Below are 57,671 nucleotides of genomic sequence, written 5' to 3'. Positions count from 1 at the left end.
AATTACAACGCATCACCCCTATTATCGATTTAATTCTGAAATCTTTTCCAGACACTTTAATTTCTGTTGACACATTTAGAAGTGCTGTTGCCAAACAAGCCATCGAATCTGGAGCTGCCATGATTAACGATATTTCGGCTGGATTGTTAGATAAAAACATGCTGCCAACCGTAGCTGATTTGCACGTACCTTATATTATGATGCACATGCGCGGTACACCACAAACCATGCAGCAATTCACGAAATACGACAACTTAACGAAAGACATTTTGTTCTATTTTTCCGAACGTATTGCCGCAGCCAGAGCTTTAGGTATTATCGATATTATTGTCGATCCAGGCTTCGGGTTCTCAAAAACCTTAGAACAAAACTATGAATTGATGCAGCATCTCGAACTTTTTCAAATGCTAGATAAACCTATGCTAATCGGGATTTCAAGAAAATCGATGATTTACAAATATTTAGATACTACCCCTCAGGAAGCACTTAACGGCAGCAGTGTATTAAATACCATCGCCCTGCAAAAAGGAGCCGGTATTTTACGTGTACATGATGTAAAGGAAGCTATAGAATGTGTGAAGTTAGTTGAGCATTTAAAAAGCTATTAAATGTTATGAAACACTTTTTATTACTAATGGTCTCCATAATATTTGTGTCTTGCGGAAAAGAAAAATCGGTGTTATTGCCGGAAGTCAGTCATTCAAAAATTACAGAAATAAGTGATGTTTCACCAGCCTACCTGTTTTATGATATTTCTCAAAAAAACAGTGTAGAACTTAATCGAAAAAACCTTATAAGCACCACGAACTGGCTCGTAAATATCGATAAGCGTCTGACTTTAAATCAAGTAATTCCACACATAACATTTCTACAGAATAAAAAGAAAAAGGCCTCTCATAAAAACAAGGACGCCCGGAATTATTATACCTGCAATAATACCAACAAAACAACTTTAGGCTTTATAGATTTTACAGATGTTGAATATATTAAAACTAAGGAAAACTCAGTAAACTCCCTGCTGCAACAAGAAATCAATTCTCAGTTAATATTCTTTTCTAAAACGGGCGAACTATTTATAATAACTCCCGATTTGGAGCCTTTTATAAAAGAAACAACAAAAGACCATTTGGTTGAAGATTTAAGAGCTACGTATTCATCAGGAAGCACGATTTCATTGCGATTTTCTAAAGATTTAACCTTTCAGGATTATATTAGTATAAAATCCATTTTAGAAAATATCGCCCCTGAAGACTTAAACATAGCTCACCAAGAATTCATTCAGGATTAATCTTATTTTTACTAAATTTACCAAAACCCATATGCCTTGGATATATTTAATGACCTTTTAAAATTTTCTGTTGTCGACATTATAGACGTCTTTTTAGTTGCCCTGCTGCTCTACTACGTTTATAAACTTATTAAAGGCACCGTTGCCATTAACATTTTTATTGGAATCATTATTACCTATCTTGCTTGGCGCCTTACCGAATTCCTGAATATGGAACTGCTTTCTGGAATTTTCGGCGGATTTATGAGAGTTGGAATTATTGCGCTAATTGTAGTATTTCAACCTGAAATCAGAAAGTTTCTACTAATGGTTGGATCGACAAATTTTAACCGTCGTCGTAACTTTTTGAAGCAATTTAGCTTTTTAAAAACCGAATCCGCTGATGAAACCAATGTCGATGCCATTTTATCGGCTTGTACAAAAATGGGACAATCACGCACCGGTGCTTTAATTGTTTTCGAACGAAATAACAACCTTGATTTTTTAAGTTCAAGCGGTGATGAAATGAACATTAAAGTGACTCAACCGATTATTGAAAGCATCTTTTTTAAAAACAGTCCGCTGCATGATGGTGCTATAATAGTAAGTAACAACATTGTAAAAGCAACTCGGGTTATTCTGCCACTAAACAACGAAAAAACAGTACCAAAACGCTTTGGTTTACGCCACCGTGCCGCTATTGGTGTCACCGAAAGAACAGACGCTTTAGCTTTAGTGGTTAGTGAAGAAACCGGACAAATGTCTTACTTTAAAGATGGCGAATTTATTGTATTTGATAATACGGAAACCTTAAAGTCAATGATAAAAGCTGATTTAACTTAAACCACCTCCTCTTTTAAAAACTGCACCTCGTACAGGTTTTTGTAATACCCGTTTTCTTTTTGAAGTAATTCATCATGTGTGCCTTGCTCTACAATTTCACCGGAATCCATTACTAAAATTTTATCTGCTTTTTTAATGGTTGCCAGACGATGCGCAATAACAATAGAAGTTCTGCCTTTGGTAATTTTCTCGGTCGCATTTTGAATCAACTGCTCTGAATACGAATCTACCGATGATGTCGCTTCATCTAAAACTAAAATACTAGGATTAGTTACATACGCTCGTAAAAACGAAATTAACTGACGTTGCCCTGAAGACAACATCACCCCACGCTCTTTTACGTTGTAATGATAGCCTCCCGGCAAACTGCTTATAAATTCATGTACTCCAATTTCCTTAGCCGCAGCTTTTACCTGAGCTTCGGTAATATCCGGATTGTTTAAGGTAATATTATTTAAAATAGTATCAGCAAACAAAAACACATCCTGCAGTACCACGGCAATTTGTGTGCGTAACGACGCTAAAGTTACCGCTTTAATATCGACACCATCAATAGCTATAACACCATCCTTAATTTCATAAAAACGGTTTAATAAATTGATAATTGTTGATTTCCCGGCTCCCGTTGCACCTACAATAGCAATAGTCTCTCCAGCTTTAACATCAAAGGAAATTCCCTTAAGCACTTCTTCATCATCCACATAACTAAACACGACATTTTTAAAAGCGATATCCCCTTTAAAATGTTCGGCTATAATAGTTCCTTTATCGTCAATTTGCGAAGTGGTATCTATAACTTTAAATACACGTGTAGCTGCTACCATTCCCATTTGAAGGGTATTAAATTTATCTGCGATTTGGCGCAATGGCCTGAACAACATAGGAATATACATTATAAACGCAATTAAATCCCCCTGAGTTACTTCATTATTTTCTAAAACAACACTTAAACCACCATACCAGGCTACGGCTCCAATACACACAGAAGACACTAAATCTGCTAATGGAAAGAATATCGAGTTGTACCAAACCGTTTTTAACCAGCCTTTTTTATGGCGTTCGTTGATTTCTGTGAATTTTTTGTACTCGACATCTTCACGAGTAAATAACTGAAGGATCTTCATCCCGGTTAACCGCTCCTGAACAAAAGAATTCAAATTAGACACCTCATTTCTAACCTCCTCAAAAGCGACTTTCATATACTTCTGAAAAATACGCGTAGCATACATAAGAATGGGAAGCATTACAAACACAATTAAACTTAATCGCCAGTTGGTACTTACCATTACACCAAACACCACGACCATGGTTAAAAGGTCTCTGAAAATCATAAAGAGTCCCTGCCCAAAAATATCAGCAATACGCTCCATATCGGTTACTGCCCTGGTAATTAACACCCCTACCGATGAATTATCGTAATACTTCATCTTAAACTTAAGCAGGTGATTAAATAGCTTGACACGTACATCTTCCACCAGATTCTGTCCCAGCCAGGCCGCATAGTAAATAAATGCCAGCTGAAAGACCGTTTGTAAAATCAATACAGCAAACATTGCCAGTATGTAATACACAAACGTTTCTGGTATTTTCACTTCAATACTGTTGTCTATAGCGTACTTGGTAATATAAGGTGTTGCAGCACTAAAAATAGCCAGTAACACCACTAAAACAGCCAAGGTCACAAAGACAAGCTTATATGGTTTTATGTATTGAAACAGACGTTTAAACAGAACAACGTCGAATATATTTTCTTTTGTTTTACTCATTACAGTTTTATATCGTTAGGATAAGCCACTTCGGTTAAATACAAAGCATGTCCTGGCACTGAATACCCGGCCTCACTCCTGTTTTTAGATTGTATTATGGTGTGCAAATCGTCTACAGCCAATTTACCTAAACCAATATTTACCATGGTACCAACAATAGCTCGTACCATGTTTCGTAAAAATCGATCGGCTTTAATAACAAAATGCAGCTCGTCATCTTTAAAAAACCATTCGGCTTTCATAATATCACAATTATACGTTTTTACATCGGTATTTACTTTTGAAAAACACTGAAAGTCTTTATAGTCGAATAAAATCTTACAAGCTTTCTGCATTTTTTCAACATCCAACTGTTGCTTAACGTAATACGATGCATCAACATTAAACACATTCTTTTTTAAAGAGATCCGATACAAATACTCTCTACTCAAGGCATCGAAACGCGCATGCGCCTCAGGTTGCACTCTAAAAATCTCGTGAATCGCCACATCTTTAGGTAAAAACGCATTGAGTTTATAGGTTAAATGCGCTTGATCAATCTCAAGATCGGTATCGAAATGCGCGAACATCTGGGTAGCATGCACACCGGCATCAGTACGACCGGCACCAACAATAGCGATAGGTGTTTTCAGCAAGGTGCTTAAGCCCTTTTCAATGACTTCCTGAACCGAAATTGCCGTTGGTTGATTTTGCCAACCATGATATGCACTACCATTGTACGATAGCTCTATAAAATACCTCAAATTGCTTTAATCGTTTTGTTGAAATAGCAAAGATAGACAGTTTTCGTATTCCTGCGAAAATCACGGTCTTAATTCTATATTAAAAGATGGATTTGGGCGTTACCCTTCGGGTCGGGCTATACACTATTAGTTTTGCATAAGCAAAAGCTAGCCGCTGCTATCCCTAACGCGAAGCATTCACGATTTCCAAAATGAAATAAAAATGCATGAATAATCAATAACTCTGTTAAATAGCAACTAACTTAAATTCTAAAAGTCACTTTGTACCATAATTTATCCTTTTTAGGAAATTTAATCATAAAATAAAAACAGACCTAAGACATTACACCACCTAATAAAAAACCTGCTTTCAAATTAAACAAACACAAATGTAATTGTTAAAATTTTCACAAATTCATTTTTGATTTTTTCAATTTTTTTTCTCAAATATTATTTTCATACCCCAAATAAAAATAGCCTGTATATAAAGCATTTTATAATTAATAGATTAATCAATTTCATTTTTTAATAATAATTATTTTGTTTTTGTTATGTTATTCAATTATTTATTTAGACTAAACACTTCTAAGTGTTTCTACGCATCAATCACATTTCTATTTTTTATTGTTTCTGGAATATTTTCAAGCTTAAATGCCCAAAGACAGCCATTAAAGGATGATGGTTTAAAATCTACTTTCTCTTCCGATTTAATTAATATAGAAACTTCGGTCGGTCAGGTATTTCGCTATACCACAACACTTGAAAATAACGCAACTGAAGATCAAATTTACCAACTAACAGCTAAGGTTCCTGAAGGTTGGAAAGCGATTTTTAAAGCCAAAGGAAAACAAGTCACTTCCATTAAGGTCGATCGTGATAAGAAGGAAATAATTAACTTAGAATTTTACCCATCGTATGAAGCGAAACCTAAGAAATATGAAGTTCCTGTAATTGCAAAATCAAAACAAGAATCTCTAAGTTTAAATTTAGAAGCTGTTGTAAGCGGAGCCTATGAATTGAAAATGACTACTTCCACAGGTAGATTGAGTGATAAAATAACTGAAGGAGAAAAAAAAGAAATCCAGTTAACCGTTAAAAATACCGGATCTTTAAGTTTAACCGATATTGAACTGAATAGTAAAACGCCTCCAAAATGGAGTGCGGTATTTAAACCTTCAAAGATTGATAAACTTTCTCCCGGCGAAACAGAAAATGTAACCGCTATCTTAACCGTACCAGACAAAACTATTGCTGGCGATTACATGACCACGTTTACGGCAAAAAATACTAATACAAAAGATGAAGCTGTATTCAGAATATCCGTTGTGACTTCCTTGGCTTCTGGATTGCTTGGAGCTATAATCATATTAGTAGCTATTCTTGTTGTTTATATTTTGATTCGCAAATACGGAAGAAGATAATACGTCATGAAAACATCAATTATAGAACTCAAAGGGCTCACAAAACGCTATGGTTCTATTAATGTAGTAGATCATTTAAACCTTAATATTCATAAAGGGGAAATTTTTGGTTTACTCGGACCTAACGGAGCCGGAAAAACAACGACTATTCTTATGATGTTAGGGCTAATTGAACCTACATCAGGAATTGCTAAAGTTTGTGGACACAACTCAATATCCAGTCCTATAAATGTAAAAAGTAAAGTAGGTTATATGCCGGACAACGTCGGTTTTTATGATCACATGACCGGACTTGAAAATTTAGTTTATATAGGACAATTAAATGGACTTTCCAGATTAGAAGCCGAGAAATCTGCCATAAGCATTATGAAAACTGTAGGCTTGGATAATGCTCTTAATACCAAAACGGCTGCATATTCAAGAGGTATGAAACAGCGTTTGGGGCTGGCAGATGTTTTAATTAAAGAACCTGAAGTTATCATAATGGATGAACCCACACTTGGAATAGACCCCAGTGGCGTTCAAGACTTCTTAAAACTAATTAAAACATTAAGTCGCAAGCATGGACTTACTGTTTTACTGTCATCTCACCATTTAAATCAGGTTCAAAAAATATGCGATCGTGTAGGGATTTTTGTAAAAGGAAAATTATTAGCACAAGGAAACATAGAACAATTATCTGAACAACTATTTTCACAAACCTCACATCAAGTTAGCATTACTCTTAGCGAACCTGTAAAATTAACCCAGGAGGAAGAACTGGCATTACAGGAACTAGCAAAAATTGAACATATCTACAAAGAAAATAGTCAAATTTATATTAACTGTAATAAGACTTTAACTCCAAGCATTGTAAGGTTTTTGGTTGAGAGGAATTATAACATTATTGGCGTTCATCAAAAAACCTATGGATTGGAAGATATCTATCAAAAATATTTTGAAAACCAACACTTAAACGTATAACAACAATTATGGCAATATCTTATACTGATTTCTCATTTAGTAAATCATTAAACAAGAGTGTTCCAATTTGGGCCATGGTTAGAAAAGAAATTTCTGATCACATTAGAAGTTGGCAGTTCATTATTTTACTAATGATTATTATTTTTACATTCTTTGCGTCTATGTATGTCGCAATAAGCAATTTAAATTCGGCCATTTCTAATACTAAAGACCCCGATCATTTATTGATATATCTTAAACTATTAACCATAACCGATGGTAGCTTGCCTCCCTTCCATGTATTTATTAGTTTTTTAGGGCCATTATTAGGTATAAGCCTAGGATTTAATGCTATCAATTCAGAACAGCAAAACGGAACACTAATTAGAGTAATGGCCCAACCCATTTACAGAGATAACCTCTTACTTTCCAAATTCATTAGTGTCACCATTCTTATAAGTACTATGTTTTTAACCCTATCTCTACTCATGATTGGTGGAGGTTTACTCATAACCGGTGTGCCCATTGAGTTTGAGGAAGTAGTAAGAATACTTAGTTACATTATTATATGTGTATTTTATGTTGAATTCTGGTTTAGTCTATCTATTATATTTTCAATTAGATTTAAGCAAGCCGCTACAGCGGCAATAGCAGCAATAGGTCTTTGGTTATTTTTTACGATATTCTACAATATGATCATTAATGTAATTGCTAAAGTGATAATTCCAAAATCAAACATGTTTTCTTCCAGTCCATATTCATGGATTGAAACGTTGTTTCATATGGCCCCGAGTCAATTGTATACCGATGCAACAACCACGCTTTTAATACCCAAAGTTAGAAGTCTTGGCCCTATGAGCATGGAGCAAATGGCTGGAGCAATTCCTAATTCATTACCAATTCGAGACAGCCTTTTAATTGTTTGGCCTCAAGTTAGTGGCTTAATATCTGTAACTATTGCCTGTTTTGCTTTGGCTTATTATTTCTTTATGAGAAAAGAGATTAAATGTTAGTTTTTCAGAACAAATGACATTTTTTCAGAAAACCGATAGAGTTTATTGCTGGTTTTAACCAAATTAACTCCATTTTATTTTGGAATAAATTTTGCTCAATAAATTATAACTTGATTTTTCGATTTAACCTTTTAAAAGATTTTACTTATGGAAACAAAACCTTTAAAAATTAAATTGATAGGAAAAAAAGGGAAATCATATCAAATAAAGTTCCCTTACCTAAAAATTCCAGTTACAGTTAATGAGAACCTCTTTAACAAGATGCTTGTAAGTCAAGAGTATGAATTTCATAATGATTCGTCTTCGACAAGAAAAGCGTATCTAAATTATAGTTGAGTGTTTATACAAACAGGTAAAGTAACTAGTTACTTTACCTGTTTATTTATTTTAAAATCACAAAAAAATATCTCATCTTCATATCTAGTCTAACATAGGAAGTCCAATACTAATCGCTTTTATTATTATTATTATTATTAGTAGTAGTAGTAGTAGTAGTAGTAGTAGTAGTAGTGGTAGTAGTAGAACCGGTTAAATCCCAACTTCCTTTAAACAAAACCAATTATCAATTTTCCTACAACTTAAAACAAACTTATTAACGTTCATTGATACTTTTAAACAATTTAAAACTGTTACTTTTACACCCAAATTAGTATTCGGCACATGACCAAAATCCTGTTACTTTCAGACACACACAGTTATATAGACGAGCAGATTTTAAACCACGTTAAGCAAGCCGACGAGGTCTGGCATGCAGGTGATATTGGCGACTTACAAGTTACCGATGCCATTAAAGCCTTAAAACCATTACGTGGGGTGTATGGTAATATCGACAATCACGAAATACGAGGTGAGTTCCCAGAAAACAACCGGTTTATGTGTGAAGGTGTCGATGTGTGGATCACCCATATTGGTGGTTATCCTAATGCCTATAACATGAGAGTGCGTGAAGCCATAAAGGCCAATCCACCAAAATTGTTTATCTGTGGGCATTCACACATCTTAAAAGTAATGCCCGATAAAAAACTGAATCTGTTACACATGAATCCGGGTGCCGTAGGCAAACACGGGTTTCATAAAATACGAACCATGCTACGTTTTTCCATAGACAAAGGTAAAATTGACAACCTGGAAGTCATTGAATTCGACAAACGCTATTAAAAAATTTGTGTTAGTGATTACTCATTTATTTATATTTCATAATTCGAAAATCGTGAATATTTCATATTTGCAGCAAGCTAACGTGTAACACGTAAAGTCCTCCTCTGAGCAAAGTATATGGGGTAACTCCCAAAATACAAACAAAAAACAACCGGATTAAAGATAGGGTTCACCCGTGTTAAAAGCATGGATATAGTATGGATATAGTATAAACACCCCCTCTTAAATTACCATTTATAACTCATGACTCTTAGCAATAACCAAAAAATTTCCGCTTTATAAAACATAAAAAAAAAGCCCAGAATCTTCATTCTGGGCTAACGCACTAATACTACTAAGATGTTAGGTTTATCGCAATCGATCTACAGATTTTACAAGATCTTCATCCTTTTTGATGGCCTTATTGGCTAAAGCCAGAAATACGATAGAAATGATAGGAAGAAGCATCCCAATACCTTTCTCAGAAACGTTAGTTTCTCCAGATACATTTAGAGATTGATACACAAAAAATCCTAGTAAAATAAAGTTTAATATGATGTTAAGTCGCCCCAATATAAATTGAGACTTCCTGTTTTTATACTTAAATATGGTTACCAACGATAAGGCTGCCGAAGCTACAAACATCGCCAAATACTTAATATCGTCTTTTGCATATACTACTACATCATCGTTTGTAACCCATAAATGGAATACAAATATTAACCCGGCAGAAACGCCTGCTGCAGCTAAAAGATATATAGATTGTATACGTTGTAACATGTGATTTTTATAAACTCGATGGCAAAAATAACAGTTTCTTTTAAAATTTTACTACTAAAAATTAAAATAAAGTTGTATAATTGCATTAGCATTTCTCAACAACCGCATTAACAGGTTGTTAATTCTTCAGAATAAAATCAATTTTTTTTCAGAATAACCCAAAATTTAAAATTCTAAAACATATTATATTAAACATCAATGTTTGAAATTTCTCAATTAAACGCAAAAAAGCTCTCTGATTTACAAGAGATTGCTAAACAATTGAACATCCCTAAGTATCGTTCATTAAAAAAAATGGATTTAGTATACCAAATACTAGATCGTCAGGCTGCAGACCCAAAAGCAGTAAAAGCTGTCGTTGAATCTTCTGAAACAGCTACAAAAGAACCAAAAACAAAAGAGGCCCCAAAGAAAGAAGAACCTAAGAAAGAAACTAAAAAGCCTAGACAGCGTGTACAACGTACAAAACCGGCACCTGTAAAAAACGAAACAAAAAAGCAAGAGGAGGCTCCGAAAGCAGACGCTCCTAAGCCTACTGCTAAAGCAGAAACACCTACACCTGCACCAGCTGAAAATAAAAGTGAAGCGAAACAAGAAAAAACAGCTAAACCTCATAATCAGCAGCAAGATCGTCAGAAAGACCATCAACATAAGCAAAACCAAAAGAAAGATAACCAGCATAAAAACCAGCATAAAAACCAAAAAGGCAACCAAAGCCATGTGGATGCGGGTAATAAGGATAACAGAAACCGTTACCGCGAGCCTGATTTTGAGTTTGATGCTATCATTGAAAGTGAGGGTGTTTTAGATATTATGCAGGATGGGTACGGATTTTTACGCTCATCAGATTACAACTACCTATCGTCTCCTGATGATATTTACGTATCCCAATCACAAATTCGTTTGTTCGGATTAAAGAAAGGTGATACCGTTTTAGGAAACGTAAGACCTCCTAAAGAAGGTGAAAAATATTTCCCTTTAATTAAGGTCAATAAAATTAATGGTCAGAAGCCTGAAGTTGTAAGAGACCGTGTGGCTTTCGAGCACTTAACGCCGTTATTCCCTAGAGAGAAATTCAATATTGCTGAAAAACAAAGTACGATTTCTACCAGAATTATGGACCTGTTCTCTCCTATTGGTAAAGGACAACGTGGTATGATTGTATCGCAGCCTAAAACAGGGAAAACCATGTTACTTAAAGATGTGGCTAATGCTATTGCTGCTAACCACCCGGAAGTATACTTAATGATTTTACTTATTGACGAGCGTCCTGAAGAGGTTACCGATATGCAACGTAATGTGCGTGGTGAGGTTATTTCATCGACGTTTGATAAGGAAGCACACGAGCACGTAAAAATTGCTGATATCGTTCTTGAAAAAGCAAAACGCTTAGTAGAATGTGGTCATGATGTGGTGATTCTTTTAGATTCGATTACACGTTTAGCACGTGCTTACAATACGGTGCAACCAGCCTCTGGTAAAATATTAAGTGGTGGTGTTGATGCCAATGCGTTACACAAACCAAAACGTTTCTTTGGTGCGGCAAGAAATATTGAAAACGGTGGATCTTTGACCATTATTGCGACAGCATTAACCGAAACAGGTTCTAAAATGGACGAGGTAATCTTCGAAGAATTTAAAGGAACCGGTAATATGGAACTACAATTAGATAGAAAAATTGCTAATCGTAGAATTTTCCCTGCTATCGACCTTACCTCTTCAAGTACACGTCGCGACGATTTATTATTAGATGAAGCTACCATTCAACGTATGTGGGTAATGCGCAAGTACCTTGCCGATATGAACCCTGTTGAAGCGATGGAATTCATTAACGATCGTGTGAAACAAACCAGAAACAACGAAGAGTTTTTAATCTCGATGAACGGATAAAAACTTTCAGATATAAACACAAAAAAGCCTTTCTTTTCAGAAAGGCTTTTTTTATACTTTAAAAGAATTGTTAAATATTAAAAGTTATTTAACGCATCTCTATACGTCTTTAAGTCCGCGACGTTAATTTTATTATCAAGATTTCTCATTAAAGAAATCACATATTTTAAACTCTCTACAGGAGAACTCTCTACTGCAGCTTCTACTTCAAACTCATCCTCTTCATCTTCCGGCATAGGAATTAAAAACGAATCGTTTTCTTCAATGTGCTCGTAAGTTAGTCTTAATACCTTTACAACTAATGGAATTTGCTCTTCTAAAGCATACCCTCTTAGTTTTTTAATGTCATCAATTAATGTATCTGTATTGATTCCTGTCTGATCCAGATCGTTTACAATCTTATCAATTAACTTTATTGCTGTTGTATTTTCCAAAAGGCTAATATTATGTGATATAAATAATTAAGTTGTTCTATTTGCAAATTTAGAGGATTAGAAAACAATTTCAGCAATTTTTCTAATCATTTTGACCAATTATTTTAAGTAAATAACGCTGTTTATTCTAAAATTAAAACACAAAAAAAGCCTCTCAAAAAGAGAAGCTTTGAAATATTTATTATGTTTCAGGCTCTTAAAGCGCAGCTACGTGCTTAGCTAAACCAGATTTAAGGTTAGCAGCTTTATTAGCGTGAATAACGTTTTTCTTAGCTAATTTATCTAACATAGATACTACAGATGGAAATAAAGCTTCAGCTTCTTTCTTATCAGTTAACTCACGTAATTTCTTAATTGCATTACGAGTTGTTTTGTGCTGGTACTTATTAACTAAACGTTTAGCTTCGTTACTTCTTATTCTTTTTAATGCTGACTTATGATTTGCCATTTTCTTTTGTATATTATTAAAATATTGTAGCCCGTAGGGGAATCGAACCCCTCTTACCAGGATGAAAACCTGGCGTCCTAGCCGATAGACGAACGGGCCATTATTATTGTTTTTCGAGAGCGCAAATGTAAAACTTATTTCTTACACTCACAACTTCTTTTCAATAAATTAATGTACTTTTTTTTTCGAGAAAAATAGTAGCCCGTAGGGGAATCGAACCCCTCTTACCAGGATGAAAACCTGGCGTCCTAGCCGATAGACGAACGGGCCATGGTATCTTAAAAAGCGTAAACAATTTTACTACTTTAAACTTGCGATACTTTTCAAATAACTAGCAATTTTCTCGATTGCGGTTGCAAAATTACACCTTTTTCTGAATGCTGCAATACCTTAGCAAACTTTTTTTAAAAAAAATTCAATTAATAGGCTTTTGCAAATAACACCCGACCTTTAGAAGGTTTACCAGAATACACACACACACCTTCTTCATCATTCATTTCCAAAGGAATACATCTAATCGTGGCTTTTGTAAGCTCTTTTATCTTTTCTTCGGTCTCATTTGTTCCATCCCAGTGTGCCGAGATAAATCCGGTTTTATTTTCTAAAACATCCTTAAATTCTTCGAATGTTTCTACTTCTGTAATGTGGCTATCTCTAAATTCTAATGCTTTATTAAATAACGTCTCCTGAATCTCTTTTAAAAGATCATTGATAGTAGTTGTTAAGTAATCTAGAGTCACAACAGATTTTGTTAACGTATCACGACGTGCTAGCTCTACTGTGCCATTTGCTAAATCTTTTGGACCTATAGCTATACGTAACGGCACTCCTTGTAATTCGTGTTGTGCAAATTTAGCTCCCGGACGTTGTGTGGTTCTATTATCGAATTTTACAGATATACCTTTAGCTCTTAAATCGCTCATAATACCATTAGCGACTTCAGTAATCTTATCTAAATCTTCATCACTCTTATATATAGGGACAATAACAACCTGATTTGGCGCTAAGCTTGGTGGCAATACTAATCCGTTATCATCACTATGTGTCATGATTAAGGCCCCCATTAAACGTGTAGAAACGCCCCAAGAGGTTGCCCATACATAATCTTGCTTACCTTCTTTGCTTGCATATTTCACATCAAAGGCTTTTGCAAAGTTCTGACCTAAGAAGTGAGATGTTCCTGCCTGCAATGCCTTTCCATCCTGCATTAAAGCCTCAATACAATAGGTTTCCACAGCTCCTGCAAAACGTTCACTTTCTGTTTTTACCCCTTGCACTACTGGAATCGCCATAAATTTTTCAGCAAAAGTGGCATACACATTATTCATGGTTTTAGCTTCAGCTAATGCTTCTGCTTTTGTTTCATGCGCCGTGTGTCCTTCCTGCCATAAGAATTCTGCTGTACGTAAAAATAAACGCGTACGCATTTCCCAACGCACTACATTAGCCCATTGGTTAATAAGTATTGGTAAATCTCTATACGATTGTATCCAGTTTCTATAGGTGTTCCATATAATAGCTTCAGACGTTGGACGCACTACCAACTCCTCTTCCAGTTTTGCTTCTGGATCTACTCTTAATTTACCTGGTTTATCAGGATCATTTTGCAATCTATAATGTGTTACTACAGCACATTCTTTTGCAAACCCTTCGGCATTCTTTTCTTCTGCTTCAAATAAACTTTTCGGAACAAACAATGGAAAATAGGCATTTTGGTGCCCCGTTTCTTTAAACATTCTGTCTAATTCCGCCTGCATTTTTTCCCAAATGGCATATCCGTAAGGCTTAATAACCATACATCCTCTTACAGCCGAATTCTCCGCCAGATCAGCCTTTACAACAAGTTCGTTATACCATTTCGAATAATCTTCTGATCTACTGGTAAGTTTTTTACTCATATTAGTATTTTGGCACAAATATTGTGATTATGTTAAATATAAAAATAGTTCAGCAAAACTAACTATTTTTGTTATGTTCAACAATAAAAATCTAATGATATGCTATTTAACAACTACTTAATCAAGAAAATGCCAATTTTAGCCGTTTTAAGCTTGGCAATTGGCTTGTCTTCATGTGGTTCTTATCAATATGTTGGCGCTAATGATGGGATTTACGGAAGCACAGAACAATACGATCGCTACGAAGAAGCTGTTGTTGAAGTGCCTAAAGATAATTCTAAGAATGACTATTATTCTAACTACTTTAAAAATAAATCTATGGAAGCCGATTATATGATTTCCAGTAGTGAAATTTTTACTGATATAGATGATTACGAAACATCGGGTTACTCTGAGGATGATGCTCAGGCCAACGACTACCAAGGTTATGGTGGTTGGGGACAGGAAAACAGCAATGTTACTATTAATTTTAATACCGGTTATGGTTATTGGGGTGATCCTTATTGGAATAACTGGGGTTGGAATTATGGCTGGAATTACGGTTACAACAATTGGAACTGGGGCTGGGGATGGAATTCCTGGAACTGGGGCTGGAATAACTGGGGATACTACGACCCGTTTTGGTACGGCGGTTATTATGGCTGGGGTAATCCCTGGCGTCATGGCCACATAGGATATTACGGCGCGCCTTACGGAAGATATTATGGATATAACACCTACTATGGTGGTTACTGGGGAAACAATGGTATTTACGATAGAAGAAATATTGCCTATAGTTCTAGTAGAAGAGGTAGCTACGCTAACCGAGGTACTTCTACCCCAATTAACAGAAGAAGTAGTTATACGAGTTCAGACAGGACTTCTAAATACACTTCAAGAAGAAGCACTATAGATAGAAATGGTGTTAATGCAGATAGAAGGAGTTATAATACCAATGGTACTCGAAATTATTCAAGCAGTACACAAAGACGCTCTTCGTCTACTTACACGCCATCAAAAAATTCGACATCAAGAGCCTCATCTTCTAACAGAAGAACAACAACGACATCGAGATCTTATAATTCTTCTAACAGTAACAACAGCAACTATTCTAGGAGATCATCAGGAAATAAATCCTACACCCCAAGTAGAAGTTATAGTTCGGGATCTAGTTCCAGATCTAGCTCTGGGTCAAGTATGAGATCATCGTCTGGAAGCAGTAGCCGTTCTAGTGGTAGTAGTTCTAGATCTTCAAGCGGAGGAAGAAGAGGATAAAAGCTTAAAAAAAGAAAAATTAAACTATGAAAAAGTTAAACCTGTTATTTATAGGTATACTCTCGGCGTGCGCACTAAATGCTCAGGATATTAGTGATGCGTTACGTTACTCACAAAGTGAAATTCAAGGAACAGCGCGTTTCAGAGCCTTAAGTGGGGCCTTTGGAGCCTTAGGTGGAGACATGAGTGCCGTGAGTTTAAACCCGGCAAGTTCGGCAGTATTCAGTGCGAGTCACGTATCGTTTTCTTTATCAAATGCCGATGTAAAAAATGAAACACAGTATTTTAACGGTAACAACAAAGTAAACAATTCAACGTTTGACCTAAATCAAGGAGGAGCAACTTTTGTATTTGCAGCAAGAAATAATTCCCCATGGCGAAAATTTGCATTAAGTGTGGCTTACGAAAAAACAAACAATCATGAGAATGTTTGGAATGCCATAGGTACAAACACTAACAACGACGGTCAATTTAGTAATTCTATAGCGAGTTACTTTTATGATTATGCCGATGGCATTCCCTTAGCAGAAATTTCTTTAAATGACCGATTTATTGAAGAAGCTTACCAAGATATAGGTGGAAGATATGGGTTTGCTCATCAACAAGCCTTTTTAGGTTATCAAGCCTATATTTTAGACCCTGTTACCGATAATGATAACAATACCGAATATATTGCTAATGTAGCTACTGGAAGCTTCATTCACGATTACTCTTATATCTCTACAGGATACAACGGTAAAATTTCCTTCAACTTCGCTACACAATATGAGGACAAGTTGTACCTAGGACTTAATTTAAATTCTCATTTTATTGATTACGATCGTGTAACCAGTTTAATGGAAGACAATAATAACGGTGGAGATATTGAATATATTGATTTCGATAATACCTTATCTACTACTGGAAACGGGTTTTCATTCCAGTTGGGAGGTATTTTAAAACTGTCGCAAGAATTTAGAGTTGGAGCCACTTACGACTCTCCTACCTGGTATACCATTAGAGAGGAAACCACGCAATACATCAACACCAATCTTGCAGATCCAGATGTAGACTACATTCCATCAATTATAAATATTTACCCACAATACAGAATTCAAACTCCAGGAAAATTCACGGGAAGTCTAGCCTATATTTTTGGAACTCAAGGCTTGTTAAGTTTCGACTATTCTATTAAAGATTATAGTAACACGAAATTTAAACCGACGTCTGATGGCTTCTTTGCCGATCAAAATGCTATTATGAACGATATTTTAACCACAGCCTCTACCTACCGTATTGGTGGTGAGTACAGAATTAAGCAATTGAGTTTACGAGGTGGTTACCGTTACGAAGAAAGTCCGTATACCGACGGAATAACTGTTGGAGATTTAAACGGATTCTCTGTTGGTTTAGGTTATAGTTTTGGTAATACCAAATTCGATGTGACTTTCGACCAATCACAACGTTCATTCGAAACCCCATTATATAATGTTGGTTTAATAGATAATGCATCTATAGATCAAACCAATTCTAATATTACGTTTTCTCTAAGTTTCAACTTATAAAAACGTAATCAAACAATATTACAAAGAAGCTTGAATTACTAAATTCAAGCTTCTTTCATTTTTCATGTAACTAATACCTAGAAAAACAGACCTACTCTTTAAATTAATTGTGTAATAATACAAATCATAACAAAACTGTTTTGCTTATCTTTGCAAACTTAAAGTGATTTTTTTGGTTAATGATATGACAATCATTCAACTAAATAACAATGAAATGAACAGATGAAAATTGAGAATAACTTAGAAGAATTTGAATCTTTAGGAGACGACCACATTGGAACTTCATCAGACACCCCATTAAGAGGTGATGCTTTTAAATTGTCTAATGAAGAAAAAATAGAAATAATTAAAGACGATGTACGTCACATCATGGAAACATTAGGTCTCGATTTAACAGACGATAGCTTAAGCGGAACACCAAACCGTGTGGCTAAAATGTTTGTTAAAGAAATTTTTGGTGGTTTAGACCCCAAAAGAAAACCTAGTGCTTCAACTTTCGACAATAAATACAAATATGGGGAAATGCTGGTTGAAAAAAACATTACGGTTTATTCAACCTGTGAGCACCATTTATTACCTATCGTTGGTAAAGCGCATATTGCTTATATCTCTAACGGTTCGGTTGTTGGTTTATCTAAAATGAATCGTATTGTAGATTACTACGCTAAGCGTCCACAAGTTCAGGAGCGTTTAACCATCCAGATTGTTAAAGAGCTTCAAGAAGTATTAGGTACAGACGATGTTGCCTGCGTTGTAGACGCAAAACACTTATGTGTAAACTCAAGAGGTATTCGCGATATTGAAAGTAGTACCGTAACCTCAGAGTTTGGTGGTAAATTTAAAGAAAACTCTGTACGCAGAGAATTTTTAGATTACATAAAATTAGACACCAAGTTTTAATCATCGGTTGATGTTTGTCGTTTAGTTGTTAAGCAAATTTTAAAAATAATTACATTATAAATAATGCACTTATATTCATTTGAAAAATTAGATGTTTGGAATAATGCTATAAAACTTGCTACCACTATTTATAATTACACCAAGAATTTTCCTGATGAAGAAAAATTTGGTTTAATTTCTCAAATGAGACGAAGTTCTGTTTCTATTCCTTCTAATTTAGCAGAAGGCACTGCCAGATTAACAAATAAGGACAAAGCACATTTTATGACTTTGGCTTATAGTTCTGCATTAGAACTATTGAATCAAGTTATTATTTCTAAAGAATTAGGTTTTCTTTCTGAAGAAAAATATAAAAATATCAGAGTAGAAGTTGAAACAATAACCAACAAAATTAATTCGTTAAGAAATCATTTTATCTCATCTTAACGACTTAACATCAAACAACTCAACAATAATAAAATCAATGCAACTTTTTCAAGATCAACAGATAAAAATATATAACTCCCTTACTGGTAAAAAAGAACTTTTCAAACCTATTAACGAAGGTCACATTGGCATGTACGTATGTGGACCTACGGTGTACAGTAATGTACATTTAGGAAATGTGAGAACCTTTATGTCTTTCGACATGATTTTCAGATATCTAAAACATTTAGGGTATAAGGTTCGTTACGTAAGGAATATTACCGATGCTGGTCACTTAGAAAATGATGCTGATGCGGGTGAAGATAAAATCACTAAAAAAGCACGTTTAGAACAAATTGAACCTATGGAAGTCGTACAACGCTACACTGTAGATTTTCATAATATTCTAAACACCTTTAATTTCCTGCCGCCTAGTATTGAACCTACTGCAACAGGACATATTATTGAACAAATTGAACTTATTAAAAGCATCATTGATAACGGTTTTGCGTACGAAGTCAACGGATCGGTGTATTTCGATGTACATAAGTTTAATGAAAGTCATGAATACGGAAAACTAAGTAAACGTAAACTAGAAGATTTAATTCACAATACCCGTGAATTAGACGGACAGAGTGATAAAAAGAATCCGCAGGATTTTGCCCTTTGGAAAAAAGCCGAACCGCAACACATTATGCGTTGGCCTTCGCCTTGGGGAGACGGATTCCCTGGATGGCATTTAGAATGTACTGCTATGAGCACCAAATATTTAGGGGATCGTTTTGATATTCACGGTGGCGGAATGGATTTAAAATTCCCTCATCACGAATGTGAAATTGCACAAAATGAAGCTGCTAAAGGCGAGTCTCCGGTAAACTACTGGATGCATGCAAATATGTTGGAGTTAAACGGACAACGCATGTCTAAAACCACAGGAAACACTGTGAACCCCGATGAATTATTGTCTGGAAATAACAAGTTCTTCAGTAAAGCATATGCGCCAAGTGTTATTCGTTTCTTTATTGCACAATCGTCATACAGAAGTGTTTTAGACTTAACCGATGACGGACTATTAGCCAGCGAAAAAGGCTTTTTCAGATTAATGGATGCCATTAATCAATTAGATAGCCTACAAGCTTCTAAAACCTCAACCATAGATATCAACGCATGGAAACATGCGTGTTATGATGCTATGAACGACGATTTCAATTCACCTATCGTTATTGCGCATTTATTTGAAGCTGTAAAATATATTAACCAGGTTAAAGAAGGCGTTGAAACCTTAACTGAAGCTGATTTAGCATTGTTAAAGGAAACCATTAACATCTTTACTTTTGATGTATTGGGTCTTGAAAACGTGACTAAAAAAGAATCGGGTACCGATAAATTATCGGCTGCTGTCGATATATTAATCAAGTTAAGGCAGGAAGCCAGAGCTAATAGAGACTTTGCCTTATCTGATCAAATTCGTGATGAACTAGCAAACGCTGGTATTCAACTAAAAGACGGAAAAGACGGCACCTCGTTTTCTGTAAATTAAATATTGTTGTTTGTGAGTCGTTAAGTTGAAAAAACATTTTCAGTTTAACGACTTAGCAAACCAAAAAATAGAGCCCGAAACAAATTCAGGTTAACAAAAGCATGAAAAAACTACTTGTTGCACCGTTTCTATTGCTAATAAAGATTTATCAGACCTTTATTTCTCCACTTACACCCGCAACCTGTAGATACACGCCTACCTGCTCGCACTATAGTAAGGAAGCTTTACAAAAACATGGATTATTTAAAGGTGGATGGTTAGCTATTAAGCGCATTTTTAGTTGTCACCCTTGGGGAGGCTCAGGTTACGACCCTGTACCTTAAATTGAATAGGATATAAAATAAAAAGCATTATTCCGAATGTTTCTTTTTAGAGACCGTTTGGGGCTTACTTTATGTTTCATTCAAAAAATGCTTTTCACTAAACAAATATGTAAAATATATCGATTAAACGCAAATTTATTCGACAAAATACATTTTAATTAATTTTTACTCGGAATATTTTTCAAAATTTCAAGAACAAAATTCCAGTACTTTTGAACTGATGAAATCTGTGCTCGCTCATCAGGACTGTGTGCGCCTTTAATATTTGGTCCGAAACTAATCATGTCCATTTCAGGGTAATTCTGTCCAAGAATACCACATTCCAAACCGGCGTGACAAGCAGCTACGTGAGCTTTTTCACCATTTAAATCTTCGTATAATTTACTCATCACTTTTAAAATGGCAGAGTCCATATTTGGTGCCCACCCAGGGTAATCCCCTGAAAATTCTACTTCACATCCGGTTAATTCAAATGTTGACCTTAGGGTGTTCGCTAAATCCATCTTAGAACTTTCAACCGAAGAACGTGTTAAGCACCCCACGTGAATGTTTCCGTCTTTTAAAACAACCTTAGCAACATTGTTAGATGTTTCAACTAGATTAGGGATTTCTGCACTCATACGATACACCCCGTTATGTGCAGCATACAATGCTCTGGTAAACCCTTCCTGCACGCCTAAGTCCATAATTTTTTCTGGAGTCTCACATTTAGAAACTACTATTTCTAAATCTGGCTCCATAGTTCTTAGTTCATTTTTAATGATATCTCCTAAAATCTTTGTTTCTAACATAAATGCTTCTTCATGAATAGCATCAATCGCAACAACAGCAACGCTTTCTCGAGGAATGGCATTACGCAGGCTTCCGCCCTCTATTTTAGAAATTCGCAACCCAAAATTTTCAAAACCATCAAATAACATACGGTTCATAATTTTGTTGGCATTCCCCAGACCTTCATGAATTTGCATTCCAGAGTGTCCTCCTTGCAATCCTTTCACCTTAATTTCAAAACCTATTTTAAATTCCGGAGTGTCTTCCTCTTCATAAGTTCTTGTCGCTGTAACATCGATTCCTCCAGCACAACCTACACCTATTTCATTATCCTCTTCAGTATCTAAATTCAATAAAATTCCACCAGTAAGTAAACCGCCTTTTAAGCCCATAGCTCCCGTCATTCCTGTTTCTTCATCGATAGTAAACAGCGCTTCAATAGCTGGGTGAGCAATATCTGTACTTTCTAAAATGGCCATAATGGTAGCCACACCTAAACCGTTATCGGCACCAAGCGTCGTTCCTTTAGCTCTTACCCAATCACCATCTACATACATATCAATGCCTTGCGTATCGAAATCAAAAACGGTATCGTTATTTTTTTGATGAACCATATCCAAATGTGATTGCATCACTACGGTTGTTTTATCTTCCATTCCTGCGGTGGCCGGCTTTTTTATAATGACATTACCAACAGCATCTACTAAGGTTTCTAACCCTAAGTTCTCACCAAAATTTTTCATAAACGTAATAACACGCTCCTCCTTTTTTGAGGGACGTGGTACTTCGTTTAAATCGGCGAATTTATTCCATAATGCTTTGGGTTGAAGTTGTCTTATTTCTGAACTCATTTTTTATATAGTTTTAGTATTACAAAGGTAGCAAAAAGGCACCGAAATTAGCCTTTACTCCTGATGGAAGTGGCATCCTTTTTTGTAAGGAACGATAAAAAAGATATAACGTACAGCAGGAAGAAACCTTAACAAATAAACACCACGCATTGGGTACTTATTTTTATTATTTTTGACATATGCTGAAAAAGAAAAAGACCTTTATTGCCCTGCTTATTATTCCGCAGTACCTACTTATTAAACTACTGGCTCACCATCAAGAGTTTATTGAAACGTATTACAGTAACGGACTGTACCCCGTGATTTCTAAAGTATTTCGATACACATTGGGATGGTTACCATTTTCGTTTGGAGATCTTCTATACGCATTTGCTATAATATATGCTTTGAGGTGGCTTTATATAAATAGAACGCGCATTTGGAAAGACAGTATAAACTGGATGGTTGATATCGCTGCAGCACTATCCATTATTTTCTTCTTATTTCACCTTTGCTGGGGGTTAAACTATCATCGATTACCGTTGCATAAAAATTTAAGTCTTAACTATGATTATACCACTGAACAATTGGTGAAGGTTACGGAAAAACTGATTGAGAAATCGAATGAGCTACATTTAAAAATTACCCATAACGATACACTTAAAGTGACCATGCCTTATAGCAAATCAGAAATTTTAGATTTGGCTCCAAAAGGTTATGAAAACTTAAAAACCATATTTCCGCATTTAGAGTATCATCCGAAAAGTGTAAAAACATCGTTGTTCAGTTACCCGTTAACCTATATGGGGTTTAGCGGTTATTTAAACCCTTTAACCAACGAAGCTCAGATTGATGGAATGATCCCTGCGATTAAAATCCCAACAACCTCATCTCATGAAATTGCTCACCAATTAGGATATGCAGCAGAAAATGAAGCTAACTTTATAGGATGTTTGGCAGCCATAAGCCATGATGATGTCTATTTTAATTATGCCGGTTACACTTTTGGATTACGGTATTGCCTTAATGAAATATATTTTAGAGATGAATGTCTTTACGAGGATTTAGTTGCCGATGTTAATGAGGGCATATTAAAAAACTACAAAGAAACTCGCGACTTTTGGGAGGCTCATGCCAATCCTTTAGAACCGTTTTTTAAATTATTCTACAGTAACTACCTAAAAGCCAATAAGCAAAGTAAAGGCATGCAGAGTTACAGCTATGTGGTTGCCCTATTAAGCAACTACTTCGATGAAAAATCTTTATAAAAAGTTAAATATTACTGAATATTATTCAATAGAAATAGATTTTTCATACATTTAACACTTAACTAACCTCTATCATATGCTGAAAAATTATTTAGCAAGTATGGCTATACTATTATCAACAAGCCTATTTGCTCAGGATTATTTTCCAAAAAATGACGGTGTACATACTATCAATAAAAATTACACCGCCTTAACAAATGCCAAACTATTTGTTACCCCAAAAAAAATTATTGAAAACGGGACTCTACTTATTCAAGACGGAAAAGTGGTTGCGTCAGGTAATTCGATAAGCATTCCCAAAAATGCTGTCATTATCGATGTAGAAGGCAAAAGTATTTATCCTTCTTTTATTGATATCTTCTCTTCTTTCGGAATAGCAGCCCCAACTTCAGTGAGTTCTAGTCGCAGATCTAATCAATATGATGCTTCACGAAGCGGGTATTATTGGAATGACCATATTCTTCCAGACCAACATGCCGTAGATCAATTCAGTTATAATGCTAAAGAAGCAACCGAACTGTTAAAAGCTGGATTTGGTATTGTAAATACTCATATTCCCGATGGCATTATTAGAGGTACCAGTGTTTTAATTACCCTAAATAATAATCAAGGTAACCAATACAGAATATTGGATGCAAATTCCGGACAATACTCCTCTTTTCAACGCAGTAAAACCTCTAAACAGGCCTACCCTAATTCTCTTATGGGTAGTATGGCATTATTACGACAGGTATTTATTGATGCCGAATGGTATAGCAGTGGGCATATAGACACTAAAGATTTGTCCTTAGAAGCCTTTAACGAGAATAAAAATCTGGTTCAATTTTTCGATGCCGGAAGTCGGGCTAACATTATGCGTGCCGATAAAGTTGGAGATGCTTATGGCGTACAATACGTTATGTTAGGTGGCGGTGATGAATACGAGCGTGTTGCAGATATTAAAGCTTCTGAAGCTAAACTTATTTTACCTTTAAACTTCCCTGACACTTACGATGTAGAAGATCCGTTTTTATCGTCGGCATTAACTTTAGGTGATATGCGATCATGGAATCAAAGACCTTCAAACCCAAAAATACTTGCTGATAACGGTATCACTTTTGCCTTCACTACACATAGTACGAAATCTCTAAAAGAATTTAAATCAAACCTATTAAAAGCCATAGAAGCCGGACTTCCAAAAGAAAAAGCCTTAGAAGCATTAACAACAATTCCGGCTCAAATTTTAGGAAAAGAACAAATCATTGGGTTGCTTGAAGAAGGGCATCTGGCAAATTTTATTGTGACTTCAGGTGATATTTTCGATAAGAAAACTACCATCTATGAAAACTGGGTACAAGGTAATAAAACAGCATTCGAAGACATTAATAAAAAAGATATCAAGGGCGATTACAAGGTAACTTTAGCTAATAACGAATATACTATGGCTATTTCAGGTGAACTTAGTAAACCTAAAATTGAAATTAAACAAGATGATCAAAAACTGAAAGCGAAGTTAACTTATAAAGACGATTGGGTTCAAATTGCAATTGCTTCAAAAGATTCTTTAAAACAGGAATTTATTAGAATTGCTGCTCTAGCTGAAAAAGACCGCATGCTTAAAGGAAAATATATTTTACCCAACGGCAGCGAATTTCCTTTTACAGCTACTGCGACAGAAAAAGAAGCTGACGAATCAAAAGCTGAAACAAAAACAGAAGACACTGCTCCCCTTTTTCCTGTAACCTACCCAAACAAAGCATATGGTTTTTCCGAAATGCCAAAAGCCGAAACCTTATTATTTAAAAATGGAACGGTTTGGACTAACGAGAAAGATGGCATTTTAGAACATACCGATGTACTGATAAAAGACGGTAAAATCTCGAAAATCGGTAAAAATTTATCGAATGGTAAAGCAACCATTATCGATGCCACAGGTAAGCATTTAACGGCAGGAATTATAGACGAGCACTCTCATATTGCCGCTTCAGCAATTAATGAAGCCGGACAAAACTCATCTGCCGAAGTTACCATCGAAGATGTTATTAATGAAACCGATGTTAACATTTACCGAAACCTTGCAGGCGGAGTAACTTCCATTCAAATACTGCATGGTTCGGCAAACCCTATTGGAGGGCGTTCCGCCATCATCAAATTAAAATGGGGAGAATCGGCAGATAACCTAGTTTACGACAACACGCCTAAATTCATAAAATTCGCCCTTGGTGAAAACGTAAAACAATCCAACTGGGGTAACGGCAGGTTTCCTCAAACACGTATGGGGGTTGAGCAGGTTTATATCGATTATTTTACCCGAGCAAAAGCATATGATGCTTTAAAGAAAAGCGGTAAACCTTTTAAAACCGATTTAGAACTGGAAGTTTTAGCTGAAATTCTAAATAAAGAGCGTTTTATATCCTGCCACTCTTATGTGCAAAGTGAAATTAATATGCTTATGAAAGTCGCTGAAAAATTCGATTTCAACATCAATACATTCACCCACATCTTAGAAGGTTATAAGGTAGCCGATAAAATGGTAGAACATGGTGTTGGCGGTTCAACCTTTAGTGATTGGTGGGCCTATAAATTCGAGGTTAACGATGCCATTCCATACAATGCCAGTATTATGCATAATGCCGGGGTAACCGTAGCTATTAACAGTGATGATGCCGAAATGTCTCGTCGACTCAATCAGGAGGCTGCAAAAACTATAAAGTACGGTGGTGTTAGTGAAGAAGAAGCCTGGAAATTTGTCACGTTAAACCCGGCCAAACTATTACATCTCGACGATCGAGTTGGTAGTATTAAAGTTGGAAAAGATGCCGATGTCGTTTTATGGTCTCATAATCCATTAAGTATTTATGCTAAAGCTGAAAAAACCATCATAGAAGGTGTTACTTACTTCGATATTGAACGTGATAAAGCCATGCGTGAAGCTATCAAAAAAGAGAAAAGTCAGTTAATCAATATGATGCTTCAATCTAAAAACAAAGGTGCTAAAACGCAACCAGTTAAAAAGAAAGAACATAAACATTTACACTGCGATTCTGTTGAAAATGAGATTTAAAAATATAAAGATGAAAACATTCTTAACCTATATAGCTTTTGTTTGCTCCATGACTGTATTGGCACAGCAAACACCTGCTTCTAAACAAACCAAAGACATTGCCATCATAGGAGCTACTGCTCATATTGGAAATGGTAATACAATTAATAATAGCACCATTATTTTAAGTGAAGGAAAAATAGTTAACATTGTTGACAGCGATGTCGTGAAGCTGAATTTAACCAACGTCGATGTTATAAATGCTGGTGGAAAACACGTTTATCCGGGCTTTATCTTACCAAACTCCACCATGGGATTAGTTGAAATCGATGCCGTTAAAGCCTCTGATGACGAAAAAGAAATGGGGGCCTGGAATCCACACATAAGAAGTTTAATTGCCTATAATGCCGAATCTAAAGTTATTGAAACCTTAAGACCCAATGGTGTGCTAATCGGACAAATTACACCACAAGGCGGACGGATATCCGGCACATCCTCAATAGTTCAATTTGACGCCTGGAACTGGGAGGATGCAGCGATTAAAGTTGATGATGCCATTCACCTAAACTGGCCGAGTAATTTTTCAAGTTCTCATGCCTTCTTTTCAAATACGCGTACGGAAATTTCGGCTAATGAAAAATACGATGCACAGATAAAAGAAATCGAGACCTATTTTAAAAATGCCATAGCTTACAGTAATGGAGACAAACAACCTGTTAACCTTCCTTTTGCTGCTCTTGAAAACATTTTTAGAGGGACACAAAAATTATTCATTCATGTAAATGAAGAAAAAGGGATTATTGATGCTGTCAACTTCATAAAAACATTTCAACTTAACAATGTTGTTATAGTGGGCGCTAAAGAAGCTTATAAAACAGCTGATATTTTAAAAGAAAATAACATTCCTGTGGTTTTAAATCGTGTACACTCCCTTCCTGATAGCGATGACAATGACTATAACTTACCATATAAAACTGCCCGTTTACTGGTTAATCAAGGCGTAACAGTTTGTTTAGATAGTAGTGGAGACATGGAACGTATGAGTTCTAGAAATTTACCATTTTATGCGGGTACAACTGTCACCTATGGACTGTCGAAAGAACAAGCTTTGCAATTAATTACGCTGAATGCTGCTAAGGTTTTAGGTATTGATACCGATTATGGCTCATTAGAAAAAGGAAAAAGTGCTACTTTATTTATTTCGGAAGGAGATGCTTTAGATATGAAAACCAACAACATTTCGCATGCTTTTATTGATGGTAGGCAAATTAGTTTAGAAACCCACCAAACCGAACTTTGGAAGCGGTATTCTAAAAAACTGAAAAACCAATAATAAAAAAGCGAGCTAAAAGGCTCGCTTTTTTATTTAATTCAAGTCTTTTAAATATGTATTTTTGCTTCCAATTATGAGCAAGCAAATAACAAGCATACAGAATTCGTATATAAAACAACTGGTTCAACTTAAAGATAAATCGCGGGAACGTAGAAAATCCGGTTTATTTTTAATTGAAGGGGTTCGTGAACTTTCATTAGCAATAAAAGGCAATTATCAACTTGATACCGTTTTGTTTTACCCCGATTTAATTTCTGAAGATCGACTTAATGAAGTGCTTAATTCTGAAACCAATCTTATTGAAATCTCGAAAGAGGTCTATGAAAAATTAGCCTATCGTGATACTACCGAAGGCGTATTAGCGGTTGCAAAAAGTAAAATTCACAACTTTGAAACTCTAAAATTCAATACCAAAACACCTTTAATTTTAGTTGCCGAAGCTCCGGAAAAACCAGGAAATATTGGGGCGCTCTTAAGAACTGCCGATGCCGCCAACGCCGATGCTGTTATTATTGCTAATCCTAAAACCGATTTATACAACCCGAACATTATTCGTTCGAGCGTGGGTTGTGTATTTACTAACCAGATAGCGACAGGAACGACCGAAGATATCATTTCATTTTTGCGTTCTAACAACATTAATATTTACTGCGCTGCGTTACAAGCCTCAGTTGATTATCACACTCAGGATTTCACCAAACCAACCGCTATTGTTGTTGGAACAGAAGCTACCGGATTAAGTGATACATGGCTACAACATTCTACGCAAAACATCATTATTCCAATGCAAGGTGAAATCGATTCTATGAACGTTTCGGTTGCTGCGGGCATCCTGATTTTTGAAGCTAAACGCCAAAGAAATTTCAAATAAAAACCATGACCTCGACTACTCTATTTTATATTATTATAGCCATAATTGTTATCAACTTTATCGTTGACAAAATTTTAGACGCACTTAATGCTAAACATTTTAATGATGCTTTACCGGAAGATTTACAAGATGTTTACGATGAAACTGAATACAAAAAATCACAAAACTATAAAACCACTAAATATAAATTTGGAATTATAACCTCAACATTTTCTATTGTTTTAACCTTAGGGTTTCTATTGTTAGATGGTTTTGAATTTGTTGATAATATAGCCAGAACCTACAGTGAAAATCCTATTATTGTGGCGTTAATTTTCTTCGGCATTATTATGATTGGAAGCGATATATTAACCACGCCATTTTCATATTACAGCACCTTTGTGGTTGAAGAACAATTCGGATTTAACAAAACAACACTAAAAACCTTTATGCTTGATAAAATAAAAGGCTGGTTGATGATGGCTATTGTTGGCGGAGGAATTCTAGCTTTAATCATTTGGTTTTATCAGTCTACAGGAGAACAATTCTGGTTATATGCCTGGGGATTGGTTACTGTTTTTACCGTATTTATGAATATGTTTTATTCTAAACTTATCGTGCCACTATTTAACAAACAAACGCCATTAGAAGCAGGCGATTTACGCGACAAAATTTCAGCTTATGCCAATACGGTAGGATTTAAACTCGATAAGATTTTTGTTATTGACGGCTCAAAACGCAGCACCAAAGCCAACGCCTATTTTTCAGGGTTTGGAAGTGAAAAACGTGTAACCCTTTATGACACCTTGATTAATGATTTGGATGATGAAGAAATTGTTGCGGTATTAGCTCATGAAGTAGGACACTATAAAAAGAAACACATTATTTTCAATTTAGTATCTTCAGTTTTGCTTACCGGAGTTATGCTTTATGTGTTATCGATTTTCATTTCAAATCCGTTACTATCAAATGCTTTAGGCGTCAACATTCCGAGTTTTCATATTGGACTAATTGCCTTCGGGATGCTATACTCGCCCATTTCTGAAATTACAGGATTAATTATGAATGTGTTTTCACGAAAGTTTGAATACCAAGCCGATGATTATGCCAAAACAACTTATAAAGGAGAACCTTTAATTACATCGTTAAAAAAGTTATCAAAAAACAGTTTAAGCAATTTAACCCCGCATCCGGCGTATGTGTTTATGCACTATTCACACCCTACCCTTTTACAACGCATTCAGAATTTAAAGAAGTAGACTTATGAAAAGGTCAACTAAAAATATTCAAAATATCAATTAACGATAAAAATAAAGGCGTGTTATTCACACGCCTTATTTAGTTTAGTTTGGTAGTTAAACGTTTATACAATAGAGTGACCTTTTATATAAACCGATTCGATTTGATTTGCACCAAATGAATATGGGATAAAGTTATAAGAATTTATTGGTTTCGTCAAAATTAAATTAGCTTCTTTACCTACAGTAATACTTCCAACAGTACCCTGAAGTCCCATAGCATAAGCCCCATTAATAGTTGCAGCGTTTATAGCTTCTTCTGGTGTTAGCTTCATTTTTATGCAAGCTGCCGATACAGCAAAATTCATGTTTCCTGAAGGTGAAGACCCCGGATTATAATCGGTTGCTAAAGCCAAAGGTAGTCCTGCATCAATCATTTTTCGCCCTGGTGTATACGGAATACTTAAGAAGAACGAACAACCCGGTAGAGCTACCGGCATGGTTTTCGAACCTTTCAACGCTTCAATATCTTCATCTTTCATTTCTTCTAAATGATCTACCGAAAGTGCCTCATGTTTTACGCCTGCCTGAACCCCTCCAATTGAGGTAAACTGATTGACATGAATTTTTGAAATTAAACCATGCTTCTTTCCCGCTTCCATAATGAACTCGGTATCTGCAACTGAAAAATAACCTTCTTCACAAAAGATATCAACAAATTCTGCCAAACCTTCTTCTGCAATTTTAGGCATCAGTTTTTCAACTAACATATTTAAATAGCCAGCTTTATCATCTTTATATTCCGTTGGAACGGCATGCGCGCCTAAAAACGTAGCTTTTATAGGTAGCTTGTAATTTTCCTTTAAACGCTTAATCACACGAAGCATTTTTAATTCGGAAGCTTCGGTTAATCCGTAGCCCGATTTAATTTCAACAGCACCCGTACCTAAAGCGATAATTTCATCTAAACGGACTTTGGTTTGCTCGTACAAATCGTCTTCAGAAGTTTCCTGTAATTTCTTTGCCGAATTTAATATACCACCACCTTTAGCAGCAATTTCATGATACGATAAGCCTTTTATCTTATCGACAAATTCACTTTCGCGGTTTCCGGCATACACCAAATGCGTATGCGAATCGCACCAGGTTGGCAATATCATTTTTCCGGTGGCATCAACTACTTTATCTGCTTCAACATTCGGACATTCGGTCATTGAACCAAAATCTTTAATAAGGCCGTCTTCAACTAAAAGATAAGCATCTTTAATGGTTGGTAAGTCGTTCATAGCTTCACCAGACACGAAATCTAAACCTGCTTCTCTTACCTGAATTAATTCTTTTATATTTTTAAATAATGTACGCATTAAAATAAGTTTTTCAGTAAATCGTCTTCTACTAAATTAGGAATAGTCACCGTTAAATTTGGTGTACGCTCCATTTCACGCTTTATAGCGAATAAAGCCTCATCGTTTCTCGCCCAGCTTCTTCTGGCAATACCGTTATTCACATCAAAAAACAACATGTTTTTCAATTTCGCATCTGCTTCTGCTGAACCGTCTAATACCATTCCAAATCCGCCGTTCATCACTTCTCCCCAGCCTACACCACCACCATTGTGGATAGACACCCAGGTAGCGCCTCTAAAGCTATCACCAATAACGTTATGAATTGCCATATCGGCTGTAAATTTACTTCCATCATAGATATTAGATGTTTCTCGATATGGAGAATCCGTTCCGCTCACATCATGGTGATCGCGACCTAAAACCACAGGACCAATTTGTCCTGCCGCAACTGCGTTATTAAAAGCTTCTGCTATTTTAGCGCGCCCTTCGGCATCGGCATATAAAATACGTGCCTGCGAGCCAACTACCATTTTATTTTTCTTCGCATCTTTAATCCACGTAATATTATCCTGCATTTGCAGTTGAATTTCCTCAGGTGAATTTTTCATAATCTCCTGAAGCACATTCATGGCGATTTCATCTGTTTTATCTAAATCTTCCGGTTTTCCTGAAGTACACACCCAACGAAATGGTCCGAAACCATAATCGAAACACATAGGTCCTAAAATATCCTGAACATACGACGGATATTTAAAATCGATATTATTATCGGCCATCACATCTGCTCCTGCACGAGAGGCTTCTAATAAAAAAGCATTTCCGTAGTCGAAGAAATACGTCCCTCTTTCTGAATGCTTATTAATGGCATCGGCATGACGACGTAGTGACGCCTGTACTTTTTCTTTAAATACGTCCGGTTCCTCACGAATTAATCGGTTGGATTCTTCATACGATAACCCTACAGGATAATAACCTCCTGTCCATGGAATATGTAAAGACGTTTGATCGGAGCCTACATGAATGAAAATATCTTCTTCATAAAAACGCTCCCAAACATCCACTACATTTCCAATAAAGGCAATAGAAACCACTTCTTTTGCTTCCTGAGCGGTTTTTACACGAGCCACTAAATCATCTAAATTATCAACTAATACATCAACCCAACCTTGCGCATGACGCTTAGTCGCTGCTTTTTCATTTACTTCAGCCGCAATGGTAATACATCCTGCAATGTTTCCCGCTTTCGGTTGGGCCCCACTCATTCCTCCTAATCCTGCAGTTAAAAATATTTTACCGGCCGGTGCATCTCCTTTTGGTAATTTCTTTCTAAAGGCATTCATCACGGTAATGGTTGTTCCGTGAACGATGCCTTGCGGACCAATATACATGAATGAACCTGCAGTCATTTGTCCGTATTGCGTAACACCCAACGCATTAAATTTCTCCCAATCGTCCGGTTTTGAATAATTAGGGATCATCATACCGTTGGTTACAATCACACGAGGCGCATTTTTAGAAGACGGGAATAATCCCATGGGGTGACCAGAATACATGTGAAGTGTTTGTTCCTCCGTCATCGTTGCTAAATACTGCATGGTTAACAAATACTGCGCCCAATTTTGAAATACGGCTCCGTTACCTCCGTAAGTGATTAACTCTTCAGGGTGTTGCGCCACAGCTGGATCGAGATTATTCTGAATCATCAACATAATGGCTGCGGCTTGAACCGTTTTTGCAGGATATTCTTCAATACCCCTCGCATACATTTTGTAGGCAGGTTTGAAACGGTACATATAAATTCTTCCGAAGTCATTCAACTCCTGAGCAAATTCTGGTGCTAATTCTTCATGCCATGCTTTTGGAAAATAACGCAACGCATTTCGAATCGCCAGTTGCTTTTCATCTTTGCTTAAAATATCTTTTCGCTTTGGTGCTCTATTGGCATCTTTCGGATAATTATATTTAGGTGGTAATTCACTTGGAATTCCCTGTAATATGAGTTCTTGAAATGTCATAGTTGGATTATTTTACAATGAATGCCTGATTTTTAACTAACTGAATTAATGCATTAATGTCGTCTTTAAGAATGCGATCTTCTTCTAACTTCGCTACTTTACTTCTAATAATCGCGAAATTTTTCTCTAATATTACTGAAAACGTATTTGGACGTCTAAACTCCATAGCCTGTGCCGCATACATTAACTCGATGGCTAAAATCTTTTCAATATTTCCTAAAATTTGATTGAACTTACGCCCTGAAATACTTCCCATCGACACATGATCTTCCTGACCTAAAGAGGTTGGAACACTATCGGCAGATGGAGGAAAACACAGCGATTTATTTTCGGTAACTAAGGCCGCTGTGGTGTATTGAGGAATCATAAAACCACTATTTAACCCACCACTTGCGGTTAATAATCTTGGTAAACCAAACTTACCTTCCAATAGTAAATAACATCTTCTATCGGCTATATTCCCTAATTCTGATGCTGCAATTGATGCATAATCTAATGCCATCGCTAAGGGTTGCCCATGAAAGTTTCCACCTGAAATGGCTTCGGTTTCACTCAACACAATCGGGTTATCTGTTACCGAATTCATTTCAATTTCAGCCAATTCACTCAAGTGATAATACGCATTTCTTGAAGCTCCGTGCACCTGAGGAATACAACGCATAGAATATGGATCCTGAACGCGCTCACAGTTTTCATGCGACTTGATATTATTTGAATTTTCAAACAACATGCGCATACGCTTTGCTACTTCTAAATTCCCTTGAAACGGACGAATACTATGTAATAATTCTTTAAAAGGCGATTCGCTTCCCTGATAACCTTCTAAACTCATGGCTCCGGCAACATCTGCTAAATCTAACAGATACTCCATTTTTTTCAGTCCTTTAATGGCATGCGACAGAATAAATTGCGTTCCGTTAATTAGGGCTAAACCTTCTTTAGCTGCCAGTTCGATAGGTTCCAAATTATGAGCTTTTAAAACCTCTTTTGCAGGAACAATGTCATTTCCCATCCAGAATTCACCTTCACCGAATAATGGTAAAAATAAATGTGATAAAGGCGCTAAATCACCAGAAGCCCCTACCGAACCTTGTTCAGGCACAACTGGCAATAAATCATTTTCTATAAAATAAATGATTCGTTCAATAACTTCCAGACGAATCCCCGAAAAACCCCTACTTAAAGCATGTGCTTTACATATTAGCATGATTTTAGAAAGTTCTTTATCAATTGGGTTACCCACACCAACGGCATGCGTAATCAATAAATTCTTTTGAAGTAAACTGGTTTCTTCTGGCGAAATTTTCACATCACATAATGGTCCGAATCCCGTATTTATACCATATACAGCCTTACTGGAATTGGCCATAACTTCTACCTTCGCTCTACATTCGTTAACTTTTGCTATCGCATAATCGGTTAACACTCCCTTCATCTTTCCTGAAGCTATATCAAGAACCTTATCTACCGTTAGTTTATCTACGCCGTATACAAACATATTTATGTTATTAAGTTGAATTTTATTTATTTCTACAAAATTATCAATAAATTTGATACCTAATAATACCATTATTATAAACCAATAATAACCATGAGTTATCAAATAGAATTCAGACATCTTAAATATTTCCTCGCCGTTGCAGAAACTTTACACTTTAGAAAGGCGGCTGAAAAGCTATTTATTTCACAACCGGGATTAAGCCGACAAATCAAAGAAATGGAAGATGTGTTAGAAGTAAAACTTTTTGATAGACACAACCGACAGGTGAAACTAACTCCGGCAGGCATCTACTTAAAAGAGGAACTCTCCAAAAACTTAAAGAGTTTAGACGCCATTTTGCATCATGCTAAATTATTGGAAGAAGGTAAAGATGGTCAGTTGAATTTTGGTTATGTCGGTTCGGCGATGCAACATATTATTCCCGATTTATTATTGAAATTCACCAAATCGCATCCTAATATTCTGTTTAGTTTAAAGGAAATGGATAATAACAAACAGATTGAAGGTTTAATTTCTCAGGACATTGATATTGGTTTTGTACGCTTGGAACGTATTCCAAAAGGGTTAATGGCCACTCCTGTTTTAAAGGAACCGTTTTGTTTGGTGTTACCAAAAGAACACCCTATTGATATGAATAACTTTGAAAGTTTATCGCAATTAAAAGATGAGCCTTTTATTCTTTTCGATCCGGAATACAGTTCTTCTTACTATGAAAATGTGATGGACATTTTTCATCACAGCGGTTTTTCGCCTTTAGTATCCCACAATACCATTCACGCCGATTCTATCTATAAACTGGTTGAAAATAACTTCGGTATTTCTATTGTTCCAAAATCACTTCAAAATCATTCTATTTCAACTATTAAATTTATTGAATTAGATAACATTCCTCAGCGCACTACCCTTTCAGCAGTTTGGAATACAGACAATAGAAACCCCATTCTTAACAAAATACTTACTTTAATTCATAAAGAAATTTCATAAACACCTTAAAAACAAAGCAAACGACTAACATTTAACGAATAATTAATACCATTAGACACGTCACGTCAGTTGTTGTTAAAATAAAAAGTCTATCTTTGCCGCTTGAAATCCCGAAAGGGTTTATTCCTCAGAGTGAGGATGTGTTACTGGAAGTTTAGGTTTAAGTATGTCGATTCACTTCTTATGTAGCACTACATAACATAATCGAATACTTACATAAAAGAATGAGCACATTCCATGATTTAGGTCTTAACAATGACCTATTACAAGCTATTACAGATTTAGGTTTTGAAAAACCTAGTGAAGTTCAAGAAAAAGCAATCCCTTTATTATTAGAATCTGAAAGCGATTTAGTGGCTTTAGCGCAAACCGGTACCGGAAAAACGGCTGCTTTTGGTTTCCCAATGCTTCAAAAAATAGATTTAAATAGCCGTACTACACAAGGGTTAATCTTGTCGCCTACGCGTGAACTTTGTTTACAAATTGCAAACGAATTAAAAGCTTACGGTAAATACTGTAAAGGCTTAAATGTTGCTGCTATTTACGGTGGTGCTAGTATTACCGATCAAGCCAGAGAAGTAAAACGTGGTGCACAAATTCTTGTGGCTACGCCTGGTCGTATGAAAGATATGATTAGCCGTAACATGGTAGATATTACTAAAATTGAATATTCTGTTTTAGATGAAGCCGATGAGATGTTAAACATGGGCTTTAAAGAAGATATTACTGATATTCTATCGCATACACCTGCAGATAAAAGCACCTGGTTATTTTCTGCAACCATGCCTAAAGAAGTAGCTGCAATTGCAAAAAACTTTATGCATAATCCACAGGAAATTACAGTGGGTAATAAAAATGAAAGTTCTAACAACGTTTCTCATGAGTATTATTTAGTGAATGCCAGAGACCGTTACCAGGCTTTAAAGCGCTTAGCGGATGCAAACCCTGATATTTTTTCAGTAATATTCTGTCGTACAAAACGAGACACTCAAAAAGTTGCCGAACAACTTATTGAAGATGGTTACAACGCTGGTGCTTTACACGGCGATTTAAGTCAGAACCAACGTGATTTGGTAATGAACGCGTTCCGTAAAAACCAGATTCAAATGCTTGTAGCTACCGATGTAGCCGCTCGTGGTATTGATGTTGACGATGTAACTCACGTAATCAACTACCAGTTACCTGACGAGGTTGAAACCTATACCCACCGTTCTGGTCGTACCGGACGTGCTGGTAAAACGGGGGTGTCTATGGTTATCGTTTCAAAAAGTGAAGTTCGAAAAATAAAGAGTATCGAGCGTATCATTAAAAAGCAATTCGACAAAAAAGACATTCCGAACGGTATGGAAATTTGCGAAGTGCAGTTAATGTCGCTAGCTAATAAAATTCACAATACTGAAATCAATCACGAGATTGACAAATATTTAACCAGTATTAATGAATTGTTTGAAGATACAACCAAAGAAGAATTAATTAAAAAAGTATTCTCTGTTGAGTTTACTCGTTTCTTTAACTATTACCAGAAAGCAAAAGACCTTAATATTTCAGAAGGTTCTCAAGATAGCGGTCGTGAGTTTAAAGGTGGTAAAAACGATTCTACGCGTTACTTTATCAATGTTGGAGGTAAAGATGGTTTCGATTGGATGAAACTTAAAGACTTCTTAAAAGAACAATTAGACTTAGGTCGTGATGATATCTTTAAAGTAGAAACTAAAGACAGTTTCTCTTTCTTTAATACGGAAAACGAACTTAGGGAAAAAGTGTTAGCGCACTTCACCGACTTTAAACACGAAGGTCGCTTTGTAAATGTTGAAGTTTCTGAAAACCGTGGTGGCGGTGGCAAACGTGGCGGAAAACGTTCTGGAGGACCAAGAAGTGATAGACGCGGTGGTAATAAAGACTCTCGTCCAAGACGTTCAGGCGATTTCAAAGCCTCAAATGGAGAAAGATCTGGAAAATCAAGAAGACGTTCAGAAGGCGATTCAAAATCTAACAACTCTAAAATTTCAAGACCAAGACGTTCAAGAAGATAGGTCTGAATTTTGTTAATTTTAAGTCAAAAAAAATTATTGACGACTTGTTTTATTCATTAGTTTAGTACATTTATAGACGAATAAGCGTTATTTAATTTACATGAAAAATTACCTACTACTTTTCTTTTTATTAGTTTTTTCAACTATTAGTATAGCACAGGAAGCCGAAAAGGCTTTAGGAGTAGTAGTTAATTCTTCCGATGGAAAACCATTGGAAAATGTAAACATCGTCAACCTGAATCAGGTTATAGGTACAGCGACAAATAAACAGGGAGAATTTGAAATTAATGCCAAACCTAATGACACTTTACATTTATCGTATTTAGGTTTTAAGTCCATTAAAGTTAGAGTTACTAACGACTGGCTTAAATTTGGTTCAGCCACTATCGAGTTAACCGAATTAGCTTTGGCGCTTGAAGAAGTTGTGGTAAACCAGCTAAAATTAACCGGATATTTAGAAGTTGATGTTAAGCAGGTTCCTGTAATTAATGATAATTACAGATACCAGATTTCAGGGTTACCAAGCACGGGCTACGAAGCCAACTCGGCTGGAACCTTATCAAAAATTGTAGGATCCATATTTAACCCTGCCGATTTTTTACATCGTACGTTTGGTAAAAAGCCTAACGAAATGCGAAAGCTTAAAAAGATGAAGCAGGATGATGAAATACGTAACCTTTTAGCATCGCGTTTCGATCGGGAAATGTTAATGGCTTTACTAAATATTGATCGTGTAGATTTAGATGAAATTGTAAGTCAGTGTGATTATTCAAAAGAATTTATTCAAACAGCGAATGACCTGCAAATTCTTGATGCGATCAGTGAATGTTACGAAGAATACAAGCTGTTAAACCGAGAGCGATAACACAAAAAATTATAACTAAAAAAGGAAGCCAAGTGCTTCCTTTTTTTTATCTATAACCTTTAAATCTTTGTTAAATAGAGCGTTAAACTTTCATAAAGCGTATTTCAACTTACTTACAAAACCCTAATTTAAACACGAATTAACTTACAAACCGTGTTTATGAATAACATTACTTATCTTCTGTTTCTTATTCTTCCAATATCCATTTATGCACAGCATGTAAACGGAAGGGTTTACAACGAAAAGTCTACCGCAAAAAATATTGGTGTTTTTAATCTCACTACACGCCAATACACTTATACAAACGAAGATGGTGATTTTACGATTAAAGCGGCAGTTAACGATACCTTATTATTTTCATCTGAATTTTACAAACCGCAACAACTTATTGTTCAAAATAAACACTATAACATGACCAATGTTATAGAACTTAAAACTCAGGTGAATACTTTAGGTACAGTCAGTCTGAGTTATACTGCTAAATTCAACGCTAATAAATATCAGGCTAATTTAGGGGAACAAATAGCAAACGACATAAAAAACCGGCCTTATTTATACAGTCCACCACCAAACCCACAAGGCGATTTAACCTTACTAGTAGACCTTATTAGAAGCCTCTTTAAATCTAAAAAAATTAAGGAAACTCCTCCTAAACCGATGACCTATAAAAACTTTTATGCCCTGTTCAACACCAATGATTTCTTTTCGGAAGACTTATTGATAAATGATTTAAATATTGAAAGAAAGCACATTCCTCTATTCTTCGATTATTGTGATGCCAAACAACTAAAAAATGATTTGCTGTTACCTGAAAATAAAATGATATTGCTAGATTCTTTAATAAAATTCAGTAGAACATTTAAAACTCATATTGCTGAAGTTGATTCTACATTAATAAAAAACTAATTCTTATCCTTATAATAATGCGCTACAATATCGTCGTAACTTTTAATAGTCTTTTTAACCCAGTCTAAACGCTTTTCAAGTTTTTCTTCTTCTGTTAATTGCCAATCCACGTTGCTTTGTTTTAATTTAGTTGTAACATGCTGAAGAATAATAGCTGCACTTACAGAAATATTTAAACTTTCGGTAAAACCAGACATCGGTATTTTTAAATAACTATCGGCTGCATTTAAAACCTCATCCGACAGACCTTCGGTTTCTCTTCCAAAGAAAAAACAAGACTTTTTAGTCGCATCAAATTCATGTAGCTCACAATCGTTAGTGTGGGGTGTCGTTGCTACAATTTGGTAGCCTTTCTGCTTTAAATCGGCTATACAATCCTTTACGGTATGATATCTGTTTAAATCCACCCATTTTTGAGCTCCCATTGCAATTTCACGATCAATTCTTTTAGAATTTCGCTCTTCAACAATATTCACTTCCTGTATTCCAAACACATCACAACTGCGTATCACGGCACTGGTATTATGCAGTTGGTACACATCTTCAGTAGCTACGGTAAAGTGCTTGGTGCGTTGTTCTAATACTTTATGGAATTTTTCTCGGCGAGAATCGGTTAAATACGTTTCTAAATACTCTAAAAGTTTTTCATCTATCATGCGTCAAAATTAATAAATTTATACCTCCAAAGATATACCCTCATTCAGTAATTCTGTATAAATGAAAAAACATATTGTTGTACTTACCGGAGCAGGCATGAGTGCCGAAAGTGGCATTAAAACCTTTAGAGACGAAAATGGCTTATGGGAAGGGCATGATGTTATGGAAGTTGCAACACCTGAAGGTTTTAATGCGAATCCTGAATTAGTTTTAGAATTTTACAACCAACGCCGTAAACAGCTTTTCGAAGTAGAACCCAATTTGGCTCACAAAGCGATAGCCGAATTAGAAAAAGACTATCATGTCTCTGTGATTACGCAAAATGTTGATGATTTACATGAACGTGCTGGAAGCAATCAAGTCATTCATTTACATGGCGAATTATTAAAAGTAAGAAGCACTTTTGATGAAACAGATATTATCGACTGGACAACCGATTTAAAACTAGGTGATACCTGCCGAAAAGGGTATCAATTACGACCACACATAGTTTGGTTTGGTGAAGATGTTCCTATGATACCAAAAGCGATAAGCATTTGTGAAACAGCCGATATTTTATTGATTATAGGAACATCAATGCAAGTCTATCCTGCCGCTGGATTAAGACACTACATTCCTTCAGGTACACACACCTATTTCATAGATCCTAAACCGACCATACGAAGCGGTTCTAAATTAACTGTAATTGCTGAAAATGCCACGATTGGTATGAAACAACTTTTAGAGCATTTGTAAAACCAGCCTAAACCACTTTTCAAGACACTGACAATTAACAAATTAAAATTAAGGTTTTAACATTTGTTAACTTGCATTTTATATTTTAATTGTTATCTTTAGAACTCTCTCCATGGTATAGAAAACATACCATTAACCCTGACCTTGAATGCGAGCCCTACGGCTTATGCAATTTCCTTTACCAACAAACGAACTAAAACAAACAACAACACCATGACTCCTAGTACTAACACAGACAAAAAACGGTCGTATTCATCGTATTACAACAGACAAGACGCAATTAAAAACGAAAAGTACAAACAAGAATTAAATAAAACTCCGGGGTTACCAAAAACCGACATTAAGGAGACCAACAAAACTTACCATTACGAATTAAAAATCCCGGGGTATGTTAAAGATGATTTTAATTTCTATATCGCCGGTGATAAATTAGTAGTTACTACGGAACGAAGACGACACAACAAAGAAATTGAGCCTAATACGCCTTCAAGACATTCATACTGTTATCCATCAGCACTTTTTAAACACAAATTTGCACTACCAGATAATATTGTTAGAAACAAAATAACCGTAGATTATTGTGATGAAGTTTTAAGTTTCGACTTATTTAAAAAATAATTTACAACACAAACTTTTCAAAAATCTCCTCTAAAGTCTGTTCTGGATCCTTACAAAGTCCGGAATGGACTTCTGAGCTTTGTATAATAGTACTTCGCGACGCCGTTAACCAATGAAATCGATCTGGTAACTCTAAAGCTCCTATACGCCCTCCTGCCGATTTACCTTCACAAACCAATTTCCAGGCTTCAAGATATTTATTAATTAAATCGACATCTACATCCTTACAAAACGCTTCAAGCTTAGAATTATCAATATGATATTTTACTCCAAGAAACTTCTTCTGCTTAGCGTAAACAATAGCTCCTATATTAAAGAATTCGCCGCGTTCCACTTTAGGGACTAAACGAATGATAGCATATTCAAACTTAATTCTATCTTGCATCTTCAGCCTCTTTAACCAGTTTATCAATCATAGCTAATTTAGCCTGAAAGTATTCCATATAAGCCAATCGCATGTCTTCGGGGCTCATTTTTTCCGATTCATCTAACAACCAATCCTCCGGAATTAATGCTATGATTTCTTCTAATTTTTCACTAGAAAACGCCTTTTTAATCTCCTTAGCAGCCTCACCTAGTTTTGTGGCCCATGGCAATAACACATGATCTTTTATTAACGGAAATGTTCGAGTTAGGTGATTTTTGTACAAATCCCAATTGTGATGAAAATAAAAACTAGCCCCATTATCTATAACCCACAACTCGTTATTCCAGATGAGTAAATTTGTGTTTTTAACCGTGCGATCGATGTTACTGATAAGACTATCTAACAGAACAATTTTAGAAGCCGTAATCGCATCGACAGCATTGACTAACGGATCGAAAGTTATAGCTCCCGATAAAAAATGTAATCCGAGATTGAGACCAACACTAAATTTGAGTAAATCTTGAATTTCTTCGTCTGGCTCAGTTTTACTAAAAGAATCATCTAAATTCATAAAGACCAGCTCTGGAACTTTTAAACCAAGTGCTCTGGCCAACTCTCCTCCCATCAGCTCTGAAATCAAGGCTTTTTTTCCCTGACCGGCGCCTCGAAACTTCAGTACATAAAAAAAATCATCATTTGCATTTACAATGCCCGGAAGCGACCCACCTTCTCGTAAAGGTTTTATATACTGAACCACATCAACAGTTCGTATGTCAATCGTTTTACTCATGAGGCAAAGATAAAAAGTAATAACTAACTAAGCAGCTATGAAAATTAAGAAAAGTATATGGCTTTAAATATTAGAATCTAGGTATTAATTATTCCTTATCCCAGAAACTCCCTTCTACTTTCAATTGTTTCTCAAACGCTTCAAATTCGTTTAACAATTCTGAAACCAACTCTGGGTTGTCGTTGGCTACATCAATACGTTCACCTAGATCCTTTTCAACCTGAAATAACAAAGGTGTTTCTTTTGAGGCTACATAGCCATAATCGTTCCCTGTTTGCGACCCTATACGTGTATGTAATTTCCAAGCATCTTTTCTAATTGCTGACGGATAATTATCATCATAGGAATAGAAAAACTCAAAATCATCGAATTGAGATGCGGATGATTCGTTAAGTAGTAAATCACTAATATCGCGACCGTCAATCGTTCTGTCTTTTGGTAATTCAGCTCCTGTAATAGACAATATGGTAGGCAAAATATCTAAAGTACTTATTGGAGTTTGCTCATTTCTGTCCCCTTTAATTTTAGCTGGCCAGCTAATAATTCCCGGAACCCGATGACCACCCTCCCAAGTGGAACCTTTTCCATCTCTAAAGGGTGTTGCATAACCTACTTTCAGGCGTGTATCACCATACTTTTCACTATCAGAACGTGTGCTCCATTTAATCCAAGGGCCGTTATCTGATGAGAAAATTACAATGGTATTCTCTCCAATACCAACTTCTTCTAGTGTACTACAAATTTCTCCGATTGCAGCATCTAACTCTTCCATGACATCTCCTAATTCACCATTTCTAGATTTCCCTTTAAATTTATCACTTACAAACAAGCCCAAATGCGGCATATTATATGGAATGTAGGCGAAAAACGGATTTGACTTATTCTTTTTAATGAAGTTAACAGCAGCCTTAGTACATACCCCTGTAAGCGATTCTGAAGCCAGCGTATCGGAAGGTAAATTTTTAGCTAAAACCTTATATCCTTTTGCCGGACTATGACCTTCAGTATCACTTTGCAATAACATTGAATTATTATAATCGTGAGACACATTGGTACCTATCCACTCATCGAAACCATGAGCTAATGGCAAGGCGTCAGGCGTAAAATTATTCTTCTCGTTAGGTGTTCCTAAATGCCATTTTCCGAACATACCTGTTTTATACCCTACTGATTTTAATCCTTCTGCTAAAGTCAACTCATCGGTATGAATATACTGTTTTGTTCCAGGAGCAATAACCCACCAACCTAATCCTGAGCGTCCCGGATAACGTCCTGTAAGCAGAGAATATCGTGATGCCGAACAAGCAGCAGCCGTAACATAAAACTGGGTAAAACTAACACCACTTTCTTTAAGTTTGGTGATGTTTGGTGTTTTTATTGTTGGATTTCCATTATGTGCTACATCTCCATAACCACTATCATCAAGATAAAACAAAACCACATTAGGTTTGGAAGTATCAACTTGATCTATCTTAGACGTTGATGTATTACAAGAAAAAAACGACAGCGCTACTAAACAATAAAAAAGAGGTTTCATAAATTTTATTCTAAAAAGGGTATGTTTTAATGCACCCTAAAGTAAAATAATTTTATGGTTTACCTAATTTATTTAGACAGACGCCAGTTTTAAGCCTTTAAATCGATTTGTTTTAAACTCTCTATGCGATTACGTTTTAAGAAATCGTCGATAGTTTCAAAGTGTTCAATAACACGCTGGTCCTTAAATTCGAAAACCTTTTGCGATAATCCTTGAAGAAAATCACGGTCGTGAGACACCAAAATCAAAGTACCATCGAAATTCTTTAAGGCTTCTTTTAGAACATCTTTCGATTTTAAATCCAAGTGATTGGTTGGCTCATCGAGAATTAGCAAATTCACCGGCTCTAAAAGTAATTTTACCATGGCCAGTCGTGTTTTTTCTCCACCTGAAAGCACACCTACTTTTTTATCGATATCGTCACCTTTAAACATAAAACCTCCTAAGATGTTTTTTATCTGCGTACGAATATCGCCTTCGGCAACTTCATCAACGGTTTGGAAAATGGTTAAATTATCATCTAATAAAGACGCCTGGTTTTGGGCAAAGTAGCCCACTTTAACATTATGACCTAAACCACACTGTCCTTGCACATCAATCTCTCCCATAATCGCTTTTATCATGGTCGATTTCCCTTCTCCATTTCGTCCGACAAAAGCAACCTTTTCTCCTCGTGAAATAGACATATTAGCGTCTCTAAACACCACATGGTCATCGTAAGATTTAGATAAATCCTTAACCGTTACCGGATAATCTCCGGAACGTGGTGCCGGAGGAAATCGTAATTTTAACGCCGAAGTATCAACTTCATCAACTTCAATAATTTCCAGTTTTTCAAGCATACGTTCGCGCGAATTTACCTGATTGGTTTTAGAATATGTACCTTTAAAACGCTCTATAAACGCTTTCGTTTCAGCAATAAATTTTTGCTGTTCTTCATAGGCTTTTAACTGATGTATTCTACGGTCTTCACGCAATTGTAAGTAATGTGAATAGTTCGCTTTATAATCGTAAATACGCCCCATAGTCACTTCTATGGTACGGTTAGTAATATTATCGATAAATGCCTTATCGTGCGAAATCACCATAACAGCTTTGGCCTTATTAACTAAAAAGTCTTCTAACCAGATTACCGATTCAATATCAATGTGGTTAGTAGGCTCATCGAGAAGGATTAAATCTGGTTTTTGCAATAATATTTTAGCTAGCTCAATACGCATGCGGTACCCCCCGCTAAACTCGCTAGTTAATCGTGTAAAATCTTCACGTTTAAACCCTAAGCCACGTAAAGCTTTTTCAACTTCGGCATCATAATTCACCTCTTCAAGCGCATAGAATTTCTCCCCTAAATCGGATACTTTTTCAATGATTTTCATATAATCATCAGACTCGTAATCAGTACGGGTTTCCAGCTCTTTATTAAGACGAGCCATTTCGTCTCGCATTTCAAAAATATGATTGAAGGCTTTTGATGCTTCCTCAAAAACCGTACAGTCGTCTTCAGTTAATAAATGCTGTGGTAAATAAGCAATCACTACATCTTTTGGAAAACGCACAGCACCGCGCGTTGCTTTTTGCTCGCCTGCAATAATTTTCATCATGGTACTTTTCCCAGCTCCATTTTTTCCCATTAAAGCAATTTTATCGTTCTCATTAATAGTAAACGACACATCACTAAATAACGCACTTCCGCCAAATTCTACTGCTAAAGCATCAACTGAAATCATATTCTAAATTTTAAAGCCGCAAAGCTAGGAAAAACCCCTTTAATAATCTACGATAAACTATTAAGGCAATGGTTTATTTCAATTGAAAAATCACGACAGCCCCTGCTTAACATTTTAATAAACCTAGGGTTACTTTAAGAAAAACCCGGAGTTATAATTTGCCGTATTAAAAATACACCTAACCAATGATTAAGAAAATCACCTACCTTTTACTAGCTTCTTTAATTTTAAACTGCTCGAATGAAAGCGATAACGATGCTACCCCAGCATCACATGCTAACTTAAGAATGAGCTTAGATTACTGGACCAACTTGAAGCAACTTCACAATGCATCTTACAAGTATACCGTAAGGACAAAAACCGAATTAGGTTACGACTGCAACACAAGAATTACAGTTAAAAATGGTGAAATTATTTCCCGGTCATTTGAGGTTTACACACAATATGACGACGAGGCAAATTATCTGGATTTCGAAAACCGAATTATATTAAAATCGTTCTTTGAACATAAAAATGCTATTGGAACACACAATTGCGCATCGAATGACGACGACAACAATAGTATTTCATTTTGTTACGCAGCACCCGCATTAACCATTGACGAGCTTTACAGCACGTGTTTAAAAAAATATTTATCGGTAAATCCATCATCTAACGAAATTACTTTTAACGTAGATGACAAAAATATTCTTAAAGATTGCTATTACACCTCGAACTATAGTGAAGATGATAATTTCTTTGGTATTAAACTAACACATTTTGAGTGGCTTTAGAGTAAGTCTCTAAATAACGAAAACCTATAGCCTAATGACTTGAATAAGCGCAACGTTTTTCTTATTTTTATAGCTACTAAACAAATAAGATAGGATTTATGAAAAAGAAATTTGTTGCCCTTGCTTTGATTTTACTCACCTGCACCATAAATTTTAGCTGCGATGGTAACCGCGCTTCACAAGCCAAAAGCCTTTATAATTTTAAAATCAGTTTAGACTCCTGGAATAATTTAAAACATTCCAACGAGAATTCTTATAGTTATACTGTAAGTTCTCGGTCTGTATTTGGTTCTGGAACAAACACCACTATTACTGTTTTAGATGGCAAAGTAGCCTCTAGAGTTTATGAAGCTTATACCCTTTATAATGAAGTTTCTGGAAATTATTTAGGGTTTGAAAATCGCATTGTTCTTGAAGCCTACACTGAAAGTTATGAAACTTTAGGCACTCATACTTCAGGAGCTCCGGCTTTAACTATAGACGAACTTTACAATACGTGCTTAAGTGAGTATTTATCTGTTGATCCGGACGACAACCATGTTACATTTAACTATGATTCAAATAACATTATTGAAAATTGTTATTATGTCCCAGATGGCTGTATGGATGATTGTGCTGTAGGAGTTTCGCTTTCTAATTTTGAATGGCTGACAGAAAATCCAGTGAGTATTGCTCATAGCAAACAGGAAAATTTTAATTAAAACTTTTATTTATTTTTTTCTTCAATCCACTTGCTCATAAACTTGGTGCTTTGCATACTATGATGCTGAAGCATTTGCCCTGTGAAGTTACTTAAACGGTGTTGTTCTAAATTATCATTAGTTTTCTGTATGACTTTAGAAAATGCCATTTGATGTATTTCTGCTTTAAAACGACTATTGATGATGTTAAATCCGTTTTGCTGTTTGGCTTTCCAAAGGATTTTATTTTGGTATAAATCAACCGCCTTTTCGGCAAAAACTTTTGGATCATCTTCAATACATCCGTTTGCTTCTAATTCTCCAAACATACCTTCTGCGGCAATACTTGACATGATACATGGCGTACCGTTTTGCATGGCATCTACCAATTTACCTTTTAAACCAGCACCAAACCTCAATGGCGCCAAACACACTTTAGATTCTTGCATAACCTGATGAACATCGTTTGCAAAACCTTTTATCAAAAACCCGTCCTTTGTTTTATGTAACTGATTCACTTTCTGTGAAGCATACGCCCCGTAAATGTGCATTTCGACATGTGGCAACTGCTTCCTAATTAATGGCCAGATGGTTTCCTTTAAATATAAAACCGCATTGTAATTTGGTTCATGTAAAAAATTGCCTATGGTTATAAAATGCTGACGTTTTTCAAAAGTTGGTACTTTTAGAATGTGTTCTCCTGAAATATTATCAAGTAGAAAAGGTAAATAAACCAATATGTGTTCAGGCACTTTGAATTCGGAAGTTAAAATCTCTATTTCAGCTTCCGATATCATCAAACTTAAATCACAACGGTAAATACTGGCTATTTCACGCTTAGCAATATCATTAAATAAGTTCGATTTTGAAAATGGCTGCTTGTCCTTAAACGCTTGATATCTTCCCTTTCTTAAGCTGTGTAAATCCTCGGTATCTAAAATACGTAAGGCGTTCGGGCATTCCTGAGCCACGCGCCACCCGAATTGTTCTTCAGTCATGAACCTGTCGAACACTACCACATCCGGATTTAAGTCTTTTACAAAAACGTTAAAACTAGAGTTATTCAACTCAATAAAAACCTGCTTAATTCCAAGTTCTTCGAGATTAACAGCATTATCGGTTTTAGCACAGGAACTGGCAAAAGTGATTTCATAATTTTCAGATTGAAAAAAATGAATCAATTGCATCATTCTGCTACCGGCAGCAGAACTCTTTGGCTCTGGCCAAACAAAACCAATAATTAAAAGCTGCTTACTCATGAAAAGACATTTTTAAATTTTCAGCAAAAGTAAAAGAATAAAGTAAAACCTATTCTGGTTGCGGCATCATACTGTACTTAACACGTACCAACTTTGCCCAATCTATAACAGCCTTAATTTGATCTTCAGAAAGATTCGCTTCACTATGCGTAATGGTATATGATTTTAAAGGCATGCTTTTGTCTTCAACCATCTCAATAAGTTCTTCAAACTTGTGGTCTTTACGTTTTACTGAATTCCCAACCCAGTTCGATACATTAAAGTGTTTTTTTCCGTCTTCTATATGTTCGGCTAACCAATAATTTACAGGCGTAATATTATTATACCAAGGGTATCGGGTTACATCACTATGGCAATCGTAGCAAGTTTCTTCTAAAATAGCTTTTACATAGGCTGGCGGATTGGTTTCTGCTAAAAACGGTTCTATAGAAGCCATATCGCCTTCATTTTTTTCAGGACCGAAAAATTGCGCGAAAACAATTAAAACAAGAAGTGCCAGTACTATTTTTTTTAGTAATTTCATCTGTATATTATTTTACCATAGGTTTTGAAAGGTCTAAAATAGTAAATTATAGAATGACTTCAGACGAATTTTATAAAGAATTATCTTATATAACGGCAGCTCGTAACGACCGCTTACAGTTTAGTGAACTGGTATTAAATGACATGTCTTTATTTCCTAATTTAATAAGCATTTCGTTTATGGCTGACGACACTGCTTCTTCTAAAGCAGCTTGGGTTTTAGAATTTGTCTGCCATGAATACATCTATGCCATCATTCCGTATTTAGACTTTTTCACCAACAATCTAAACAAAATTCATTTAGAATCTTCCATACGTCCCATAGCTAAAATATGTATTTTTATTGCCGAACGTTACACCTCGAAGCAACCCAACCCCATAAAAAAATCATTAGAGTCAAAGCATAAAGAAAAAATAATTGAAACCTGCTTCGACTGGATGATTAACGATCATAAAGTAGCTGCCAAAGTACATGCTATGGAAACCCTATTTTTATTGGGAAAAGAAACGCCTTGGGTTCACCCGCAACTGTTAGATATTTTACAGCAAGATTTTCATCATCAAAGTGCCGCATTTAAATCCAGAGCAAAGCATATTTTAAATAAAATGAAGAAGCTTAAAAACTTATAACATTGGCCTTCGCTCTTACGGGTAAAAAAGCTATCTTTGCAACTTGAAAAAAATCAAACATCACATGTCATTATCACCACTTAACGCCATCTCTCCTATTGATGGGAGATACAGAAGTAAAGCAGAAGATTTAGCGCCTTATTTCTCTGAAGAAGCTTTAATAAAATATCGTGTTCTTGTAGAAATAGAATACTTTATCGCACTTTGTGAAATTCCTTTACCACAGCTTAAAGATGTAGATGCTTCTATTTTTGAAGATTTAAGAGCTATCTATAAAGATTTTTCTAGTGCTGATGCTTTAGCGATAAAAGACATTGAAAAAGTAACAAACCACGATGTTAAGGCTGTTGAATATTTCATTAAAGAAAAATTTGATGTTTTAAACTTATCACAATACAAAGAATTTATCCATTTCGGGTTAACGTCTCAGGATATTAACAACACGGCAATTCCGTTAAGTATTAAAGAAGCTGTAAGCGACGTTTACAATCCGGAATACACTTTAGTTCTAGATAAATTGAAAGCTTTAGCAAGTGATTGGTCGGGGATTTCTATGTTAGCAAGAACGCATGGCCAACCAGCATCTCCAACGCGTCTTGGAAAAGAAATCGAAGTTTTTGTTGTACGATTAGAAGAACAGTTTAAATTATTAAACACGATTCCAAACGCTGCTAAATTTGGTGGAGCAACAGGAAATTACAATGCGCATAACGTTGCTTATCCTGACATTGATTGGAAAGCTTTTGGAACTAAATTTGTTGAAGAAACTCTTGGGTTAAACCACTCTTTCCCAACAACTCAAATTGAGCACTACGACCACATGGCGGCTTTATTTGATACTTTAAAACGCATCAACAATATTATTATCGATTTAAATAGAGACATCTGGACTTATGTTTCTATGGATTACTTTAAGCAAAAAATTAAAGCAGGTGAAGTTGGTAGTAGTGCCATGCCTCATAAAGTGAACCCAATCGATTTTGAAAACTCTGAAGGAAACTTAGGGATTGCCAACGCAGTTTTTGAACATTTAGCGGCTAAATTACCGATTTCAAGATTACAACGTGATTTAACAGATAGTACCGTATTAAGAAATGTAGGTGTACCTTTCGGACATACATTAATCGCATTTAAATCGACTTTAAAAGGTTTAGGTAAATTATTACTTAACGAAGCTAAATTTGCTGAAGATTTAGAAAATAACTGGGCGGTAGTAGCTGAAGCTATTCAAACGATTTTACGTCGTGAAGCTTACCCTAACCCATACGAGGCTTTAAAAGGTTTAACACGTACTAATGAGAAAATCAACCAAAACTCTATTTCTAATTTTATTGATACCTTAGAGGTTTCTGATGCAATAAAAGAAGAATTAAAACGTATTACACCTAGTAACTATACTGGTATTTAATTTATATGCTAAACGACAAGCAATCGCTGCTGCTTTGCGGTTTATTAATAGGGATTTATTTTGTGTCTGGTGTGCTGGATATTTTAGATAATTATGCCATTAAAACCTTATTAGCTTTAATATTTTTTGCGGTTGTAGGAAATTTAGTTTATATCAATTCGAAAACGCATAAGCAAAACGAATCTGATGATAATTCATAAAAAAAGGGTTGCCAAACGGCAGCCCTTTTTTACTTTAACATTTAACTTGATATAATTATTTAAAAAAGTTCATCACACTTTTCACTTGTTCTTCATCTATATCTGCTCCTTGCATAAGTCCTGCCAGAGTTACCATTTTTTGAGGATTCATATCGTTTCCTAAAACACGTGCAATACCGAATCCATATTCTTTCGAGCTTCCAAAAATTACTACCTCATCGGCTTCATCGTCATCTCCTATATATTTCATAACAATTCTATTCCCTCGGTCACTGAATTCAATTAAATCCATGTACTTTTCGTCACTTAAAATGGCCTTTACTTTATTGACTTCATTGGTGTAAGCATCGACATTAGTACTATCTGACTTATAGCCTAAAAAATTTAATCGGCTTACCGAATTATAAGCTTCCTTTTGATCTTCAGTAAACTCCGAGGTATCGATATTTAACATGGAAATTGGAATATCCTGAGATATAAAACTTGCTGATTCCTGATGGTCTACAAAATAACTTTGTAAACTTGGGGCATTACCGCAACCAACTAAAGTTAGTGCGGCAATACAACCTGTGATGATATAATGAACTGTTCGTTTCATGATTGATTAGTTTTTAATTTTATTTCTTTTTCTCTAAATGCTCTCCTCCGGAAATATTCATTTTCTCGGTAAGTTTCGAGATTTCATTAAGATCGATATCTCCAGTTAAAGACACCACTACTGTTTCAAAACGGCGCTTTTTACCGTTAATTTCAACATCGCTATCAATCATTTTATCCATCCCGTTTACAAAGATTAACAGTTCTTTTACGTGGTCGGCATCTTTACCTTCCTTAACATAAAACTTCACTTCCGATCCATCGTCCTTTACTTCCATCAATTCTTCAAGAGCACTGGAACGTGATTTTACCCATTTGGTAATATCTGATGAAATATTAGCATTATCGGTAGTAATGGTTTTAAAACTGGTAATACTTTTTACCATATCCATATACGCTTTGGCTTCAGGATCGTCAACATTAATTCCCATCTTGGCTATCATTTGAAACATTTTAGGTTGGATAGACACATAAGTAACATCTGAATTTTCGTTGTATTTTTCGAAAATATCTTTTTGAGCCGTTGCTGCCATAGGCAATAACATTAAGGCTACTACAAATACTAATAATTTGCTTTTCATCGACTGTTTATTAAAATTAATTGTTTTCATTTGTTTCTTTTTTACTGTTGTTTAAAGGTCAAATGGAATGCCTTAAATATCATTTTCACTTTGAATATTTAAGCGTTTGGCATTTCATAATGTTCGTTTTTTTACTGATTGGTTTTAAAAATAATTCGGGTTGAGTTTTCTAACTCATTTAAATAATTTAGTGTTTCATAACCTTTTTCGTATTCATTTAAATACCCCACAGATGAAACCCCTTTGTTAAAATGCCCAGAAATCATAGCTAAAGATTTAGCCACTTCATTGTAGGCCTCTTGCGGGTCTTGGTATGTTCCTAAATCACTATCTGATTTTGTAAGCGATTTAAAATAAAACCCTACCATTAGAACAGCTACTGCAGCAACAGAAATCCATTTATAGTTATATACCTTCTTAGTTTTTAATGGAACGTGTTTTGTAAATTGTTCTTCCTGGCTTACTTTAAAGTAGGCAAACATAGACTTATACATTTCTAAATGCGGTGGCACTGTTTCTTGCGCAAAATAGTTTTTTAACAGCTGCTCCTCTTTTAGCGATGTTTCGCCATTTTCGTACTTTTCAAGTAACTTTTCTATATTATTTAATACCATAATTATGTGTATTAGTCAATTTCTCTCTAATTGTTTTTCTTGCTCTGGATAAGGCTACGCGAACTGCTGTATTATTCATTTCCAGCATTTCCGCAATCTCATCTAAATCGTATTCTTCTATATCGCGCAGTTGAACAATAAGTTTTTGCTGCTCGGGTAGTTCTTCAATAATCTTAGACACCCAATTTACACTGTCATTTGCTTCAACTTGCTTTTGTAAAGATGTATTGCCGTCTTCGTAATTACTATGAACAATTTTAAGATTTTGTGCTTGTTTTGATTTTAACTTATCGAAGCAAAAATTCTTAGTCATTGTCATAGAAAAGGCTTCTACATTCTTATACCCTTCTATTTTCTTTTTATTATTCCATAATTTCAACAAAACCTCTTGTGTGGCATCTTCTGCTTCCTCTGTAGATACCAGTAAACGTTTAGCTAAACGGTATACTTTATCTTTAAAAGGCATCACAATATTTAAAAACTCTGTCTGAGTCATTTCTAGTTTTGGTTTTGGTCGGTTAGAATAGCTTTATTCCTGCTATTTGATATTACGACGAACGACTTTATATTTTGTTACAAAAAATTTTAATTTACCTAATAATGTCGTTACATTTACAACATTTCACCCTTATTGTATTGTTATGAAGATAGTAAAATTGCCCATTACCCTACTATTTGCTCTTATTTTTGGATTATCATTTTTATTTAGCTGTACCGAAAACGAGGAAACTGTTATTCAGGAAACTGAAGAAACCGAAGAAACACCTGTCACCTTAAACAATGAAATCAATGAATTTGTGTGGGCAGGTTTAAACGAAGTCTATTTATGGCAACAGGATGTACCCGATTTAGCTGATGATAAATTCACAACTTTTAATGACTATTACACCTTTTTAAATGGCTATAATACACCAGAAAGTTTATTTAATGATTTACTATACCAAATAGATGTAGTAGATCGATTCAGTTATATTGTAGATGATTACGTTGCCCTGGAGAATTCTTTTCAAGGTACCTCAAATTCTAACGGCTTAGATTTTCAATTAGTGCGTTTATCGGGATCTGATGATATTTTTGGATACATTCGTTACGTGGCTAATAATTCTGATGCGGCCTCAAAAGATATTAATCGCGGTGAGTTCTTTCTAACCGTAGATGACCAACAACTTACTGTAAACAATTACATCGATTTATTATTTGGTAGCAATAATACTTATACCTTAGGTATGGCTAATATCACCAATAATTCAATTGCTTTAAACGGTAAAACGGTAGAATTAACTAAAACCGAATTTACCGAAAACCCTATTCTAATTAATAAGGTTATTGAAACCAGTGGCGTAAAAATAGGCTACTTGATGTATAACGGGTTTGTTGCAAATTTTGACACTGAATTAAACAATGCCATAGCAGATTTAAAATCTCAAAGTATTAACGAATTGGTTTTAGATTTAAGATATAACCCAGGTGGTTCTGTAAGATCAGCGATCAATTTATCGAGTATGATTACAGGTCAATTTGCTAATGAAGTATTTTCAACCGAAGTTTGGAATAACAGATATCAAGAATATTTTGAGACCAACGATCCAGAATATCTAATCAATCGATTTACTTCTGAATTATCCAACGGGACAACGATCAACTCGCTTAATTTAAATAAAGTGTATATTTTAACAACCGATGGGTCTGCTTCAGCAAGTGAACTAGTTATAAATTGTTTGCGTCCCTACATCGATGTTATTCAAATTGGAACTGCAACCACAGGAAAATATACCGCTTCTATTACCTTATACGATTCCCCTAATTATGGTCGCGATGATGCCAACCCTAATCACACTTACGCCATGCAGCCTTTGGTGTTAAAGTCGGCAAACAAAAACGGGGATACAGATTATTATGAAGGATTAACCCCAGATTACACTATTACGTATGAAACAGGATCAGGAATAGCTGAAGGTGAAAACTTATTAAACTTAGGAACTTTAGGAGATGAAAATGAAGTGTTTTTAGCAAAAGCAATCTCCTTAATTACGGGGGCCACCAGTAAATTCACCGACACCAAGTCTAAAGCAGGTATTGCGATTAAATCTATCGCCGATACTAAAGATTTCACACCATTAGGAAAAGGCATGTACAAGAATTTAGAGCAACCTTTCAAATAAATCATCTATAACTCAGTTATTAGAGAGATAATAAAAAGACAAACTCATAAAATATGATGCGGAACATAAAAATCCTGACACTCCTGTGTCTGGTTTCTATTTTAAATATTAGTTGTTTTGAAGATAATGACGATAATCAAATTGCGGCAAATGCTATAAGTGATTTTGTTTGGAAAGGCATGAATGTTTTCTACTTATATAAAGATAACATTACCGACTTAGCAAACGACCGCTTTTCTTCAAATGCTGAATATGCCGCATATTTAAACAGCTATTCAAGTCCGGAAAGTTTATTTGAAAGTCTTATTTACGAGCGAGAAACTGTAGATAAATACAGTTGGATTGTAGACGACTATATTGCTTTAGAGCAACAATTTCAAGGCGTATCAACCAGTAATGGTATAGAATTCAAATTGTTCCTTCAACCTAATAGTTCTACAGATTTGGTTGGCATTGTTCGTTTAGTTTTAAACGATAGCGACGCCGAAGCCAAAGGTGTGCAACGTGGTGATATGTTTAATGCCATAAATGGTGTACCTCTTACCACTGCTAATTATTCAAGCTTACTATCGGCTTCCAGTTACACCATAAACTTAGCGACATACAATGATAATGGCACTGCCGAAAACACAGATGACACTGTTGATGCTTCCGGAGAATCTATAGATCTTAATAAGCTAGAATACGGCGAAAACCCAATTTACTACACAAACATTTACGAAGTTAACGGGCAAAACGTGGGGTATTTAATGTACAATGGTTTTATTGCAAATTACGACACTCAGTTAAACAACGTTTTTGCTAATTTCAAAGCAAACAATGTGCAACATCTTGTTTTAGATTTAAGATATAACCCAGGAGGTTCGGTAAACTCTGCTATTCTTTTAAGCAGCATGATTACTGGACAATTCAATGGTGAAATTTTTAGTACCGAACAATGGAACAGTGACTTTCAAACCGCTTTAGAAAATGAAGATCCAGAATTGTTGATTAATAGATTTAAAAATAATGATGACGGAGCTGCCCTAAATAGTTTAAATCTGGACAAAGTCTACATCATCGCTACCAATGATTCTGCATCTGCCAGCGAATTAGTGATAAACAGTCTCGATCCATACATTAACGTGATGCATATTGGCGACTATACCACAGGAAAATATCAGGCTTCAACAACGCTTTACGATTCTGAAAACTTTACACGTGAAGGTGCTAATCCTAATCATACCTATGCCATGCAACCATTAATTTTTAAATCGTTAAATAAGATTGGGAACACCGATTACGATAACGGGCTAACGCCAGACATATTAATGAATGAAAGCTATCTTAATCTGGGAATTATAGGTGATGCTAATGAAACTTTACTAGCTACTGCTCTAGCAGATATTACTGGAGCAACCAGCAAACTTACTCTACTTAAAAGTACAACAAGTCCTTCCTTTACATTTTTTAAAGACAGTAATAGTTTTGAGCGTTTTGGCAACGAAATGTACGTTGAGAAACCATTACCTAATAATATTTTAAATCATACCATTCTTGAATAAACACAAAACCTACTTTAACTGGAGTTCGGGTAAAGACTCTGCTTTGGCCCTTTATCATTTATTACAAGACGAACAATATTCAGTTGATGAATTAATAACAACCATTAATACACATTACAACAGGGTGTCGATGCACGGTTTACGAAAAGAGCTTTTAGAAGCGCAAACCAGAGCCATAGGTATTAAATCAAGTTTTATTGAACTACCAGAGATGCCGGATATGGCAACCTATGAAATGAAAATGCTTGAAACCGTAGTGCGATTAAAACAAAATGGATTTACACATACGGCTTTTGGCGATATTTTTCTTGAAGATTTAAAAACATATCGGGAAACCCAACTGGTTAAACAAAACATATCCGCCGTTTTTCCTTTATGGAAACGTGACACGAAAGAATTGATGCATGAGTTTTTAGATTTAGGATTTAAGACTATAATAGTTTGTGCTAATTCTAAATTCTTTAATGAAGATTTTGTCGGTAAAGTTATCGATAAAGATTTTGTTGATAACTTACCTGAAGGCGTTGATCCTTGTGGTGAAAACGGCGAATTCCACACCTTTTGTTTCGACGGACCTATTTTTAAAAACCCTGTCGAATTTACTATTGGCGAAAAGGTGTATAGAGAATATGATAACCCTAACACCGATAATTCGGTTTGTGAAAGTGACACATACGGCGTTTGGTACTGCGATTTAATACCAAACTAAACCACTATGGACTTGAAGTCCATAGGTTTGTTACACGAGGGACTAAAGTCCCTCTTTCTTACTCTAATATGA

Annotated in this window: 54 protein-coding genes and 2 tRNA genes (1 of these 56 running past the window's edge); 33 read left to right on the top strand and 23 right to left on the bottom strand. The window is 35.5% G+C overall.

Going from position 1 to position 57,671, the window contains the following annotated elements; all coding sequences use genetic code 11:
• The 3 genes in view from folP to ICJ85_RS10280 are tightly spaced (at most 36 nt apart) and all read left to right on the top strand, a layout consistent with a single transcriptional unit that may run on beyond the window.
• A protein-coding gene (gene folP / locus ICJ85_RS10290) for a dihydropteroate synthase (RefSeq protein ID WP_188223707.1) crosses the window boundary here: on the top strand, nucleotides 1-608 show its 3' portion. It extends 220 nt beyond the left edge of the window; only the last 608 of its 828 coding nucleotides appear in the window; the start codon falls outside the window, past its left edge; it ends in the stop codon at nucleotides 606-608.
• Nucleotides 609-613: 5 nt separating this feature from the next.
• Nucleotides 614-1,288 carry a hypothetical protein gene (locus ICJ85_RS10285; protein WP_188223706.1) on the top strand — a complete coding sequence of 225 codons (675 nt, stop codon included), beginning with the start codon at nucleotides 614-616 and terminating at the stop codon, nucleotides 1,286-1,288.
• Nucleotides 1,289-1,324: 36 nt separating this feature from the next.
• Nucleotides 1,325-2,110 carry a diadenylate cyclase gene (locus tag ICJ85_RS10280; RefSeq protein WP_188223705.1) on the top strand — a complete coding sequence of 262 codons (786 nt, stop codon included), beginning with the start codon at nucleotides 1,325-1,327 and terminating at the stop codon, nucleotides 2,108-2,110.
• On the opposite strand, the gene ICJ85_RS10275 is transcribed toward ICJ85_RS10280, so the two are convergent.
• The gene (locus tag ICJ85_RS10275) at nucleotides 2,107-3,876 is read right to left on the bottom strand and encodes an ABC transporter ATP-binding protein (protein WP_188223704.1); all 1,770 of its coding nucleotides are present in this window, start codon (nucleotides 3,874-3,876) and stop codon (nucleotides 2,107-2,109) included. The two genes, ICJ85_RS10280 and ICJ85_RS10275, sit on opposite strands and share 4 nt — an antisense overlap.
• Nucleotides 3,876-4,619, bottom strand: a complete 744-nt coding sequence (truA, locus tag ICJ85_RS10270) for a tRNA pseudouridine(38-40) synthase TruA (protein ID WP_188223703.1) — start codon at nucleotides 4,617-4,619, stop codon at nucleotides 3,876-3,878. The genes ICJ85_RS10275 and truA overlap by 1 nt, the downstream gene beginning before the upstream one ends.
• A gap of 530 nt (nucleotides 4,620-5,149) precedes the next feature.
• On the opposite strand from truA, the gene ICJ85_RS10265 reads away from it, so the two are divergent.
• The 4 genes from ICJ85_RS10265 to ICJ85_RS10250 all read left to right on the top strand — a co-directional run bounded on the left by ICJ85_RS10265 (nucleotide 5,150) and on the right by ICJ85_RS10250 (nucleotide 9,132).
• The gene (locus ICJ85_RS10265; protein ID WP_188223702.1) at nucleotides 5,150-6,019 is read left to right on the top strand and encodes a COG1470 family protein; all 870 of its coding nucleotides are present in this window, start codon (nucleotides 5,150-5,152) and stop codon (nucleotides 6,017-6,019) included.
• A gap of 6 nt (nucleotides 6,020-6,025) precedes the next feature.
• The gene (locus ICJ85_RS10260) at nucleotides 6,026-6,982 is read left to right on the top strand and encodes an ABC transporter ATP-binding protein (protein WP_188223701.1); all 957 of its coding nucleotides are present in this window, start codon (nucleotides 6,026-6,028) and stop codon (nucleotides 6,980-6,982) included.
• 8 nt (nucleotides 6,983-6,990) lie between these two features.
• Complete coding sequence (locus ICJ85_RS10255; protein ID WP_206688039.1) at nucleotides 6,991-7,974, top strand: ABC transporter permease; 984 nt, start codon at nucleotides 6,991-6,993, stop codon at nucleotides 7,972-7,974.
• A gap of 660 nt (nucleotides 7,975-8,634) precedes the next feature.
• Entirely contained in the window at nucleotides 8,635-9,132 is a 498-nt protein-coding gene (locus ICJ85_RS10250; protein WP_188223700.1) for a metallophosphoesterase family protein, read from the top strand.
• A 348-nt stretch (nucleotides 9,133-9,480) separates the two neighbouring features.
• On the opposite strand, the gene ICJ85_RS10245 is transcribed toward ICJ85_RS10250, so the two are convergent.
• Entirely contained in the window at nucleotides 9,481-9,891 is a 411-nt protein-coding gene (locus ICJ85_RS10245) for a DUF4293 domain-containing protein (protein ID WP_188223699.1), read from the bottom strand.
• 198 nt (nucleotides 9,892-10,089) lie between these two features.
• Between ICJ85_RS10245 and rho the strand changes: the two genes are divergently transcribed.
• On the top strand, nucleotides 10,090-11,781 hold the full coding sequence (gene rho / locus ICJ85_RS10240; protein ID WP_188223698.1) for a transcription termination factor Rho: 1,692 nt from the start codon (nucleotides 10,090-10,092) through the stop codon (nucleotides 11,779-11,781).
• A 77-nt stretch (nucleotides 11,782-11,858) separates the two neighbouring features.
• Here rho and ICJ85_RS10235 read toward each other — a convergent pair whose 3' ends face one another.
• The 5 genes from ICJ85_RS10235 to proS form a co-directional block, all read right to left on the bottom strand.
• Complete coding sequence (locus ICJ85_RS10235) at nucleotides 11,859-12,215, bottom strand: hypothetical protein (RefSeq protein ID WP_188223697.1); 357 nt, start codon at nucleotides 12,213-12,215, stop codon at nucleotides 11,859-11,861.
• A gap of 196 nt (nucleotides 12,216-12,411) precedes the next feature.
• A complete protein-coding gene (gene rpsT / locus ICJ85_RS10230; protein WP_188223696.1) occupies nucleotides 12,412-12,663 on the bottom strand; it encodes a 30S ribosomal protein S20 in 252 nt (83 codons plus the stop codon).
• A gap of 27 nt (nucleotides 12,664-12,690) precedes the next feature.
• Nucleotides 12,691-12,762: transfer RNA gene (locus ICJ85_RS10225), tRNA-Glu, on the bottom strand.
• Between the two features lie 99 nt (nucleotides 12,763-12,861).
• A tRNA-Glu gene (locus ICJ85_RS10220) sits at nucleotides 12,862-12,933 on the bottom strand.
• Between the two features lie 149 nt (nucleotides 12,934-13,082).
• Nucleotides 13,083-14,561 (bottom strand): proline--tRNA ligase, encoded by a 1,479-nt coding sequence (gene proS, locus ICJ85_RS10215; RefSeq protein ID WP_188223695.1) that lies wholly within the window; start codon nucleotides 14,559-14,561, stop codon nucleotides 13,083-13,085.
• Nucleotides 14,562-14,660: 99 nt separating this feature from the next.
• On the opposite strand from proS, the gene ICJ85_RS10210 reads away from it, so the two are divergent.
• From ICJ85_RS10210 to yidD, 6 genes are all read left to right on the top strand, one after another.
• Complete coding sequence (locus ICJ85_RS10210) at nucleotides 14,661-15,815, top strand: hypothetical protein (RefSeq protein WP_188223694.1); 1,155 nt, start codon at nucleotides 14,661-14,663, stop codon at nucleotides 15,813-15,815.
• Nucleotides 15,816-15,841: 26 nt separating this feature from the next.
• Nucleotides 15,842-17,359, top strand: coding sequence for an OmpP1/FadL family transporter (locus ICJ85_RS10205; protein WP_188223693.1), 1,518 nt, complete (start codon nucleotides 15,842-15,844; stop codon nucleotides 17,357-17,359).
• Nucleotides 17,360-17,581: 222 nt separating this feature from the next.
• Nucleotides 17,582-18,259, top strand: coding sequence for a GTP cyclohydrolase I FolE (gene folE / locus ICJ85_RS10200; RefSeq protein WP_188223692.1), 678 nt, complete (start codon nucleotides 17,582-17,584; stop codon nucleotides 18,257-18,259).
• Nucleotides 18,260-18,322: 63 nt separating this feature from the next.
• Entirely contained in the window at nucleotides 18,323-18,685 is a 363-nt protein-coding gene (locus ICJ85_RS10195; RefSeq protein ID WP_188223691.1) for a four helix bundle protein, read from the top strand.
• 37 nt (nucleotides 18,686-18,722) lie between these two features.
• Nucleotides 18,723-20,204 (top strand): cysteine--tRNA ligase, encoded by a 1,482-nt coding sequence (gene cysS, locus ICJ85_RS10190; protein ID WP_188223690.1) that lies wholly within the window; start codon nucleotides 18,723-18,725, stop codon nucleotides 20,202-20,204.
• 101 nt (nucleotides 20,205-20,305) lie between these two features.
• A complete protein-coding gene (gene yidD, locus ICJ85_RS10185) occupies nucleotides 20,306-20,527 on the top strand; it encodes a membrane protein insertion efficiency factor YidD (protein WP_188223689.1) in 222 nt (73 codons plus the stop codon).
• A 158-nt stretch (nucleotides 20,528-20,685) separates the two neighbouring features.
• Here yidD and ICJ85_RS10180 read toward each other — a convergent pair whose 3' ends face one another.
• A complete protein-coding gene (locus ICJ85_RS10180) occupies nucleotides 20,686-22,149 on the bottom strand; it encodes an aminoacyl-histidine dipeptidase (RefSeq protein ID WP_188223688.1) in 1,464 nt (487 codons plus the stop codon).
• Nucleotides 22,150-22,328: 179 nt separating this feature from the next.
• Here ICJ85_RS10180 and ICJ85_RS10175 point away from each other — a divergent pair, with 179 nt between their 5' ends.
• From ICJ85_RS10175 to ICJ85_RS10155, 5 genes are all read left to right on the top strand, one after another.
• The gene (locus ICJ85_RS10175; RefSeq protein WP_188223687.1) at nucleotides 22,329-23,396 is read left to right on the top strand and encodes a DUF3810 domain-containing protein; all 1,068 of its coding nucleotides are present in this window, start codon (nucleotides 22,329-22,331) and stop codon (nucleotides 23,394-23,396) included.
• Between the two features lie 76 nt (nucleotides 23,397-23,472).
• Nucleotides 23,473-26,439 carry an amidohydrolase family protein gene (locus ICJ85_RS10170; protein WP_188223686.1) on the top strand — a complete coding sequence of 989 codons (2,967 nt, stop codon included), beginning with the start codon at nucleotides 23,473-23,475 and terminating at the stop codon, nucleotides 26,437-26,439.
• A gap of 10 nt (nucleotides 26,440-26,449) precedes the next feature.
• Nucleotides 26,450-27,751 (top strand): amidohydrolase family protein, encoded by a 1,302-nt coding sequence (locus tag ICJ85_RS10165; RefSeq protein ID WP_188223685.1) that lies wholly within the window; start codon nucleotides 26,450-26,452, stop codon nucleotides 27,749-27,751.
• 73 nt (nucleotides 27,752-27,824) lie between these two features.
• Complete coding sequence (locus tag ICJ85_RS10160) at nucleotides 27,825-28,622, top strand: TrmH family RNA methyltransferase (RefSeq protein ID WP_188223684.1); 798 nt, start codon at nucleotides 27,825-27,827, stop codon at nucleotides 28,620-28,622.
• A gap of 5 nt (nucleotides 28,623-28,627) precedes the next feature.
• A complete protein-coding gene (locus ICJ85_RS10155; protein ID WP_188223683.1) occupies nucleotides 28,628-29,860 on the top strand; it encodes a M48 family metallopeptidase in 1,233 nt (410 codons plus the stop codon).
• A 104-nt stretch (nucleotides 29,861-29,964) separates the two neighbouring features.
• On the opposite strand, the gene hutI is transcribed toward ICJ85_RS10155, so the two are convergent.
• From hutI to hutH, 3 genes are read right to left on the bottom strand one after another with little or no spacing between them, the layout of a single operon-like run.
• Nucleotides 29,965-31,203 carry an imidazolonepropionase gene (gene hutI, locus ICJ85_RS10150; RefSeq protein WP_188223682.1) on the bottom strand — a complete coding sequence of 413 codons (1,239 nt, stop codon included), beginning with the start codon at nucleotides 31,201-31,203 and terminating at the stop codon, nucleotides 29,965-29,967.
• A complete protein-coding gene (locus ICJ85_RS10145) occupies nucleotides 31,203-33,200 on the bottom strand; it encodes a urocanate hydratase (RefSeq protein WP_188223681.1) in 1,998 nt (665 codons plus the stop codon). The genes hutI and ICJ85_RS10145 overlap by 1 nt, the downstream gene beginning before the upstream one ends.
• 7 nt (nucleotides 33,201-33,207) lie before the next feature.
• Complete coding sequence (hutH, locus tag ICJ85_RS10140) at nucleotides 33,208-34,698, bottom strand: histidine ammonia-lyase (protein ID WP_188223680.1); 1,491 nt, start codon at nucleotides 34,696-34,698, stop codon at nucleotides 33,208-33,210.
• 93 nt (nucleotides 34,699-34,791) lie between these two features.
• On the opposite strand from hutH, the gene ICJ85_RS10135 reads away from it, so the two are divergent.
• The 4 genes from ICJ85_RS10135 to ICJ85_RS10120 all read left to right on the top strand — a co-directional run bounded on the left by ICJ85_RS10135 (nucleotide 34,792) and on the right by ICJ85_RS10120 (nucleotide 39,489).
• Nucleotides 34,792-35,685: a LysR family transcriptional regulator gene (locus ICJ85_RS10135; RefSeq protein WP_188223679.1), complete on the top strand. Its 894-nt coding sequence runs from the start codon at nucleotides 34,792-34,794 to the stop codon at nucleotides 35,683-35,685.
• A gap of 224 nt (nucleotides 35,686-35,909) precedes the next feature.
• Nucleotides 35,910-37,718 (top strand): DEAD/DEAH box helicase, encoded by a 1,809-nt coding sequence (locus ICJ85_RS10130; RefSeq protein ID WP_188223678.1) that lies wholly within the window; start codon nucleotides 35,910-35,912, stop codon nucleotides 37,716-37,718.
• Between the two features lie 100 nt (nucleotides 37,719-37,818).
• The gene (locus ICJ85_RS10125; protein ID WP_188223677.1) at nucleotides 37,819-38,583 is read left to right on the top strand and encodes a carboxypeptidase-like regulatory domain-containing protein; all 765 of its coding nucleotides are present in this window, start codon (nucleotides 37,819-37,821) and stop codon (nucleotides 38,581-38,583) included.
• A 159-nt stretch (nucleotides 38,584-38,742) separates the two neighbouring features.
• Entirely contained in the window at nucleotides 38,743-39,489 is a 747-nt protein-coding gene (locus tag ICJ85_RS10120) for a peptidase associated/transthyretin-like domain-containing protein (protein ID WP_188223676.1), read from the top strand.
• Here ICJ85_RS10120 and ICJ85_RS10115 read toward each other — a convergent pair.
• A complete protein-coding gene (locus ICJ85_RS10115) occupies nucleotides 39,486-40,145 on the bottom strand; it encodes a TrmH family RNA methyltransferase (protein ID WP_188223675.1) in 660 nt (219 codons plus the stop codon). The genes ICJ85_RS10120 and ICJ85_RS10115 overlap by 4 nt on opposite strands.
• Before the next feature lie 61 nt (nucleotides 40,146-40,206).
• On the opposite strand from ICJ85_RS10115, the gene ICJ85_RS10110 reads away from it, so the two are divergent.
• The gene (locus ICJ85_RS10110) at nucleotides 40,207-40,881 is read left to right on the top strand and encodes an SIR2 family NAD-dependent protein deacylase (RefSeq protein ID WP_188223674.1); all 675 of its coding nucleotides are present in this window, start codon (nucleotides 40,207-40,209) and stop codon (nucleotides 40,879-40,881) included.
• 213 nt (nucleotides 40,882-41,094) lie between these two features.
• On the top strand, nucleotides 41,095-41,499 hold the full coding sequence (locus tag ICJ85_RS10105) for an Hsp20/alpha crystallin family protein (protein WP_188223673.1): 405 nt from the start codon (nucleotides 41,095-41,097) through the stop codon (nucleotides 41,497-41,499).
• 1 nt (nucleotide 41,500) lies between these two features.
• Here ICJ85_RS10105 and ICJ85_RS10100 read toward each other — a convergent pair whose 3' ends face one another.
• The 4 genes from ICJ85_RS10100 to ICJ85_RS10085 form a co-directional block, all read right to left on the bottom strand.
• Nucleotides 41,501-41,884, bottom strand: coding sequence for a DUF3037 domain-containing protein (locus ICJ85_RS10100; RefSeq protein WP_188223672.1), 384 nt, complete (start codon nucleotides 41,882-41,884; stop codon nucleotides 41,501-41,503).
• Nucleotides 41,874-42,656 (bottom strand): HipA family kinase, encoded by a 783-nt coding sequence (locus ICJ85_RS10095; RefSeq protein ID WP_188223671.1) that lies wholly within the window; start codon nucleotides 42,654-42,656, stop codon nucleotides 41,874-41,876. Before ICJ85_RS10095 ends, ICJ85_RS10100 begins: the two co-directional genes overlap by 11 nt.
• A gap of 88 nt (nucleotides 42,657-42,744) precedes the next feature.
• Nucleotides 42,745-44,193, bottom strand: coding sequence for a sulfatase family protein (locus tag ICJ85_RS10090; RefSeq protein WP_188223670.1), 1,449 nt, complete (start codon nucleotides 44,191-44,193; stop codon nucleotides 42,745-42,747).
• An 89-nt stretch (nucleotides 44,194-44,282) separates the two neighbouring features.
• The gene (locus ICJ85_RS10085) at nucleotides 44,283-45,920 is read right to left on the bottom strand and encodes an ABC-F family ATP-binding cassette domain-containing protein (RefSeq protein WP_188223669.1); all 1,638 of its coding nucleotides are present in this window, start codon (nucleotides 45,918-45,920) and stop codon (nucleotides 44,283-44,285) included.
• 185 nt (nucleotides 45,921-46,105) lie between these two features.
• On the opposite strand from ICJ85_RS10085, the gene ICJ85_RS10080 reads away from it, so the two are divergent.
• Together ICJ85_RS10080 and ICJ85_RS10075 are read left to right on the top strand one after the other, a co-directional pair.
• Nucleotides 46,106-46,693, top strand: a complete 588-nt coding sequence (locus ICJ85_RS10080; RefSeq protein ID WP_188223668.1) for a hypothetical protein — start codon at nucleotides 46,106-46,108, stop codon at nucleotides 46,691-46,693.
• A gap of 98 nt (nucleotides 46,694-46,791) precedes the next feature.
• Nucleotides 46,792-47,394 (top strand): hypothetical protein, encoded by a 603-nt coding sequence (locus tag ICJ85_RS10075; protein ID WP_188223667.1) that lies wholly within the window; start codon nucleotides 46,792-46,794, stop codon nucleotides 47,392-47,394.
• A 5-nt stretch (nucleotides 47,395-47,399) separates the two neighbouring features.
• On the opposite strand, the gene ICJ85_RS10070 is transcribed toward ICJ85_RS10075, so the two are convergent.
• On the bottom strand, nucleotides 47,400-48,632 hold the full coding sequence (locus ICJ85_RS10070) for a glycosyltransferase (RefSeq protein WP_188223666.1): 1,233 nt from the start codon (nucleotides 48,630-48,632) through the stop codon (nucleotides 47,400-47,402).
• A 49-nt stretch (nucleotides 48,633-48,681) separates the two neighbouring features.
• On the bottom strand, nucleotides 48,682-49,155 hold the full coding sequence (locus ICJ85_RS10065; protein WP_188223665.1) for a heme-binding domain-containing protein: 474 nt from the start codon (nucleotides 49,153-49,155) through the stop codon (nucleotides 48,682-48,684).
• Nucleotides 49,156-49,208: 53 nt separating this feature from the next.
• Here ICJ85_RS10065 and ICJ85_RS10060 point away from each other — a divergent pair, with 53 nt between their 5' ends.
• The 3 genes from ICJ85_RS10060 (at nucleotide 49,209) to ICJ85_RS10050 (ending at nucleotide 51,392) form a co-directional block, all read left to right on the top strand.
• The gene (locus tag ICJ85_RS10060) at nucleotides 49,209-49,784 is read left to right on the top strand and encodes an adenylosuccinate lyase (RefSeq protein WP_188223664.1); all 576 of its coding nucleotides are present in this window, start codon (nucleotides 49,209-49,211) and stop codon (nucleotides 49,782-49,784) included.
• A 64-nt stretch (nucleotides 49,785-49,848) separates the two neighbouring features.
• The gene (gene purB, locus ICJ85_RS10055) at nucleotides 49,849-51,192 is read left to right on the top strand and encodes an adenylosuccinate lyase (RefSeq protein ID WP_188223663.1); all 1,344 of its coding nucleotides are present in this window, start codon (nucleotides 49,849-49,851) and stop codon (nucleotides 51,190-51,192) included.
• A gap of 5 nt (nucleotides 51,193-51,197) precedes the next feature.
• The gene (locus ICJ85_RS10050; protein ID WP_188223662.1) at nucleotides 51,198-51,392 is read left to right on the top strand and encodes a hypothetical protein; all 195 of its coding nucleotides are present in this window, start codon (nucleotides 51,198-51,200) and stop codon (nucleotides 51,390-51,392) included.
• Nucleotides 51,393-51,447: 55 nt separating this feature from the next.
• Here ICJ85_RS10050 and ICJ85_RS10045 read toward each other — a convergent pair whose 3' ends face one another.
• The 4 genes from ICJ85_RS10045 to ICJ85_RS10030 all read right to left on the bottom strand — a co-directional run bounded on the left by ICJ85_RS10045 (nucleotide 51,448) and on the right by ICJ85_RS10030 (nucleotide 53,680).
• Nucleotides 51,448-51,990, bottom strand: a complete 543-nt coding sequence (locus ICJ85_RS10045; protein WP_188223661.1) for a DUF4252 domain-containing protein — start codon at nucleotides 51,988-51,990, stop codon at nucleotides 51,448-51,450.
• Between the two features lie 19 nt (nucleotides 51,991-52,009).
• A complete protein-coding gene (locus tag ICJ85_RS10040) occupies nucleotides 52,010-52,600 on the bottom strand; it encodes a DUF4252 domain-containing protein (RefSeq protein WP_241739530.1) in 591 nt (196 codons plus the stop codon).
• A 101-nt stretch (nucleotides 52,601-52,701) separates the two neighbouring features.
• Nucleotides 52,702-53,184: a hypothetical protein gene (locus ICJ85_RS10035; RefSeq protein WP_188223660.1), complete on the bottom strand. Its 483-nt coding sequence runs from the start codon at nucleotides 53,182-53,184 to the stop codon at nucleotides 52,702-52,704.
• Nucleotides 53,171-53,680 (bottom strand): RNA polymerase sigma factor, encoded by a 510-nt coding sequence (locus ICJ85_RS10030; protein WP_188223659.1) that lies wholly within the window; start codon nucleotides 53,678-53,680, stop codon nucleotides 53,171-53,173. The genes ICJ85_RS10035 and ICJ85_RS10030 overlap by 14 nt, the downstream gene beginning before the upstream one ends.
• 145 nt (nucleotides 53,681-53,825) lie before the next feature.
• Between ICJ85_RS10030 and ICJ85_RS10025 the strand changes: the two genes are divergently transcribed.
• From ICJ85_RS10025 to ICJ85_RS10015, 3 genes are read left to right on the top strand one after another with little or no spacing between them, the layout of a single operon-like run.
• Complete coding sequence (locus tag ICJ85_RS10025; protein WP_188223658.1) at nucleotides 53,826-55,346, top strand: S41 family peptidase; 1,521 nt, start codon at nucleotides 53,826-53,828, stop codon at nucleotides 55,344-55,346.
• Nucleotides 55,347-55,399: 53 nt separating this feature from the next.
• Nucleotides 55,400-56,890, top strand: a complete 1,491-nt coding sequence (locus tag ICJ85_RS10020) for a S41 family peptidase (protein ID WP_188223657.1) — start codon at nucleotides 55,400-55,402, stop codon at nucleotides 56,888-56,890.
• Complete coding sequence (locus tag ICJ85_RS10015; RefSeq protein WP_188223656.1) at nucleotides 56,883-57,599, top strand: Dph6-related ATP pyrophosphatase; 717 nt, start codon at nucleotides 56,883-56,885, stop codon at nucleotides 57,597-57,599. The genes ICJ85_RS10020 and ICJ85_RS10015 overlap by 8 nt, the downstream gene beginning before the upstream one ends.
• Nucleotides 57,600-57,671 lie beyond the last annotated feature (72 nt).

Origin of the sequence: Aestuariibaculum marinum (genome assembly GCF_014596975.1) — a bacterium.
Classification (GTDB): Bacteria; Bacteroidota; Bacteroidia; order Flavobacteriales; family Flavobacteriaceae; genus Aestuariibaculum; species Aestuariibaculum marinum.
Note: the sequence above shows the minus strand (reverse complement) of the source record. Positions and strands in the feature narration are given on the sequence as shown.

Bases quoted from the DNA above. Each gene is read 5' to 3' on its own strand.
- ICJ85_RS10095 (WP_188223671.1), bottom strand. From the start codon at position 42,656: ATGAGTAAAACGATTGACATACGAACTGTTGATGTGGTTCAGTATATA.
- rho (WP_188223698.1), top strand. From the start codon at position 10,090: ATGTTTGAAATTTCTCAATTAAACGCAAAAAAGCTCTCTGATTTACAA.
- ICJ85_RS10155 (WP_188223683.1), top strand. From the start codon at position 28,628: ATGACCTCGACTACTCTATTTTATATTATTATAGCCATAATTGTTATC.
- ICJ85_RS10265 (WP_188223702.1), top strand. From the start codon at position 5,150: ATGTTATTCAATTATTTATTTAGACTAAACACTTCTAAGTGTTTCTAC.
- ICJ85_RS10030 (WP_188223659.1), bottom strand. From the start codon at position 53,680: ATGACTCAGACAGAGTTTTTAAATATTGTGATGCCTTTTAAAGATAAA.
- ICJ85_RS10085 (WP_188223669.1), bottom strand. From the start codon at position 45,920: ATGATTTCAGTTGATGCTTTAGCAGTAGAATTTGGCGGAAGTGCGTTA.
- ICJ85_RS10070 (WP_188223666.1), bottom strand. From the start codon at position 48,632: ATGAGTAAGCAGCTTTTAATTATTGGTTTTGTTTGGCCAGAGCCAAAG.
- ICJ85_RS10165 (WP_188223685.1), top strand. From the start codon at position 26,450: ATGAAAACATTCTTAACCTATATAGCTTTTGTTTGCTCCATGACTGTA.
- ICJ85_RS10205 (WP_188223693.1), top strand. From the start codon at position 15,842: ATGAAAAAGTTAAACCTGTTATTTATAGGTATACTCTCGGCGTGCGCA.
- ICJ85_RS10175 (WP_188223687.1), top strand. From the start codon at position 22,329: ATGCTGAAAAAGAAAAAGACCTTTATTGCCCTGCTTATTATTCCGCAG.
- rpsT (WP_188223696.1), bottom strand. From the start codon at position 12,663: ATGGCAAATCATAAGTCAGCATTAAAAAGAATAAGAAGTAACGAAGCT.
- ICJ85_RS10025 (WP_188223658.1), top strand. From the start codon at position 53,826: ATGAAGATAGTAAAATTGCCCATTACCCTACTATTTGCTCTTATTTTT.
- hutH (WP_188223680.1), bottom strand. From the start codon at position 34,698: ATGTTTGTATACGGCGTAGATAAACTAACGGTAGATAAGGTTCTTGAT.
- ICJ85_RS10110 (WP_188223674.1), top strand. From the start codon at position 40,207: ATGAAAAAACATATTGTTGTACTTACCGGAGCAGGCATGAGTGCCGAA.
- ICJ85_RS10160 (WP_188223684.1), top strand. From the start codon at position 27,825: ATGAGCAAGCAAATAACAAGCATACAGAATTCGTATATAAAACAACTG.
- ICJ85_RS10100 (WP_188223672.1), bottom strand. From the start codon at position 41,884: ATGCAAGATAGAATTAAGTTTGAATATGCTATCATTCGTTTAGTCCCT.
- proS (WP_188223695.1), bottom strand. From the start codon at position 14,561: ATGAGTAAAAAACTTACCAGTAGATCAGAAGATTATTCGAAATGGTAT.
- ICJ85_RS10285 (WP_188223706.1), top strand. From the start codon at position 614: ATGAAACACTTTTTATTACTAATGGTCTCCATAATATTTGTGTCTTGC.
- ICJ85_RS10075 (WP_188223667.1), top strand. From the start codon at position 46,792: ATGAAAAAGAAATTTGTTGCCCTTGCTTTGATTTTACTCACCTGCACC.
- cysS (WP_188223690.1), top strand. From the start codon at position 18,723: ATGCAACTTTTTCAAGATCAACAGATAAAAATATATAACTCCCTTACT.
- ICJ85_RS10040 (WP_241739530.1), bottom strand. From the start codon at position 52,600: ATGAAAACAATTAATTTTAATAAACAGTCGATGAAAAGCAAATTATTA.
- ICJ85_RS10245 (WP_188223699.1), bottom strand. From the start codon at position 9,891: ATGTTACAACGTATACAATCTATATATCTTTTAGCTGCAGCAGGCGTT.
- ICJ85_RS10090 (WP_188223670.1), bottom strand. From the start codon at position 44,193: ATGAAACCTCTTTTTTATTGTTTAGTAGCGCTGTCGTTTTTTTCTTGT.
- ICJ85_RS10060 (WP_188223664.1), top strand. From the start codon at position 49,209: ATGACTTCAGACGAATTTTATAAAGAATTATCTTATATAACGGCAGCT.
- ICJ85_RS10210 (WP_188223694.1), top strand. From the start codon at position 14,661: ATGCTATTTAACAACTACTTAATCAAGAAAATGCCAATTTTAGCCGTT.
- ICJ85_RS10120 (WP_188223676.1), top strand. From the start codon at position 38,743: ATGAATAACATTACTTATCTTCTGTTTCTTATTCTTCCAATATCCATT.
- ICJ85_RS10050 (WP_188223662.1), top strand. From the start codon at position 51,198: ATGCTAAACGACAAGCAATCGCTGCTGCTTTGCGGTTTATTAATAGGG.
- purB (WP_188223663.1), top strand. From the start codon at position 49,849: ATGTCATTATCACCACTTAACGCCATCTCTCCTATTGATGGGAGATAC.
- ICJ85_RS10145 (WP_188223681.1), bottom strand. From the start codon at position 33,200: ATGACATTTCAAGAACTCATATTACAGGGAATTCCAAGTGAATTACCA.
- ICJ85_RS10035 (WP_188223660.1), bottom strand. From the start codon at position 53,184: ATGGTATTAAATAATATAGAAAAGTTACTTGAAAAGTACGAAAATGGC.
- yidD (WP_188223689.1), top strand. From the start codon at position 20,306: ATGAAAAAACTACTTGTTGCACCGTTTCTATTGCTAATAAAGATTTAT.
- ICJ85_RS10125 (WP_188223677.1), top strand. From the start codon at position 37,819: ATGAAAAATTACCTACTACTTTTCTTTTTATTAGTTTTTTCAACTATT.
- ICJ85_RS10065 (WP_188223665.1), bottom strand. From the start codon at position 49,155: ATGAAATTACTAAAAAAAATAGTACTGGCACTTCTTGTTTTAATTGTT.
- ICJ85_RS10130 (WP_188223678.1), top strand. From the start codon at position 35,910: ATGAGCACATTCCATGATTTAGGTCTTAACAATGACCTATTACAAGCT.
- ICJ85_RS10275 (WP_188223704.1), bottom strand. From the start codon at position 3,876: ATGAGTAAAACAAAAGAAAATATATTCGACGTTGTTCTGTTTAAACGT.
- ICJ85_RS10080 (WP_188223668.1), top strand. From the start codon at position 46,106: ATGATTAAGAAAATCACCTACCTTTTACTAGCTTCTTTAATTTTAAAC.
- ICJ85_RS10250 (WP_188223700.1), top strand. From the start codon at position 8,635: ATGACCAAAATCCTGTTACTTTCAGACACACACAGTTATATAGACGAG.
- ICJ85_RS10115 (WP_188223675.1), bottom strand. From the start codon at position 40,145: ATGATAGATGAAAAACTTTTAGAGTATTTAGAAACGTATTTAACCGAT.
- hutI (WP_188223682.1), bottom strand. From the start codon at position 31,203: ATGCGTACATTATTTAAAAATATAAAAGAATTAATTCAGGTAAGAGAA.
- ICJ85_RS10045 (WP_188223661.1), bottom strand. From the start codon at position 51,990: ATGAAACGAACAGTTCATTATATCATCACAGGTTGTATTGCCGCACTA.
- ICJ85_RS10260 (WP_188223701.1), top strand. From the start codon at position 6,026: ATGAAAACATCAATTATAGAACTCAAAGGGCTCACAAAACGCTATGGT.
- ICJ85_RS10105 (WP_188223673.1), top strand. From the start codon at position 41,095: ATGACTCCTAGTACTAACACAGACAAAAAACGGTCGTATTCATCGTAT.
- ICJ85_RS10135 (WP_188223679.1), top strand. From the start codon at position 34,792: ATGAGTTATCAAATAGAATTCAGACATCTTAAATATTTCCTCGCCGTT.
- ICJ85_RS10020 (WP_188223657.1), top strand. From the start codon at position 55,400: ATGATGCGGAACATAAAAATCCTGACACTCCTGTGTCTGGTTTCTATT.
- ICJ85_RS10180 (WP_188223688.1), bottom strand. From the start codon at position 22,149: ATGAGTTCAGAAATAAGACAACTTCAACCCAAAGCATTATGGAATAAA.
- folE (WP_188223692.1), top strand. From the start codon at position 17,582: ATGAAAATTGAGAATAACTTAGAAGAATTTGAATCTTTAGGAGACGAC.
- ICJ85_RS10195 (WP_188223691.1), top strand. From the start codon at position 18,323: ATGCACTTATATTCATTTGAAAAATTAGATGTTTGGAATAATGCTATA.
- ICJ85_RS10170 (WP_188223686.1), top strand. From the start codon at position 23,473: ATGCTGAAAAATTATTTAGCAAGTATGGCTATACTATTATCAACAAGC.
- ICJ85_RS10255 (WP_206688039.1), top strand. From the start codon at position 6,991: ATGGCAATATCTTATACTGATTTCTCATTTAGTAAATCATTAAACAAG.